Annotated in this window: 65 protein-coding genes and 4 pseudogenes (2 of these 69 only partly in view); 27 read left to right on the top strand and 42 right to left on the bottom strand. The window is 62.2% G+C overall.

What is annotated here, in order from left to right; translation table 11 throughout:
- Positions 1-928, top strand: partial view of a complex I subunit 5 family protein gene (locus tag ABD884_RS11320; RefSeq protein ID WP_345045617.1) — the 3' portion only. It extends 908 nt beyond the left edge of the window; 928 of the gene's 1,836 nt are visible here — the last part of the coding sequence; its start codon lies beyond the left edge, outside the window; it ends in the stop codon at positions 926-928.
- Between the two features lie 200 nt (positions 929-1,128).
- On the top strand, positions 1,129-1,515 hold the full coding sequence (locus ABD884_RS11325; protein WP_345045622.1) for a hypothetical protein: 387 nt from the start codon (positions 1,129-1,131) through the stop codon (positions 1,513-1,515).
- Positions 1,516-1,594: 79 nt separating this feature from the next.
- Here the strand turns inward: ABD884_RS11325 and ABD884_RS11330 are convergent, their stop codons facing one another.
- Positions 1,595-1,789, bottom strand: coding sequence for a hypothetical protein (locus ABD884_RS11330; RefSeq protein WP_345045627.1), 195 nt, complete (start codon positions 1,787-1,789; stop codon positions 1,595-1,597).
- A gap of 190 nt (positions 1,790-1,979) precedes the next feature.
- On the opposite strand from ABD884_RS11330, the gene ABD884_RS11335 reads away from it, so the two are divergent.
- A complete protein-coding gene (locus ABD884_RS11335) occupies positions 1,980-2,252 on the top strand; it encodes a YegP family protein (RefSeq protein WP_345045632.1) in 273 nt (90 codons plus the stop codon).
- A gap of 43 nt (positions 2,253-2,295) precedes the next feature.
- Here the strand turns inward: ABD884_RS11335 and ABD884_RS11340 are convergent, their stop codons facing one another.
- From ABD884_RS11340 to ABD884_RS11360, 5 genes are all read right to left on the bottom strand, one after another.
- On the bottom strand, positions 2,296-2,520 hold the full coding sequence (locus ABD884_RS11340; protein WP_345045637.1) for a hypothetical protein: 225 nt from the start codon (positions 2,518-2,520) through the stop codon (positions 2,296-2,298).
- Between the two features lie 439 nt (positions 2,521-2,959).
- Positions 2,960-4,369 carry an aldehyde dehydrogenase family protein gene (locus tag ABD884_RS11345; RefSeq protein ID WP_345045641.1) on the bottom strand — a complete coding sequence of 470 codons (1,410 nt, stop codon included), beginning with the start codon at positions 4,367-4,369 and terminating at the stop codon, positions 2,960-2,962.
- A 51-nt stretch (positions 4,370-4,420) separates the two neighbouring features.
- Positions 4,421-4,948 carry a hypothetical protein gene (locus tag ABD884_RS11350; RefSeq protein WP_345045645.1) on the bottom strand — a complete coding sequence of 176 codons (528 nt, stop codon included), beginning with the start codon at positions 4,946-4,948 and terminating at the stop codon, positions 4,421-4,423.
- Between the two features lie 26 nt (positions 4,949-4,974).
- Complete coding sequence (locus ABD884_RS11355; protein ID WP_345045650.1) at positions 4,975-6,489, bottom strand: APC family permease; 1,515 nt, start codon at positions 6,487-6,489, stop codon at positions 4,975-4,977.
- On the bottom strand, positions 6,486-8,435 hold the full coding sequence (locus ABD884_RS11360) for a primary-amine oxidase (RefSeq protein ID WP_345045655.1): 1,950 nt from the start codon (positions 8,433-8,435) through the stop codon (positions 6,486-6,488). Before ABD884_RS11360 ends, ABD884_RS11355 begins: the two co-directional genes overlap by 4 nt.
- A gap of 100 nt (positions 8,436-8,535) precedes the next feature.
- Between ABD884_RS11360 and ABD884_RS11365 the strand changes: the two genes are divergently transcribed.
- Both ABD884_RS11365 and ABD884_RS11370 read left to right on the top strand, forming a co-directional pair.
- The gene (locus ABD884_RS11365; RefSeq protein WP_345045661.1) at positions 8,536-9,171 is read left to right on the top strand and encodes a TetR/AcrR family transcriptional regulator; all 636 of its coding nucleotides are present in this window, start codon (positions 8,536-8,538) and stop codon (positions 9,169-9,171) included.
- Between the two features lie 86 nt (positions 9,172-9,257).
- Positions 9,258-9,686 (top strand): hypothetical protein, encoded by a 429-nt coding sequence (locus ABD884_RS11370; RefSeq protein WP_345045666.1) that lies wholly within the window; start codon positions 9,258-9,260, stop codon positions 9,684-9,686.
- 20 nt (positions 9,687-9,706) lie between these two features.
- On the opposite strand, the gene ABD884_RS11375 is transcribed toward ABD884_RS11370, so the two are convergent.
- A complete protein-coding gene (locus ABD884_RS11375; RefSeq protein WP_345045670.1) occupies positions 9,707-9,931 on the bottom strand; it encodes a hypothetical protein in 225 nt (74 codons plus the stop codon).
- A 247-nt stretch (positions 9,932-10,178) separates the two neighbouring features.
- Between ABD884_RS11375 and ABD884_RS11380 the strand changes: the two genes are divergently transcribed.
- Entirely contained in the window at positions 10,179-11,654 is a 1,476-nt protein-coding gene (locus ABD884_RS11380) for an MFS transporter (protein WP_345045673.1), read from the top strand.
- 10 nt (positions 11,655-11,664) lie between these two features.
- Here the strand turns inward: ABD884_RS11380 and ABD884_RS11385 are convergent, their stop codons facing one another.
- Positions 11,665-12,129, bottom strand: a complete 465-nt coding sequence (locus ABD884_RS11385) for an Hsp20/alpha crystallin family protein (protein WP_345045677.1) — start codon at positions 12,127-12,129, stop codon at positions 11,665-11,667.
- A 170-nt stretch (positions 12,130-12,299) separates the two neighbouring features.
- A complete protein-coding gene (locus ABD884_RS11390) occupies positions 12,300-12,983 on the bottom strand; it encodes a hypothetical protein (protein ID WP_345054718.1) in 684 nt (227 codons plus the stop codon).
- 86 nt (positions 12,984-13,069) lie between these two features.
- On the opposite strand from ABD884_RS11390, the gene ABD884_RS11395 reads away from it, so the two are divergent.
- The 5 genes from ABD884_RS11395 (at position 13,070) to ABD884_RS11415 (ending at position 15,762) form a co-directional block, all read left to right on the top strand.
- Positions 13,070-13,591 carry a nuclear transport factor 2 family protein gene (locus tag ABD884_RS11395; RefSeq protein ID WP_345045680.1) on the top strand — a complete coding sequence of 174 codons (522 nt, stop codon included), beginning with the start codon at positions 13,070-13,072 and terminating at the stop codon, positions 13,589-13,591.
- Between the two features lie 48 nt (positions 13,592-13,639).
- Positions 13,640-13,936 (top strand): hypothetical protein, encoded by a 297-nt coding sequence (locus ABD884_RS11400; protein ID WP_345045684.1) that lies wholly within the window; start codon positions 13,640-13,642, stop codon positions 13,934-13,936.
- A 78-nt stretch (positions 13,937-14,014) separates the two neighbouring features.
- Positions 14,015-14,362, top strand: a complete 348-nt coding sequence (locus tag ABD884_RS11405; protein ID WP_345045689.1) for a VOC family protein — start codon at positions 14,015-14,017, stop codon at positions 14,360-14,362.
- Between the two features lie 34 nt (positions 14,363-14,396).
- Entirely contained in the window at positions 14,397-15,443 is a 1,047-nt protein-coding gene (locus ABD884_RS11410) for an isopenicillin N synthase family dioxygenase (protein ID WP_425548308.1), read from the top strand.
- 7 nt (positions 15,444-15,450) lie between these two features.
- Complete coding sequence (locus ABD884_RS11415; protein ID WP_345045694.1) at positions 15,451-15,762, top strand: hypothetical protein; 312 nt, start codon at positions 15,451-15,453, stop codon at positions 15,760-15,762.
- Here the strand turns inward: ABD884_RS11415 and ABD884_RS11420 are convergent.
- Positions 15,724-16,020, bottom strand: coding sequence for a hypothetical protein (locus tag ABD884_RS11420; RefSeq protein ID WP_345045699.1), 297 nt, complete (start codon positions 16,018-16,020; stop codon positions 15,724-15,726). The two genes, ABD884_RS11415 and ABD884_RS11420, sit on opposite strands and share 39 nt — an antisense overlap.
- Before the next feature lie 323 nt (positions 16,021-16,343).
- The gene (locus tag ABD884_RS11425; RefSeq protein WP_345045703.1) at positions 16,344-17,276 is read right to left on the bottom strand and encodes an NAD-dependent epimerase/dehydratase family protein; all 933 of its coding nucleotides are present in this window, start codon (positions 17,274-17,276) and stop codon (positions 16,344-16,346) included.
- A gap of 283 nt (positions 17,277-17,559) precedes the next feature.
- Here ABD884_RS11425 and ABD884_RS11430 point away from each other — a divergent pair, with 283 nt between their 5' ends.
- On the top strand, positions 17,560-17,778 hold the full coding sequence (locus ABD884_RS11430; RefSeq protein WP_345045709.1) for a hypothetical protein: 219 nt from the start codon (positions 17,560-17,562) through the stop codon (positions 17,776-17,778).
- Positions 17,779-18,247: 469 nt separating this feature from the next.
- Here the strand turns inward: ABD884_RS11430 and ABD884_RS11435 are convergent.
- From ABD884_RS11435 to ABD884_RS11470, 8 genes and pseudogenes are all read right to left on the bottom strand, one after another.
- Positions 18,248-19,338, bottom strand: a pseudogene (locus ABD884_RS11435) (type I restriction endonuclease).
- Between the two features lie 1,082 nt (positions 19,339-20,420).
- Entirely contained in the window at positions 20,421-20,738 is a 318-nt protein-coding gene (gene fdxA / locus ABD884_RS11440; protein ID WP_345045714.1) for a ferredoxin, read from the bottom strand.
- A 6-nt stretch (positions 20,739-20,744) separates the two neighbouring features.
- Positions 20,745-22,220 (bottom strand): aldehyde dehydrogenase family protein, encoded by a 1,476-nt coding sequence (locus ABD884_RS11445; RefSeq protein ID WP_345045719.1) that lies wholly within the window; start codon positions 22,218-22,220, stop codon positions 20,745-20,747.
- 63 nt (positions 22,221-22,283) lie between these two features.
- The gene (locus ABD884_RS11450; protein ID WP_345045724.1) at positions 22,284-23,069 is read right to left on the bottom strand and encodes an SDR family oxidoreductase; all 786 of its coding nucleotides are present in this window, start codon (positions 23,067-23,069) and stop codon (positions 22,284-22,286) included.
- On the bottom strand, positions 23,069-23,995 hold the full coding sequence (locus ABD884_RS11455; protein WP_345054725.1) for a dihydrodipicolinate synthase family protein: 927 nt from the start codon (positions 23,993-23,995) through the stop codon (positions 23,069-23,071). Before ABD884_RS11455 ends, ABD884_RS11450 begins: the two co-directional genes overlap by 1 nt.
- Before the next feature lie 57 nt (positions 23,996-24,052).
- On the bottom strand, positions 24,053-24,874 hold the full coding sequence (locus ABD884_RS11460) for an enoyl-CoA hydratase-related protein (protein ID WP_345045728.1): 822 nt from the start codon (positions 24,872-24,874) through the stop codon (positions 24,053-24,055).
- Positions 24,871-26,163, bottom strand: a complete 1,293-nt coding sequence (locus ABD884_RS11465; RefSeq protein WP_345045733.1) for a CaiB/BaiF CoA transferase family protein — start codon at positions 26,161-26,163, stop codon at positions 24,871-24,873. Before ABD884_RS11465 ends, ABD884_RS11460 begins: the two co-directional genes overlap by 4 nt.
- A complete protein-coding gene (locus ABD884_RS11470; RefSeq protein WP_345045736.1) occupies positions 26,160-27,542 on the bottom strand; it encodes an FAD-dependent oxidoreductase in 1,383 nt (460 codons plus the stop codon). Before ABD884_RS11470 ends, ABD884_RS11465 begins: the two co-directional genes overlap by 4 nt.
- Between ABD884_RS11470 and ABD884_RS11475 the strand changes: the two genes are divergently transcribed.
- On the top strand, positions 27,541-27,669 hold the full coding sequence (locus tag ABD884_RS11475; RefSeq protein WP_345045739.1) for a hypothetical protein: 129 nt from the start codon (positions 27,541-27,543) through the stop codon (positions 27,667-27,669). The two genes, ABD884_RS11470 and ABD884_RS11475, sit on opposite strands and share 2 nt — an antisense overlap.
- 98 nt (positions 27,670-27,767) lie before the next feature.
- Here ABD884_RS11475 and ABD884_RS11480 read toward each other — a convergent pair whose 3' ends face one another.
- On the bottom strand, positions 27,768-28,376 hold the full coding sequence (locus tag ABD884_RS11480) for a helix-turn-helix domain-containing protein (RefSeq protein ID WP_345045743.1): 609 nt from the start codon (positions 28,374-28,376) through the stop codon (positions 27,768-27,770).
- Between the two features lie 205 nt (positions 28,377-28,581).
- Positions 28,582-28,707 (bottom strand): hypothetical protein, encoded by a 126-nt coding sequence (locus ABD884_RS11485; protein WP_345045746.1) that lies wholly within the window; start codon positions 28,705-28,707, stop codon positions 28,582-28,584.
- A 219-nt stretch (positions 28,708-28,926) separates the two neighbouring features.
- Here ABD884_RS11485 and ABD884_RS11490 point away from each other — a divergent pair, with 219 nt between their 5' ends.
- The gene (locus tag ABD884_RS11490) at positions 28,927-30,231 is read left to right on the top strand and encodes an MFS transporter (protein WP_345045750.1); all 1,305 of its coding nucleotides are present in this window, start codon (positions 28,927-28,929) and stop codon (positions 30,229-30,231) included.
- Positions 30,232-30,282: 51 nt separating this feature from the next.
- The gene (locus ABD884_RS11495) at positions 30,283-30,735 is read left to right on the top strand and encodes a cytidine/deoxycytidylate deaminase family protein (protein ID WP_345045752.1); all 453 of its coding nucleotides are present in this window, start codon (positions 30,283-30,285) and stop codon (positions 30,733-30,735) included.
- Between the two features lie 86 nt (positions 30,736-30,821).
- Here ABD884_RS11495 and ABD884_RS11500 read toward each other — a convergent pair whose 3' ends face one another.
- Positions 30,822-31,145, bottom strand: coding sequence for a YegP family protein (locus ABD884_RS11500; RefSeq protein ID WP_345045757.1), 324 nt, complete (start codon positions 31,143-31,145; stop codon positions 30,822-30,824).
- A gap of 219 nt (positions 31,146-31,364) precedes the next feature.
- Here ABD884_RS11500 and ABD884_RS11505 point away from each other — a divergent pair, with 219 nt between their 5' ends.
- Positions 31,365-31,622, top strand: coding sequence for a DUF6458 family protein (locus ABD884_RS11505; protein WP_028267194.1), 258 nt, complete (start codon positions 31,365-31,367; stop codon positions 31,620-31,622).
- 82 nt (positions 31,623-31,704) lie between these two features.
- Positions 31,705-32,043 carry a YciI family protein gene (locus tag ABD884_RS11510; protein WP_345045762.1) on the top strand — a complete coding sequence of 113 codons (339 nt, stop codon included), beginning with the start codon at positions 31,705-31,707 and terminating at the stop codon, positions 32,041-32,043.
- On the opposite strand, the gene ABD884_RS11515 is transcribed toward ABD884_RS11510, so the two are convergent.
- Positions 32,040-32,249, bottom strand: coding sequence for a hypothetical protein (locus ABD884_RS11515; protein ID WP_345045766.1), 210 nt, complete (start codon positions 32,247-32,249; stop codon positions 32,040-32,042). The two genes, ABD884_RS11510 and ABD884_RS11515, sit on opposite strands and share 4 nt — an antisense overlap.
- Positions 32,250-32,389: 140 nt before the next feature.
- Between ABD884_RS11515 and ABD884_RS26180 the strand changes: the two are divergent.
- Both ABD884_RS26180 and ABD884_RS11520 read left to right on the top strand, forming a co-directional pair.
- A pseudogene (locus ABD884_RS26180) lies at positions 32,390-32,611 on the top strand (hypothetical protein); the annotation flags it as partial.
- A 1-nt stretch (position 32,612) separates the two neighbouring features.
- Complete coding sequence (locus tag ABD884_RS11520; RefSeq protein WP_345045769.1) at positions 32,613-32,840, top strand: hypothetical protein; 228 nt, start codon at positions 32,613-32,615, stop codon at positions 32,838-32,840.
- 115 nt (positions 32,841-32,955) lie between these two features.
- Here ABD884_RS11520 and ABD884_RS11525 read toward each other — a convergent pair whose 3' ends face one another.
- Together ABD884_RS11525 and ABD884_RS11530 are read right to left on the bottom strand one after the other, a co-directional pair.
- Entirely contained in the window at positions 32,956-34,209 is a 1,254-nt protein-coding gene (locus tag ABD884_RS11525; RefSeq protein WP_345045774.1) for a Vps62-related protein, read from the bottom strand.
- Positions 34,210-34,759: 550 nt separating this feature from the next.
- Complete coding sequence (locus ABD884_RS11530; protein ID WP_345045777.1) at positions 34,760-34,972, bottom strand: hypothetical protein; 213 nt, start codon at positions 34,970-34,972, stop codon at positions 34,760-34,762.
- Between the two features lie 3 nt (positions 34,973-34,975).
- Here ABD884_RS11530 and ABD884_RS11535 point away from each other — a divergent pair, with 3 nt between their 5' ends.
- On the top strand, positions 34,976-35,296 hold the full coding sequence (locus ABD884_RS11535) for a hypothetical protein (protein WP_345045780.1): 321 nt from the start codon (positions 34,976-34,978) through the stop codon (positions 35,294-35,296).
- Positions 35,297-35,602: 306 nt separating this feature from the next.
- On the opposite strand, the gene ABD884_RS11540 is transcribed toward ABD884_RS11535, so the two are convergent.
- Both ABD884_RS11540 and ABD884_RS26185 read right to left on the bottom strand, forming a co-directional pair.
- Positions 35,603-36,229 carry a hypothetical protein gene (locus ABD884_RS11540; RefSeq protein WP_345045783.1) on the bottom strand — a complete coding sequence of 209 codons (627 nt, stop codon included), beginning with the start codon at positions 36,227-36,229 and terminating at the stop codon, positions 35,603-35,605.
- A 108-nt stretch (positions 36,230-36,337) separates the two neighbouring features.
- Positions 36,338-37,315: pseudogene (locus ABD884_RS26185) on the bottom strand (S8 family peptidase); the annotation flags it as partial.
- Between ABD884_RS26185 and ABD884_RS26340 the strand changes: the two are divergent.
- On the top strand, positions 37,244-37,447 hold the full coding sequence (locus ABD884_RS26340) for a hypothetical protein (RefSeq protein WP_345045784.1): 204 nt from the start codon (positions 37,244-37,246) through the stop codon (positions 37,445-37,447). The pseudogene ABD884_RS26185 and the gene ABD884_RS26340 overlap by 72 nt on opposite strands.
- A 792-nt stretch (positions 37,448-38,239) precedes the next feature.
- On the opposite strand, the gene ABD884_RS11550 is transcribed toward ABD884_RS26340, so the two are convergent.
- The 3 genes and pseudogenes from ABD884_RS11550 to ABD884_RS11560 all read right to left on the bottom strand — a co-directional run bounded on the left by ABD884_RS11550 (position 38,240) and on the right by ABD884_RS11560 (position 41,720).
- Positions 38,240-38,845, bottom strand: coding sequence for an AAA family ATPase (locus ABD884_RS11550; protein WP_345045788.1), 606 nt, complete (start codon positions 38,843-38,845; stop codon positions 38,240-38,242).
- A gap of 523 nt (positions 38,846-39,368) precedes the next feature.
- A pseudogene (locus ABD884_RS26190) lies at positions 39,369-39,758 on the bottom strand (recombinase family protein); the annotation flags it as partial.
- Positions 39,759-40,004: 246 nt separating this feature from the next.
- On the bottom strand, positions 40,005-41,720 hold the full coding sequence (locus tag ABD884_RS11560) for an IS30 family transposase (RefSeq protein WP_345045797.1): 1,716 nt from the start codon (positions 41,718-41,720) through the stop codon (positions 40,005-40,007).
- A gap of 113 nt (positions 41,721-41,833) precedes the next feature.
- Here ABD884_RS11560 and ABD884_RS11565 point away from each other — a divergent pair, with 113 nt between their 5' ends.
- Entirely contained in the window at positions 41,834-42,112 is a 279-nt protein-coding gene (locus ABD884_RS11565) for a recombinase family protein (protein ID WP_345045802.1), read from the top strand.
- A 198-nt stretch (positions 42,113-42,310) separates the two neighbouring features.
- Entirely contained in the window at positions 42,311-42,844 is a 534-nt protein-coding gene (locus tag ABD884_RS11570) for a recombinase family protein (RefSeq protein WP_345054729.1), read from the top strand.
- A gap of 318 nt (positions 42,845-43,162) precedes the next feature.
- On the opposite strand, the gene ABD884_RS11575 is transcribed toward ABD884_RS11570, so the two are convergent.
- Both ABD884_RS11575 and ABD884_RS11580 read right to left on the bottom strand, forming a co-directional pair.
- Complete coding sequence (locus tag ABD884_RS11575; protein WP_345045807.1) at positions 43,163-43,492, bottom strand: YegP family protein; 330 nt, start codon at positions 43,490-43,492, stop codon at positions 43,163-43,165.
- Between the two features lie 204 nt (positions 43,493-43,696).
- Positions 43,697-43,945 carry a hypothetical protein gene (locus ABD884_RS11580; protein ID WP_345045810.1) on the bottom strand — a complete coding sequence of 83 codons (249 nt, stop codon included), beginning with the start codon at positions 43,943-43,945 and terminating at the stop codon, positions 43,697-43,699.
- A gap of 154 nt (positions 43,946-44,099) precedes the next feature.
- Between ABD884_RS11580 and ABD884_RS11585 the strand changes: the two genes are divergently transcribed.
- Positions 44,100-44,291, top strand: coding sequence for a hypothetical protein (locus ABD884_RS11585; protein WP_345045815.1), 192 nt, complete (start codon positions 44,100-44,102; stop codon positions 44,289-44,291).
- A gap of 45 nt (positions 44,292-44,336) precedes the next feature.
- Here the strand turns inward: ABD884_RS11585 and ABD884_RS11590 are convergent, their stop codons facing one another.
- From ABD884_RS11590 to ABD884_RS11630, 9 genes are all read right to left on the bottom strand, one after another.
- Entirely contained in the window at positions 44,337-46,229 is a 1,893-nt protein-coding gene (locus tag ABD884_RS11590; protein WP_345045818.1) for a transketolase, read from the bottom strand.
- 44 nt (positions 46,230-46,273) lie between these two features.
- Positions 46,274-46,621, bottom strand: a complete 348-nt coding sequence (locus tag ABD884_RS11595) for a hypothetical protein (protein ID WP_345045822.1) — start codon at positions 46,619-46,621, stop codon at positions 46,274-46,276.
- 27 nt (positions 46,622-46,648) lie between these two features.
- On the bottom strand, positions 46,649-46,915 hold the full coding sequence (locus tag ABD884_RS11600) for a GlsB/YeaQ/YmgE family stress response membrane protein (RefSeq protein WP_028267186.1): 267 nt from the start codon (positions 46,913-46,915) through the stop codon (positions 46,649-46,651).
- A gap of 56 nt (positions 46,916-46,971) precedes the next feature.
- Positions 46,972-47,235 carry a hypothetical protein gene (locus ABD884_RS11605; protein WP_345045830.1) on the bottom strand — a complete coding sequence of 88 codons (264 nt, stop codon included), beginning with the start codon at positions 47,233-47,235 and terminating at the stop codon, positions 46,972-46,974.
- Positions 47,232-47,975: an SRPBCC family protein gene (locus ABD884_RS11610; protein WP_345045835.1), complete on the bottom strand. Its 744-nt coding sequence runs from the start codon at positions 47,973-47,975 to the stop codon at positions 47,232-47,234. Before ABD884_RS11610 ends, ABD884_RS11605 begins: the two co-directional genes overlap by 4 nt.
- A gap of 51 nt (positions 47,976-48,026) precedes the next feature.
- Positions 48,027-48,347, bottom strand: a complete 321-nt coding sequence (locus ABD884_RS11615) for a hypothetical protein (protein ID WP_345045840.1) — start codon at positions 48,345-48,347, stop codon at positions 48,027-48,029.
- Positions 48,348-48,411: 64 nt separating this feature from the next.
- Positions 48,412-49,314, bottom strand: a complete 903-nt coding sequence (locus tag ABD884_RS11620; RefSeq protein ID WP_345054732.1) for an SDR family oxidoreductase — start codon at positions 49,312-49,314, stop codon at positions 48,412-48,414.
- Between the two features lie 188 nt (positions 49,315-49,502).
- Positions 49,503-50,051: a DUF6328 family protein gene (locus ABD884_RS11625; protein WP_345045846.1), complete on the bottom strand. Its 549-nt coding sequence runs from the start codon at positions 50,049-50,051 to the stop codon at positions 49,503-49,505.
- Positions 50,048-50,251, bottom strand: a complete 204-nt coding sequence (locus ABD884_RS11630) for a hypothetical protein (protein ID WP_345045851.1) — start codon at positions 50,249-50,251, stop codon at positions 50,048-50,050. Before ABD884_RS11630 ends, ABD884_RS11625 begins: the two co-directional genes overlap by 4 nt.
- A gap of 169 nt (positions 50,252-50,420) precedes the next feature.
- On the opposite strand from ABD884_RS11630, the gene ABD884_RS11635 reads away from it, so the two are divergent.
- The 3 genes from ABD884_RS11635 (at position 50,421) to ABD884_RS11645 (ending at position 52,757) form a co-directional block, all read left to right on the top strand.
- Complete coding sequence (locus tag ABD884_RS11635; RefSeq protein ID WP_345045856.1) at positions 50,421-51,152, top strand: DUF72 domain-containing protein; 732 nt, start codon at positions 50,421-50,423, stop codon at positions 51,150-51,152.
- 111 nt (positions 51,153-51,263) lie between these two features.
- Positions 51,264-52,202 carry a cation diffusion facilitator family transporter gene (locus tag ABD884_RS11640; RefSeq protein WP_345054735.1) on the top strand — a complete coding sequence of 313 codons (939 nt, stop codon included), beginning with the start codon at positions 51,264-51,266 and terminating at the stop codon, positions 52,200-52,202.
- 123 nt (positions 52,203-52,325) lie between these two features.
- Entirely contained in the window at positions 52,326-52,757 is a 432-nt protein-coding gene (locus ABD884_RS11645; protein ID WP_345045859.1) for a hypothetical protein, read from the top strand.
- 1 nt (position 52,758) lies between these two features.
- Here ABD884_RS11645 and ABD884_RS11650 read toward each other — a convergent pair whose 3' ends face one another.
- Positions 52,759-53,292: the 3' portion of a helix-turn-helix transcriptional regulator gene (locus ABD884_RS11650; RefSeq protein WP_345045863.1), read on the bottom strand. The gene runs 369 nt beyond the window's last position; 534 of the gene's 903 nt are visible here — the last part of the coding sequence; its start codon lies beyond the right edge, outside the window — the gene reads right to left on this strand; it ends in the stop codon at positions 52,759-52,761.

Genomic DNA, 53,292 nt, shown 5'->3' on the forward strand with positions numbered 1-53,292 from the left:
CCAAAGGCACGTCAAGAGACTGCTCGCCTACTCGACCATCGCCCACATGGGTGTCTTCCTCGTTGTCCTCGGACTCGCTTCCGCGGATGCGTTGGGAGGAGTCGCGGTCTATGTCCTCGGCCACGCCGCAGTCAAAGGCTCCTTGTTCCTGTTGAGCGGACTCACGCTGAACAGGTACGGCAGCGTCGACGAATACACCCTCCAGGGGCACGGGAAGGACTCCAAAGTTCTGGGGATCACCTTCCTGGTGGCCGGCGCCGCACTGGCTGGAGCGCCGCCGTTCGCCGTCGGGCTCGGCAAGGGCATCGCCGAACACGCGTCATCAAGCGCAGGACAGTTCGGGGTCACGGTGCTCATGATCGGAGTCTCGGCCGTGACGGCCGGCGCCGTCTTGCGCGTTGGCGCCCGGATATTCCTAGGCATCGGCGGACGCCCAGCCGGGGTCGAGGCAGAGGGGATGAGCGGTGACGAGGAACGCATCGAAGTGCCGATCGGACAGCGGCATATTCCGCCGTCGATGGGGGCGCCGCCCTTGGGACTGCTGGCGTGCGCGCTTGTCTTGGGGGTCCTTCCTTCGGTCGGCGGTGCCGCCCAACAGGCTGCCGCCCGGTTCATGGACCGGGCAGGCTACGTGACGGCAGTGCTTGACATCCCCGGCCCGTATCTGTTGCACGTCGCCGCGGGCGCGGTCTGGGAGCCGACGAACATCGCGCTGGGATTACTCACGACGGCGCTCGCCGTCGGAATTGCCGGCGCGGCGCTTCACGGCCGGCGTCTGCCTTCCGCGCTGCGGCGCCCCTCGGAAGCGGCCCAGCCGACCTTGCGAATCTTCCGGCGCTTGCACTCCGGGCGCGTCGGCGACTATGTCGTGTGGCTGCTTGTGGGCCTGGCGGCGGGGTGGGCACTGCTGATCGGCCAAGGCGCGTGAGTATAGCCCCCGACCGCCGGCACACTTGCGAACCACGCCGCTACGCGGAGGTTTTCAATGAGTCAACGCGGGTGGTTGACAAGGGCAACCGGGGCCCTTAAATTTCTGACTATTCAGGGAGATTTCTGGTTTTTGGTTCAGATTGTTAGCTCTAGCGACGACGATTCAGCAGTTAAGCTGCCAAAGCACAGGGAGTCACGATGTCGAAAATACCATTGGACAACTTCCTCAATGAGTGCGTCTGCACGGATTCGGAAGCGGACGGCCTGAGCCTCGAAGAGCTGTATGGGCTCTACCTCAGTTGGTGCCAGCTGAGAGATTCGGAACCCGTCGATGCCAGGACGTTGCGGGCAAGCCTCCGCGCTGCCGGTGTCGCTCCGAGCCATCGCGGGAAAGCGTGCCCGGGATTGGTGATGGTGGGACCGGCGGCGTGCGACTACATCGTCCACCGCGAGCTTCCACTTGCGACCTTGGACACGCAGGACGAGGGCGCTCCACAAATCCGGTCCCGGCGTACCGGTGCTCATCCGATCCCACTCCAAGACCGGGAATCCGCGAACGAGCGGGATGCGGCGCCGGCTGCTTGAGGGGACGGCTTGAGGTCGCGCTCTTAGGCGCGGGCGAGCCCGCCTGATTCGCTGATTCGCTGGAACCGGGCGGGCTGCTTCATTCAGGTAATTTCTCCCGAGCCTCGCGCTGTTGCCGCTCGAGCTTGGCTTCCGCATCGGTTCGCCTCTGGCCCACGATGCGCATCTGGTGGGTGGTCGGGTGTTCGTATTCCTCCACGAGAGAGCCCCTGTCCCTGAGAGGGTCGCGGTCGACTGCGGGGGACGGGAACTTTTCGTCTCGATGTTCGTCCATACAAGAAATGGTCCCACCACACAGCAGTCTCCAAAAGAGGTCTGCCGCGGAGCGCGCGCCTGCATTGTTCGGCTCCGGAGTGCGGCGGTCCGGCGCGGCCAGGTTCGTGGGGCGGGATGGTCGGGAGCCAAGATACTAAGGAAACTGAGTAGATTATTTTCCCAAGGGTGTCGAATAGGAGGTAACGATCATGGCAGGCCATCTGGAATTGATGGATGCCCCGGAAGGTGGCTACCGGGTGGCATTGGTGGATAAGGATGATTTTCTTGTGGCGATGTCCGTGACGTTCTCAGATGGCGGTGCCGCCGCCAGGGGTATCGCCAGCATTCGGGAAATCGCCGGGACGCCCACCGTCAGGGACCGCAGGCACGGACACGACGAGATGGCCTCTGCCCGGAACCGCCGTGCGTCGTCTTCGCCTGCGGACGCCGAAGAAAGATACGGGCAAGCAGCCGGGGGTTGATTTGAACTTGTAGCAGGCAGGCAGGCTGGACGTGCGTGGGCTACTACATTAGCCATTGCACGGTGATGTTCATGGCGAGCAAAGCATTTGTCAGGGGGGCGATGACCAAAGAGTCAGCCTCCATGCGATGTAGCGTGTCGAGGAATTCGTCCATCTGGACAGTGGTGAATCCGCCGTCCCGAAGTTGCTGGATGGCGAGGTCTTTGTTCTGATTCCTGGTGTTGCTGAACCGGGGGTTAACCTCCAGCGGCATCGGTTCGGTATCCATGGTCTTTACTCGTCCCCTGGTTCCATGCGGAAGAAAGCCCAGCGCCTCCGTAATTATTGTTGCATGCCGAATGCTACTATCCGGAGATCTGCGGGGCAGCTAGAAAAGCCCCCCCACCGCGCGCACGCCCGCCGGATACCGAGCGCCGCCGAAGGCAGGACGACCATGCCCCTACAACCAATAGCACTGGGCCATGAGGGAAGAGTCGTCAGCTCCGCGTGAGATAGCCAAGGAAGCGGCCAGTGATCCTCGCCGGGTGCACTGGATGGAACTCTTTTTTCGACCTTGTGTTTGTTGCCTTTGTTGGGAACTGGTGCGGGAGATTCACGGGGAATCGCCAGCTCGATCGCGACCGAGCCCCAACTGGCTGACAGTTGTTGTCGTTCTGGGGGCTCAGAACGACAACAACTGCGAGCTAGTTGGGCTGAATCGCGCGTGCTTAGCCGTTGATGATCTGCGGCACGCCGAGGGCTTTGAGGCCTTCGACGCCGAATTCGAGGCCGTAGCCGGATTGCTTCGCGCCGCCGAACGGGATGCGGGGGTCCACTGCGCCGTGCTTGTTGATCCACACGGTTCCGGCTTGCAGGCGGGCGGCGACGTTCCGGGCCTCGTCGAGGTTGGAGGACCAGACGGAGGCGCCGAGTCCGACGTCGAGCGCGTTCGCTTTGGCGATCGCGTCATCGATCGTGCTGTAGCGGATGATGGGCAGGGCGGGGCCGAACTGTTCCTCGGCTACGAGGGGGTTGTTGTTGTCGATGTCGGCCACGAGGGTGGTGGGGTAGAAGTTGCCGGGTTGGCCGTCGTCGGGGTTTCCGCCGAGCAGGATTGTGGCGCCGGATTCGCGGGCTGCGTCCACAAGCCGGGTGACGATGTCGAACTGTTGCCGGTTCTGCAGCGGGCCGAGCACGTTGGCCTCATCCAGTCCGTTGCCCATGGGCATTGCCGCGGCAACCTTGGTGAGTTCGGTGCACACGGCTTCATAGAGCGAGTCGTGGACGTAGAGGCGCTTGAGTGCCGCGCAGGTCTGGCCGGTGTTGATGAACGCGCCCCAGAAGAGGCCTTCGGCGATCGCTTTCGGGTCGGCGTCGGGCAGGACGATGCCGGCGTCGTTGCCGCCGAGCTCCAGGGTGAGGCGTTTGACCGTGTCCGCCGAGGAGCGGATGATCGCTTTGCCGGTGGCGGTGGAGCCGGTGAACATGACCTTGCCGATGGCGGGGTGTTCGGCCAGGCGGGCGCCGACCTCGCGGCCGCCGGAGACCACCGTGAGCAGGCCTTCGGGGAGTTCCTCGTTGATGATTTTCGCCAGGGCGAGGACGGACAGCGGGGTGTATTCGGAGGGTTTGACCACCACGGCGTTGCCCATGCGCAGGGCGGGGGCGATCTGCCAGACGGTGATCATCATGGGCCAGTTCCAGGGACCGATCGCGCCCACGACGCCGATGGGCCGGTAGTGCAGTTCGGCGCGGGTTTCGCCGTCGTCCACCACGGTTTCCGCCTCCAGCGGCGTGGCGGCGGTGGCGCGCAGCCACGCGGCGCAGGCGCCGACTTCGAAGCGGGCGTTGGGGCCGTTCAGCGGCTTGCCCTGCTCGCGGGAGAGCAGCCGGGCGAGTTCTTCGGAGGAGCGTTCGACGGCGTCGGCGGCCCTCATGAGCGCGGCGGACCGGGCGTCGTGGCCCAGCGCAGCCCACGCGGGCTGGGCGGCGGCAGCGGCAGCGATCGCGGCCTCGAGGTCCGCAACGGTGTGGACTGGGGCCTCGCCGACGGCGGTGCCCGTGGCGGGATCGAGGATGGTCCGGGTTTCTCCGGTGGTCGGGGTGATTGAAGCCAGGAGGGCGTCGTAGCTTTCCAAGGGTTTACTCCACTCTGAGTTGGTTGGGTTTCTAAGGAGAACGGTTGAGGGTCAGACGGCCATCACGATCATCGCGCCCAGGGCACCCGCCGAAGACAGGGCCTCAAGCGATGCAGACGCGTGACGACGGTGTGCGCGCCCGTTTGGCCGGACTGTTTGGGTCGACACGACGATTGAATACGCGATGACCGCTGCGGCAAGGACTAACGCAAGCACCGGATTCGCTCCACCAAGCCCTGAATGCGAATGTGCCTGGTGCACTGAACTGGACGGGGCTGTGGGAAGGGTTGTGACGAGAATGGCGAACATTGCCACGATTGACATGGAGCGGTGAATTTCCATGCCGTTGCGGCGATTCTTGGGCAGGAGCACCAGCGGGAGTGGGGAGCTCAGGAGCAAGAGAAGGCCCCACACGACGTCCGGAAGAATGCCCGGCCCCATGGTGCTGTCCGCCATCGCTACGAGCATGAGCGCCATCGGCCCCCACTGGCTAAGGTTCCTGACCGGGCCTTCGCGCATCGGGCTCCAGATTCCGACGGCGCAACAGGCCAGCATGATGATCGAAAGTGTTGTGTGCATGGTGTTCACCGGTCATCAGTCCCGCGCTACAGGTCTTCTTCGTCCCCAAGGTGGACGGCTGCCGGACCCTCTTCGCCGTGCCCGATCCGCCGGTACACGGCGGGATTGCTCCGGCGGAGGCGGAGGCCCCAGACGATTCCCACCAAGCCGGGCACGATGATCGCGGCCGGCAGGATGAACGTCAGCACATTGCTCTCGTTTTGCCCCAGCAGGACGTTGAAGTTGACCACGATCAGAACGAAAATCACGGCAAGGAGGAGGAAACCCAAGGCAGGGGCGATTGCCCGGGTCCAGATTCCGGCGTCATGCCTGTTCTTGCGGAAAAACCCAATGACCGCCAGCGAAACAACGGTCATCAGGAGGACAAGCCCCATGGCGCCGTCATTCGTCAGCCACGTGAACATGGTCAGGACCGGGTAGAGGTCACCCAGCGTTGATCCGGTTCCCGCGATGGCGAAGGCCACCGTGACCACGACGGCGATAACCGTCTGGGCGATCGAGCCGGCGTAGGGTGCGCCGCTGTGCCGCCGTACTGCACCCAGCCTTCGGGGAAGGACCTGCTCCCGGCCAAGCGAGAAGAAGTAGCGGGCCGCGGCGTTGTGGAAGCTGACGAGGGCTGCAAAGAGGCTGGTGACGAAGAGCAGGCGGGCCAGGTCGGCGAGAAGGACGCCGGCGTGGTCGCTGAGGAAGCCGAACATCAGGTCCGGTCCTTGTTTTGCGGAAGCATCGACCACCGCGGACGGTCCTGTGCCAACGGCCATGGCCCAGGAGGAAACAGCGTAGAACAGGGCGATGATGGCGACGGCCGTGTATGTGGCCCGGGCGACAGTGTGCTTTGGGTCCTTGCTTTCCTCACTGTAGATCGCGGCCGACTCGAATCCCATGAACGCCGCGATACCGAAGGACAAGACGGCCCCGACGCCTGGTACAAACAGGCTCTGCGGAGTGAGCGGCGCTCCGCTGACTCCCTCCGGTGCCACGACGAAGGAGACGACGTCGTAGACGATGACTACGAGGAACTCCAGACCGACGAGCACCCCGAGGACCTTTGCCGACAGGTCCACCCGGTTCACGCCGAGGAATGCGACGACCGCGATGCACAGTAGCACCGGAATCCACCAAGGGACTGTCACGCCGAAGCGTTCGTTGATCAGGCTCGAGACGGTAAAGCCGAAGAGCCCGTAGATGCCGACTTGCATCAGGTTGTAGGCCATCAGCGCCACCATGGAAACCCCGACGCCGACGGGCCGGGAGATGCCCTGCGCCACGTAGGAATAAAAAGCGCCGGCATTCACGACGTACCTGCTCATCGCCGCGTATCCGACCGCGAAAACCGCGAGGGTTCCGCCGAGCAGGAGGAAGGACAGCGGTACGCCGGTGACCCCGGTGACGGCGAACGTCGTCGTGACTCCGCCAGCGAGGACGGTGAGCGGTGCCGATGCTGCGATGATCATGAAGGTCACCGCCGGGACGCCGAGACGGCGTCGATGGTGATGCGGGTGACCCACCTCAGTGGTCTCTTTCCCGGTTGTTAAACTCATTTCTGGGCCTCCATGTGGCAGTGGCCGCCTTTAGAGGGCTTCGACGCGGGGACGTCGAGGACGGGGCTCCGATCGAAGAAACCCTCAGGGCGCAATTTGAATCCCACCGTGTCGACCGGCATGATCGGCCAGTCCTCGGGGCGGGGAAAGTGGGTCAGCCCGAAGGTATGCCACACGACGATGTCTTGTCCGTCGATATCCCGGTCATCGGAAATGTAGGACGGCAAACCGGCTCCTCCGGAGTGCTGGTTGACGAAGTCGCCGCTGGGGTAGCGTTCTTTCTCGTCGTAGCGGGTCACCCACAGGTCCTTCGTGGCGAATGCTGCACGCCGGGCGATGGATGATTCGGGATCAGCCAGCAGCATGGGATGCCCTTGTCCGTGGAGTTTGTACCCCACGGGGTCGCCCAAGCGGTTGAGTGATTCGGGATTCGAGATGACCCAGGCGCGCCCGGCTGCCATGTCTGACTCCCGAACAGCCTCGGATTCGCGCTTGAGTACAGTCCGACGGCGCGCGAAGGCGTTGCCGCGTTCGTTGCCTTCTCCCATGGGTACGCGAACGGCGTCCTCTTCCTCCACCCGGTTCGTCAAGCCGTCGATGGCGAAGTCCAGGCGGGCACTGAAAAGGTGCTGGTGGAAGGGAGCCCCAAGCCCAGGGGCAAGCTCCGAGGCGTAAGGGTAGCCCTTTCCGGGATGGGCGCTGGTGAAGACGACGCCCGTGGCCTTGGCTTCGAACTCGATGGTGCCGTCGAGGTAGAGATACCAGTAGAAGCCGTAATCGTAGTTGCCGATAGTGGTGAAGAAACTGATGACGAGCCTGCGGTTCCTGCGCGTGTAGTTCACGCCGCTCCAGAGGTCGCTGTGCTTGGCGAGGATGCTCCAATCCTCCTCGTGCATGCAGATTCCATTGCGTATCTCGCGCGGCCGGCCGAACGCATCGCTGACCACCGGGCTGAGATAGGTGATTTCGCCCAGGCAGTCGCAACCGAGTTCCAGGGAGTTTGCGTACTGGCCCACGAGGTACTCGCCGGTGTCAAAGTAGTTCTGCCAGGAGCGCACAGGAGAGGGGTCGCCGTACGGCACTACCATTTCGGCGATGGAGGCCCGCTTGAGGATACTGCGGCGGCGATCGCCGTCGTCGAACGCTATATTGTGGAGAACTACGCCTTCCCGGACATCGAAACCGATGTCCAGGCTCCACTTTTCCCATTCGACGTGGTTGCCGTTTTGGACGGTAAAGCTGGGCCCTTCCGGCTGGGTGATGTGGATCGGCTTCTGGGTGGTGCGCAGCGGTCCGGTCAGCTCCGGGTCCGTGAAGTTGCCGTGCTCGGCAGGGACCGGAACGATCCCGAAATCCAGGACCTGATCAACGGTCTTGCTGACGACGTCGACGTAGGCAACCAGCCCGTCCACCGGGTGGGCCCAGGCGCTGTCCTCTGGGAAGTCCTGAACGAAAGCCAGACCGCGGAGGATGCGGCGGCCCTTCTCTTCGGGGTATTCGAAGACCCCGGCGGAGAGGGGAGCAACCCTCACTTTGCTGACATCGAGATTGCGGTCAGCCAGGGCCTTGAGCCATCGTGCATCCTGGGCGAGGATCTCCTCCACCACTTCGAATTCTTCTTCGATGACCGGAAGTTCGCCTGTCACGGACGTGTCCGGCTCTACTTTTGTGACGACTTCCTTGTGCGTCACGGAAACGACCACGTCCTGTGCCGCTCCGGATGAAACGTCGTGCAGGAAAGCTCTGAATCTGCGGTCCACGGCTACCGCTTCTCGCGAGGGGTCAAGCAGTCCCAGGTACGCCACGCGGGTGGTGTCGTCGAAAAGCCCGGCCTCGGCAAGGATTGCCCTGACCGCCGCGATGTCCTCGGCGCTGGTCATTGCGTAAGGAGACAGCCCGGCATCCGCGGCCGTGTCGGTGATTTCTGGAGAGGAAGTTGTGCTCATGGAAGGCCTTTGTGAGTGGCGATTTATTTTCTATGTATGTAGAGAATAGCATCGTGTAATCTAAGTCACAACGGTTGTAGAAAAAAGATTTGGGGAACGCGTGCCAAAGATCGTAGACCACGACAAGCGCCGGGTTGAGCTGGTCGAAGCCACGTGGCGGATCATCGCCGCACGGGGGATCGAAGGTGCCACCATGCGCGAAATAGCCACGGAGGCCGGCTTTGCCAACGGTGCATTGAAACCGTATTTCCCGAGCAAGGACGATCTGCTGACGTTTGCTTTCGCCCACGTTTTCAACCAGACGAACGCCCGCATGGGCAGCTCAACTGCCCATCTGCACGGACTGTCGGCGTTGCGTAGCTATTGCCATGAAATCCTGCCGCTCGATGCTGAGAGGCTCAACGAGGCGCGGATCGCTATCGCCTTCTGGCAGCGTGCATTGACAGACCCGGCGAAGGCTGCCTTGCATGATTCCTCGATGGAACAATGGCGCGAGCGGCTCTTCGCGAAGCTCCGTGAAGCCAGGGATCTTGGCGAGCTGAAGGAGGGACTGAACGACGACGACATTGTCGGCGGGATCATGACGTTCGCCCTCGGTGCCCAGATCACTGCCACACTGACGCCCGAGCATCACTCTCCGGAACAGTTGAAGTCCCAGTTGGAGGCTTATATCTCACTCATTTCATCCGAGAGTGGCGCGCTTGTGGAGACCGGTGGCTCGAAGGGTTCCGCCTAGCGATAACGCCTGTTGTCCCATAGCGCCCCTCGCTAGACTTAAGTGGCGCCGAATTGACGCAAAGTTGATGCGGGAAAGGCACGATCATGACCGACAGCAGCAGCGGCGTCGACGAACCCACTGAAGACGAGAAGGGCGGAGTTTCCGGGGAGCCGGAGCTCCGGGGCCGGTACGTCGAGGGCGACTACGGAAAAACAGGGACGCAGCCCGGCCGGCATTCGGAAGACGAAGAAGGCCAATACAGCGAAGGCGACTACGGCACCGCTGGCACCGAAGGCGGCTTGCCCGAACCCTTGGGCAGCAAAGCCGAGGAATCCGGCCGTTACGCAAGAGCCGATCTGGGCGACGCCGGAACAATTCCGGGACGTACGGCGGGATCGGAAATCGGACAATACGCCGAGGGGGACTACGGTGCGGACGGAGCCGTGGGTCCACTTCGCAAATCAGCCGACAACCCTGCGCCACTGGATAAACCAGCTCCCTCGGATGACTCGGATGAAGAGGGCGGCACCTGACAGCAACGCCGTCCCGTCGGCTACTTCGGCCGGACCGCTCCCTCAGCCTTGGCCCGGATGAAGCTGAGATCCTCGGGGGACAGGCTGACCTGGCTGTGCTGATCGGAGTCCGGAGTAATGCCGGTTTCCTGGTGGATTATTTCCGCCATGGTGCGGGGCAGGACGACGCATCCGGGATTGTCGGTGAGCCAATGCCGCGTTGCGGGGCTGAGCCTGTCCCAGTTCTCCCTGATGTTCATCTGCATGGTTGAGGCCTAACTGAGTGGGGTGCCGACAAAGATGCCGGACGAGGGAAAGATGCCGGACGAGAGGGTGCCGTTGCCGGTGCCGGAGACTTAATCAGGATACGTCGCGGCATGGACGAATGACAGTCTCCCAAGGTCCCTTGCCTCCCGTTCGAGGAACTCTCCAGGGAACTGCGGGATGTGGCCAGGCAAGGGGACTACGCGAAGAGGTGGTAGTTGTGATGAGCGTTCCAATCAAGACCACGAAATGACAACTCCAAGCGAAGGAGTAGGCTTCCGTTCCAAGCGTGGCCCGGTTCTCATAGCGCTGATGCTGTCGAGCGGCCTCGTCGCGATCGACGCCACCATTGTGGCGACCGCCGTGCCTTCGATAGTGCACGACATCGGCGGGTTCTCATCGTTCCCTTGGCTCTTCTCTGCGTACTTGCTCGCGCAGGCAGTGTCGGTTCCGGTGTACGCGAAACTCTCCGATATGGCAGGCCGCAAACCGATCATTCTCACGGGCATCGGACTCTTCCTGCTCGGATCGATCCTCTGCGGGCTAGCGTGGAGCATGCCTACGCTCATCGCCTTCCGCGTCGTGCAGGGCTTGGGTGCCGGCGCGGTCCTGCCCGTTGCCATCACCATCGCCGGTGATATCTACTCCTTGGCAGAGCGCGCGAAGGTGCAGGGGTATCTCGCCAGCGTGTGGGCTGCCTCGTCAGTGGTAGGGCCGACCCTCGGCGGGGTGTTCTCTTCGCTCGGCATCTGGCGCGGAATCTTCTTTGTCAACATTCCCCTATGCTGTGTGGCTGCGTGGATGCTGCTCCAACGGTTCCACGAGACCATCGAGCGAATAAAGCACCGTGTCGACTACTTGGGATCGGCTCTTCTCACGGTCTGTTTGACCTTGGTTATCCTCGGCGCCCTGGAGGGTGGGCAGGCCTGGGCCTGGGATTCCCCGACCAGCATTGCCGTGTTCGCCATTGGTTCAGTCCTGCTGGGTGTCTTCGTCCTGGTTGAGAGACGGGCGGCCGAACCTGTCCTTCCACCGTGGGTCGTGTCAAGGCGCCTTCTCATCACCACGGCACTCATCTCCTTCGGCGCAGGGGCAATCGTGCTTGGACTTACCTCCTACGTTCCCACTTTCCTGCAAGGCGCGCTTTCGGTCTCGCCGGTTCTGGCGGGCCTGTCCCTCGCGGCCCTGACCATTGGCTGGCCTATCAGCGCCTCACAATCGGGACGTTTCTATCTTCGAATCGGGTTCCGGGCGACAGCCATCATCGGTATCACGGTCACTGTCCTCGGTTCGGCAGCCCTCGCCGTCACCGCCTATACGCCGAACGTGGTGCTGGTGGCAGCCAGCTGCTTTGTCGCCGGGCTCGGCCTCGGGCTCCTCGCCACGCCGAGCCTGATCGCAGCCCAGTCCAGCGTCGATTGGAACGAGCGCGGCGTAGTGACGGGCACGAACCTCTTCGCCCGGTCCATTGGCAGCTCCCTGGGCGTGGCCGTCTATGGAGCCGTGGCAAATGCGATCTACGCCGGAAGCCCGGGCGGCGGGAAGGATCCGCAGGCGATCGTATCCGCCTCTGCGGCGATCTTCTTTGCCGTCCTGGTGAGCGCCGCGCTCACCGTCGCCGCTGTCCTCGCCATGCCCTCCACAGCGCTTGAAGCTGCCGCTTCGCAGGGCATGGCCCCGGGTTCGCAACTCCAAAAAGCCCGGCCACCCGAAGATGGCCCCTAGCGTTGCCTGCTTAGGTGACGTAGTTCTCTGGATCTTCCGGAGACCGACGTGCTTCGTTGCTACCCGTACGGACCACTCGTACTTTCGTTGTCGGGGGCTCGGACTGTTCGGGGACCCGGATACGGATTTCGAGGACCCCATCCTCGTAGGTCGCAAGGATGCCGTCCTGGCTTATCCCGCGGGGCAGCGGGAGGCTTCGGGACCGTTCGCCGTAGCGCAGCTCGCTGCGGTAGCCCTTCTTATCCAGGTGTTCGGCATTTTCCTCGCGCCGCGCCTGGATGTGCAGGGTGTCATCGGCGACGCTGATGTCGACGTCCGCCTCGGGATCGATTCCCGGCAGGTCGACCCTGACGACCAGCGTGTCCCCCTCTTGGTATTGCTCGATGCGAAGGGAAGGATCCGATTCGCCTTGAAGGAATCGCCGGACGGGTTCAGGGACTTCGAGTCCGCCGCGTCGGAGAAAGTTGTCCATCATGACCTCCTGGTAGTTGCCGACTGCCAGCCGATTCAGGTTTGTCGGGATGAGAAAAAGCTACGCCTAGCGTGCCCGCGTGGGTAGTCCCGGAATCTCCGGGTAGGCCTGCTGGCCACAGCCCCGCGACCAACATTGACGTCAGGTTCGCTCTATCGGCTCATCCACGAGTGTCAGCTTTGATGGAAGTCCGGAGCTTTCGGAGCGTTGAGCATCCCGGCGATCTTCTCTTCGAGGGCCGCGATGGTCGCTTCAGGGAGGACAATCAACCCATCCAGTTCGCGGCGGGCCCGCTTGTACGCTATCTGCCGCTCTGCCGAAGTCGCGGCGCTGTCCGAAGCGATCCTGAGCAGCTTCCTGGCGGTTTCGAGCCGCTGACGCTCGGGTACCGAAAAATTGCTGTCCTTGATGCGCCTGGCTTCGCGCTCTGCCACGTCGAATGCCAGTTCGAAGCTGCGGACGGCTGCGCGATACTCCGCCAAGCGGGCCGCCGTCGTGATTTCTCGCGGGTCCGCGGGACGCAAGCCGTCGGCCTCGCGCTTTGCTCGCAAGAAGGCCACCGTGAGCGGCTCGCGCACATCCGACATAACCGGAAAGTCGATGAGTTTTCCGATGTCAAGCTCGTATTCGAGCCATCGCTGGTTCACTGCGTCGTGAGCCTCCTGCAGCCGCAGTATCTCGGCCTGGCTGGCTTGCTCCACCTCCGCCGCGTGGTTCTTGAGTCGATAGAGTTCAACCCGACGGCGGTGCCGGCGTTCACTGGCTCTCGACCAGGAACGGGCCCATCCGCCAGCTAGACCGCTCAAGGGAAAGACCAGCCACCAGTTGTGGCTGACAAACTCGAAGAAGGGGTTCACCGCTTCATCGTCCCACCGGTCCGGAGCTGCCTCAAGGGGCGCCCGTGCCCATGGCATTTGAGCTTGAGCCGTGCCATGGTTGCAGCATGGAACGGCAGCCAACGTGGTCGGGCGTGGTTGGTTATGGGGTACTTCCCCCATCGACACGCCCCCGGCCCGGGAATAGCCTTAAGCCGTCCCATTTGACCGACAAGGATGACGGAGAGGTATCCGACATGGGAGCTACGGAAAACGCCGAATTAGTCCGGCGTGGCTATGAGGCGTTCAATGCAGGGGATTTGGCGACACTCAGCGAATTGTTCGCGGAGGACGCAGTCTGGTACGCCGCGGGAAACGGCGTACTGTCCGGGACCAAGCAAGGACGGGACGCCGTCCTGGCCTACTTCGGCGAACTGGGAGCGCGTTCCCAGGGCTCCTTCAAAGCCACCGTGCAGGACGTGGTCGGTGGAGAGGACCACACAGTAGGGATCCAGCAAACCCACGCCGAGAACAACGGAAAGACCCTCGACATGGCCACCGCAATCGTGTTCGTTCTCCGTGATGGAAAGGTCGTCGAAGGCCGGGAGTTCTTCGAGGACACGGCCAAGGCGGACGACTTCTGGACCTGATTCCTCGCATTTAGACCCCAACACATCCACACCAACCAAGGAGTACTCATGGAAGCCACCCCATTCGGAGTCGTACATTTCTTCCCAGGAGGAACCCAAGAGCAATACGAGGCCTCAATCGCCGCCGTCCACCCGGGCGAAGGGCTCCTGCCTGAGGGCCAGACCTTCCATGCCGCAGGCCCTTCGGCCGGCGGTTGGACGATCATGGCCGTGCATGAGTCGAAGGAGAGCTGGGAGAAGTTCCGCGATGACATTCTCATGCCCCGCATGCAGGCGGGCATCGAGGGTGGATTCGCATCGCCCCCGGAGGAAACCGGCGTCGACCTCTACAAGGTCCTGCCCTAACGGTACGGGAGGCCCCCGTCGCGCTCCGGCGGGCGGCCTCCCACCACTCGCAGCGGAAGGGAAACGGAAGGAACAACGATGGACCCGGTGGTGGACTACTTCGAAGTCGGCTCGCCCGATCCGGAGGCCGCGCGCACCTTCTACGGCGCGCTTTTTGACTGGACCTTTGGTGAGCCCTCGCCCGCGGGCTACCAGATGGTGAACGGAGACAAGGGTGGGCTGTGGAACACTACCTCCCTGGGCGGAACCTCCTGGGCCATTTTCTACGTCCAAGTCGACGATGTGCAGGCAGCGATCGCCCGGGCCGAGTCACTCGGCGCTGGTGTCGCTCTCCCCTTCGTCGACAACGGCGCCATCGAGTTCGCGCACCTCTTGGATCCGCACGGCAACCGTTTCGGCGTGTGGCATGCCAAACAACCGGCCTGAAGCAACGGCCACAGGCGCCCACTTGCCGGGCTCGATGAAAGGACTGATTGCCTTGGCACTCGATACATTGCCAGTACTCGATTTCGCACGTTTGAATGCCGGACCGGACGAGGCCGCCGGGTTCCGCGAGGAGCTGCGCGATGCCATGCATGAGGTCGGGTTTGTGTACTTGGCAGGCCACGGCATCCCGCAGTTGTTGACGGACGCCATCCTCGACGTGTCGCGCCGCTTCTTCGAGCTGCCGGAAGAAGAAAAGCTCGCGATCGAAAACGTCCACAGCCCCCAGTTCCGCGGCTACACCCGAGTCGGCGGAGAGCTCACGGACGGCGGGATCGACTGGCGCGAGCAGATCGACATCGGCGTCGAGCGTGACACTGTTGAGCCCGGTCCGGGAGTCGCGGACTATTGGCGCCTTGAGGGGCCCAACCTCTGGCCGCGTGCCCTGCCGGAAATGCGGCAGATCGTCTCGGAATGGACCGAGAGGCTGAGCACCATCTCGCTAGCCTTGCTGCGGGCCCTGGCAGTATCCCTCGGAGCGCCCGAGGATACCTTCGACGCGGCATTCGCCGCACGGGCTTTCCCGGTGCTCAAGATTGTCCGGTACCCGGGGGAGTCCGACCCGGAGCCCAAGCAGGGCGTCGGGTCGCACCGGGACGGGGGAGTGCTGACGCTACTCCTGGTCGAGCCCGGGAAGGGTGGCCTTCAAGTCGAGTACCAGGGAAAATGGATTGACGCACCGCAAGTGCCGGGAACATTCGTCGTCAACATCGGCGAGATGCTGGAACTGGCCACGAACGGCTACCTCAAGGCGACGCTGCACCGCGTGATCTCGCCCCTTCGAGGCACGGACCGGATATCGCTGCCCTTCTTCTACAACCCCGCCCTTGACGCGACGATGCCCCAGCTTGCCGTGAGCCCGGCGTTCCAAGCCAAGGCCCGCGGCTTGTCGGTCGACCCGACGAACAGTCCGATTCTGGAAACCTACGGGGATAACGCCCTCCGCTACCGGCTTCGGGCCCACCCGAACGTCGTCGAGGAGCACCACGCGGACCTGCTGAATGGGTCGGAAGCGGGCGGATAATTGAGGCATGGACTTCGAATTGCTCACCATCCAGGACTGTCCGCACGGATCCACGGCCCGGGAACTGTTCTCCCGGGCCGTGGAACTGGAAGGGAACAACCCGGCGTTGATTGCCGTCAGACAGATCATGACCGACGAAGAGGCCGATGCCTCCGGATTCCACGGATCCCCGACATTCATGGTGGACGGAATTGACCTCTTCCCGTCGACAGCCGAACCAGCCATGACGTGTCGGGTCTACCGTACGGCCGGGGGACTCTCGGGCCTGCCCAGCCTGGAATCACTTCGACAGGCGATCCAGGCCAGGCTGGCCGCTTAGCCTGAAATCCGACGTTGCCGCTGTCCGTGCGGCGTGCCCCGGCGGGTGCTTGTGCGCGGATCGCTGGACGATCACGCCGCGGTTGGGATGCTCACGCTCGGCCCGGGCCATTACGGCCGCAAGCTCCTCGACCCAATGATCGATCTCGGCCTCGGAGACCTCCCGTCCGTGCATCCTACGTTCCATGAGGACAGTCGTATTACGAATGTTCCGCCGTGACCAGGGGGACTCGATGTTACCCGCAAGGGGATCGCTCACCGGACGGAATCGTTGATGGAGGCAGATTGCGTGTCATGTACCTAGGCCTCGGGCAACGGTTCACTGCAGCGCTAGAGCGATCTGCTGACATGCGCGACGTAGATTCGTATGCGGTCCGGCCTCCAACGGAATCCGGATGGTTCGCATCGCTAGCCCCATCGATCCAAAATGTCATGCGGATCGGTTGTGTCGACGTCGAGCGCGGCGCAGGAGCCGGGCCCGGGCAGAGTTTTGCAGACGGCATTGACTCTTGCAACGCCGCGCAACGGTTGCCGACTGGCGGTGTAGTCGAGGTCCAGCTTCAGTCAAGATGGGTGGAACACCTACTTGCCCGATGTCGGCTCGCGGTAGCTGTTCACCGCGATCCGCAGTGCTTCGTCCCACGGTGTGGCCGAGACGCCGAGCATCCGTTGCGTTTCCATGGCGTCGATCACGAAGGGCACCCTGAATTGGTAGCTTGACGCGGAGACCTCGCGCATGATGGGAATGACGGTACCGAGGGCTTTGAGCAACCATTGCGGGATCGGCGCGACCCGACCTTTGACGTCCCAGCTCTCATTGACTTGCCGGGCGATTTCAACGCGCGAGAGGGAGGTGCTTGGCACGTGCCAGGCGCGCCCCCATTCGCCGGTGTGGTCCGCGGCTGCGATGAGTGTTGTGGCGATGTCCGGTAGGAAGCTCCAACTGTGTTCAAGGTCGGGTTCGCCGACGACGCGCGCCGTTTTGGATGCCAGGAGTGGTTCGAAGAAGCTGCCGCCGAGGTGCGTTGACCTGCCTGCGGCTCCTGGGCCGAAGTAGTCGCTGGCCCGAACCTCAGTGACCCGGAGTTCACCACGTTCGTGCGCGGCTAGTGCTTTCTCCCAACCCGCCTTTCGAACAAGGCCTTTTTTCTCGGACGTTGCGAGCTGGGAGTGCTCGGTCATAGGTCCGGCCGGGGGCCCGTACGCGTAGAGGTTTCCCATGAGCACGAGCGCGGCCCCGGAGTCACGGGCTGCAGTGATCACGGCGTCGAAGATCGGTGGCCAGTCTGTGGCCCAGTCGGTGTACGGCGGGTTGGTGCAGACGAAAATTGTGTCAGCTCCGCGTGCAGCCTGCGTGACGGCGGCCGGGTTGCTTGCGTCGATCTTCAGGGCAGTCGCACCTGGCACCGTGGAGCCGCGCCGGGTGCCGAGCGTGACCTGGTCGCCGCGCGCGGCGAGCCGCCTCGCGACCGTCCCTCCGATGAGCCCCGCGCCGAGGACGAGTTGGCTTGCCACGATGGTTCTCCTGAGCTGTTCGGCCGTACACGTTACTGGGTGACATCGCATACCCTACAACACGGAAATGATGCCCCGGCCAACCCTGTCTCGTCCGACGACCACACCGTCGTCTGGACAGCTCCCGTCCGATGGCGGAACTGTCAATGACACCATCCATTGAGCTGGGTCCGATGCACGCCGGAATCGGTATCGGGGTATCAAAGATATGCATGATCGTGGCGGAGAGGGAAGCCGGTACGTCAGGCGCTCGCCCCGCCCGAGCGAAACGGAGCATCACCTCATGAGAGCCCAAGCTTTGATCCACACGATCAGCGGCGACACCGCCGCCGGAGCCTGGCCATACATCATCTTTGCCGTCGCCCGCACTCGGGACAGGAACGGGGAACTGTTCGGCTACGGCACCTGCGTCGAAGGCGACACCTCCACACATTGGTTCAGGTCCCAGGACGCCTGCTTTTCAGGCGGCCGGCGTACGGATCCGGCGTCAGGCACAAGGTGACGAACGGAAACTGCTGTGAGGGTGCTGGGCTCCAGCTGTTCGATGACGTTGACGGCAGCCGCCAGCTTGCCAGCCTCCCCGATGCACTTCCATCAGCATGAGGCCGATGTTGGGCGTCGGGGTCCTGGACTTCGCAGAGTTCATTTACCCTGATATCGGCGCTTGGCCCTCGTCTGTGCCTGACTTCTCGGGCGCATGGTTCCTGGGCATGAGCTGGCCTTCACGGGAGTCGACACTCCGAGAAATGCCCTGCCGGTCACCTTCATGGACTGCGAGTGGCCACATCCCCGCGCAACGTGTTTTGGACAGCCGGGCATCCACGACCTGCGTTTCTACTCGTAAGACGTTTTCCCCTGGTTCATTTGCAGTCGCCAATGCCCGCAGTGCGTCCTACCGGAGCGCCCCCACATCGGCCTCGTCGACACGATGCGGGAGCGCTCAGGAATCTCGCTTTACGCGGTCCAAGTGGTCACAGGTAGCTATTAACGCTCGCGCGCAGGGCCTCGGTGTGCTCGTAGATTTCTTCAAGGGAATCGATGGGAACCCGGGTTTCCTCTTTGTCGGCGCCGAACAGCCCGATATATTTCTGGGTGCGGTTGAAGTGCAGCCGAGCGATCGGTTTGCGGTTGTTGTCGTCCAGCAGTACCGCGAAGTACGACTTGGAATCTCGCTTGGCAACGCGGGAGGGCTTCACCTCGCTGCATACGATGGCGCGGACGATCCGATAGCCCTCGAGCTCCTCCAGCGTGGTCTCGATGCCGTCGTCTGCCGCCAGGTCGGCCTCGGCGACCGGCGCGCTGGTGACCGCCGCCGCGAGAGAAGCTTCATCATTTTGTGGAAAAGTGGGAGCCCCAAGAGCCTTCTTGAGGCGCTCGTTGACCTGGTCGTTCAGGAACTGCGTCTTCGCCTTGGTTACCAGTGTGGTGAACTGTTCGCGCACCTTTGGGTGTACGCCCCGGAGTACACGCGGGCCGTCAGAAACTTAACCCATTCGTCTTCCGGTTCATGGAACTGGGCGGCCAGAGTCCTCTTGATTTCGCCGATGTACTTTAGTTCTCCGGCGGCGCTGATGATGGAGTCGAGGTCGAAGACGTCCTTGGAAAGTTTCTGCAGCTCCGGGATCAGCGAGTCGTCGATGTCGTTCACGTCAAGAACCAGGAACGGTTTCGCGTCCATTTTATTGGGAGCGTCAAGATCGGTAAAGAACTGGTAGATCTCGCCGTTGGTGAGGATTGCGATCCGGGCGTTGGTCACCGCAAAGTAGCGGAAAAGCTGGGAAGCGTGTTCGATCTTCACCGGCTCCGTCGACTTCTTACACTCGATCAGGATTTGTATCTCGCCGTCTTTGACGATGGCGTGGTCAACCTTTTCGCCCTTCTTGAGCCCCACATCCGCGATGAACTCCGGAACGACTTCCATCGGGTTGAAGGCGTCATAGCCAAGGATGGTAGAAATGAACGGCATAACGAAGGCGTTCATGGGCGCCTCTTCGGTTTGAATCCCCCCGCGCTGCTGGCGCACCTTTGCTGCCAAAGCTGAGAGTTTTTCTGCAAATTCCATGCGTCCGCCTAGAAAACCGATTGTTCTGCCAACCGTAGCCGAGCCGTGCGACAACGCTATGGAACCAGTTCGTGTCAGCGACTGTATTAACAGGCAAATCTGGCTCATCGTAGAGGAGAGAGCGGAGGCCGGCGCATCGGGGGTCGGCTCGACGCGGTGGCCGGTGACGCGCTTGACCGGCGCCCCCAACACGTCCGACAGGCCATAACCGGCCATCGAGGCCGACCCGCTCTACAGCATCCACAGGGTGCGAGGCACCGGCGCCAGCCTGCCCACCGACCGCCAATGATCCCGCCTGAGCTCGACGTTCGCCAGCGATGCTCACATCCAGGTCGAAGCGACTTAGGGCATCTACTAACGGATCGGGGCCGCGTTTGGACCCCCCGGTCAGGCTATAGCCCAGCCGGACGTCAGGGCACGGGCGAGTGTTCAGGAGCACTCGTGACAGGCTGGGGTCACCTTCCTGTTTTCTTGACACCCGACGCTGACGGTCTAAGGGCGCAAGCTGACTCTATTCCTTAGGCATGGATCATGGCCGGGCATGCCCGGGCAGACTGTCAGGACCGGTCACGACAGGCCCTGTTCCTTCGCCATCCTGACCAGTTCGCGGGCAGCGTCGGCCTCGGAAATTTGAGTCTTCTTCTCCGCGATTTTCGTACTCGGCACAGACTCAAGTGTGCGGCCATATCGGGCTCCTCCCCGCCAGGCCTATCGCCCTGTGTGTCGAGCCAGATACACCGCTATTTCCACGATCCAGCCTCCGCTGCTGTCCCTGATGCGGAGTGCCCGGCCGTCCCGTTTTGCTCACCCAAACTCCCGCCGGGCAGTGCCAGGGTGGAGGGCATTGTGGTGACGACCCGGGCACTCGTGGCCTGGACCGGCGGGGCAAGGCCCGCCGGCAGCCCTGTCCAGGCCCCTGATTGAGCTGGGCGTCATTGATGCCTTCCAACACCTGCCGACTGCCCGACAACCCGGCGGCGGAACATAGTTCCGTATTTACACGCGGGGCCTGCACGGATGCAGTGGAAGATCAGAACGACGACGGCAATGGCCAAAAGCCGGTGAATTCTTACGGGGACCCCTTATATCGAGACGTGCGCCTCCGCAATCACCGGGTGGTCCCGCCCGAGGTTCCCGAGCGCCGCGGCCCCTTGCGGCGAGCCGAGGTCCTCGAAGAACTCCACGTTGGCCCGGACGTAGTCGGCCCACTCGTCCGGGACGTCGTCGGAGTAGTAGATCGCCTCGACCGGGCAGACGGGATCGCAAGCACCGCAATCCACGCACTCTGATGGGTGGATGTACAGCGAGCGCTCGCCTTCGTAGATGCAATCCACCGGGCATTCGTCGATGCAGGCTTTGTCCTTGACGTCGACGCAGGGCTGCGCGATCACGTACGTCATGGCGCGCTACACACCCGTGTAGACGGTCTTGCCCCAGGTGAAGAAGTCCAGCGCGGACCTGCCCTGTTCGCGGAAGGTGTTGGTGGAGGAGTCCTTCACTCCACCGAACGGCACGTTGAGGTCCAGGCCCGCCGTGGGACGGTTGACCTTGATGACCCCTGCCTGGGCCCGCGCGGAGAAGTCCGTGGCCAAGGCCAAGGAATCGGTGCAGATGCCTGCGGTGAGGCCGTACCTGGAATCGTTGATCGCGGCGAGGCCAGCCTCGTAGTCGGCAACCTCCAGGACCGCAACTACGGGGCCGAAGATTTCCTCGGTCACGGCAGCGTCGTCGAACGGTAGCTCGGTGAGTACCGCGGCAGGGAAGAAGAGCGCCCCGGAGGACTCGCCGTCGTACTCTCCGTGCAGGAGGGTGGCCCCGCGTTCGACGGCGGTGCGCACCGCCGCCTGGTCCTGCTCGAACTGCTGGCTGCTCACCACAGCGCCCATTTTGGCGCCGTCGAGCCCGTCACCGGCGGTGTACTTGGCCGCCTCGGCGACGAGCGCGTCGAGGAAGGCGTCGCGGATCCCCGGCGTGACATAGACGCGGGACGTCGCCGTGCATGCCTGGCCGGTGAGTCCGAACGCGCCGGCCGCGACCACCGCAGCGGCCTTGTGCGGATCGGCGTCGTCGAGGACCAGCACACCGTTCTTGCCGCCCATCTCCAGTTGGACGCGCGCACGGCGGCCGTTCAGGATTTCCTGGAGGCCAAGCCCCACTGTGGTGGAACCGGTGAAGGACAGGCCGGCGATGCGTGGATCGCGGGCCAAAGCGTCACCGACCACGCGGCCTTTTCCGTGGACCACGTTGAATACTCCGGCGGGGAGCCCGGCATCCTGGAGGGCGTGCGCAAGGTGCGTCGCGGAGAGTGGAGTGAGTTCGGCCGGCTTGATGACCACGGCGTTACCGCTGATGAGTGCGGGGGCGGCCTTCCATGCCGGGATGGCGATGGGGAAGTTCCAGGGGGTGATGAGCCCGACCACGCCGAGCGGTTCGCGCCGAGTGGTGATGGTCGTGTCCGGCAGGCCGCTGGGAAGTACCTCGCCGCTGGCGGACCACCCGAGGGAGCCGAAAAAGCGCAGCACGTCCGAGGCGCGTTTGACCTCTCCCATGGCTTCGGCAAGGGTCTTGCCTTCTTCCCGGACGAGGTCTTCGGCAATAGCGCTTTGGCGCTCCGCGAGAAGGTTGCCTGCAGTCATGAGGATGGCGCCACGGGCAGGGGCGGGCAGGGCAGCCCAAGCCGGCTGGGCGGCGGCAGCGGCTGTGATGGCCGCGTCGACGTCGTCCGCGGTACCTCGCGGGGAGAGCGCAGCCAGTTCGTCGGGACGGGCGGGATTGATGCGCTGGATCTCGGGCTCGCCGGACCATTCTCCGTTGATCAGATGCTGCGCTATCGCGACGTCCCGGTGGGTGGAGGTTGCGGTTTCGGCGGCGGTGGAAGTCATTGGTAGTCCTTCGGCTTGGCGGTTTGGATTGGAAGAGAGGGCTGTCTGGGTGGAGTCCAGGGTCTAGAGGCTCCGGATCAGGCCGCCGTCGCAACGCAGTGCGACGCCGGTGATGTACGACGCGGGGGCGCTGCAGAGGAAGGCTCCGGCGGCACCGAATTCCTCCGGTTCTCCATAGCGCCGGGCAGGGATGGTCTTGCGGGATTCGAGTTGGATTTCCTCCGGTGTGGTGCCGCGGCGTTTCGCTGCGGCCCGGTCCAGTTCGGCGACGCGGTCCGTGGCGATGCGTCCGGGCAAGAGCATGTTGACGGTGACGGCGTCGAGGGCCACTTCTGCCGCGAGAGTTTTGAGGTAGCCGGTCAACGCCGCACGGCCGGTGTTGGAGACGGCGAGGTTGGGCAGGGGGGCCACGATTCCGCTGGATCCGATGGCCAGGATGCGTCCCCAGCGCCGCTCACGCATGCCCGGCAGGATTTTCGAGACGAGCGCATGGTGCGGTTTCACGAGCAGTTCGAACGCTGCAGCGATGTCGTCGGCTCCCAGACTGGCGGCTGCCCCGGGCTTGGGGCCGGGGCCGTTGAGCACGAGGATGTCGATGGGGCCGAGCATGTCCACAGCGCGTTCGACGGCGGCGGACACGCCGCCCGGGGTGCTGAGGTCCGCCTCGACAGCCACGGCGCTGTGGCCGTCAGCCTGGAGCTCGGCCGCGATCTTTTCTGCCAGTTCGCCACGGCGGCCGGTGATGGCCACCCGGACGCCCTCGGCGGCGAGGCCACGGGCGACCGCGAGTCCCAGGCCTCCGGTGGACGCCGCGACGAAGGCGGTCTTTCCGCTGATTCCGAGGTCCATCAGACCCTTTCTGAGGTGGTGGGGACGGGGAAGGCTTCCAAGGCGCGGGCAGCTTCAGCCAGGTGCGTCAGCATTCCTTGCCGCAACACGCTGGGGAAAGGCGCCGCAGGCGGCCGGACCCCGGAGTCCTTGATGAGGCCCCGTTCGCGGAAGCACTCCTTCCGGATGGCCAGGGCGATCCGGGCTTGCTGCTCGAAGTTGATAAGCGGCAGGTAGGGCAGAAGCGCGTCCCGGGCTGCGTCGTAGCCGCTGGATTGCCATGCGCGGACGCACGCCACCAGCGCTTCGGGGTACGAGAACCCCGTCATGGCGCCGGCGGCGCCGGCCACCAGTTCGTCCAGCAGTCCTAGACCACCCAATCCGCCGAAGACTGAAACCTCGACGGCGGCCGTCAACTGGGCGATCGCCACGCTGGTCGGTGGGGCTTCAGCCTTGACCGCGACAACGAACCTGCAGGTCTGGACGATGTAGATCAGTGCTTCCGTGCTGATGCTGACTCCGCTGGCCACGGGGTAGTCCTGGAGGACCACCTTGGCGCCGGTGGATTGGTGGATGGCGTTCAAGTGCGCGATGACTACCTCCGGCCGCGCCGAATTGGCTTGCACCATGACTGCCGCGAGCCGGTTTCCGGTCACGGCCTGGGCAGCGCGGATTTCCTCGACGGCGGTTCGGGTGAAGAGCGAGGTCACACCCACCACGAGGGGCAATCGGGTTTCCTCGACCACCACTTCCAGTGCCAGGCTGCGCTCCGCTGCGGTCAGGGCGGCAGCTTCACCGAAGACACCCAAGACAGTCAGCCCCGTGGCGCCGATGGTTTCGTAGTGCTCCACCAACTGGGCCAGGCTGTCGGTATCCAGATCGAGGGTGTTGCCCTGGAATGGTGTGGCGACGACGCCCCACACTCCCGGGGCTAGTGATTCCCGCATTGGATTGTCCTTCCGTTCGTCCTGAAATTCGGTGCCTTGCAGCGGTTCGTGCTGCATCTAGCGGCCCGGCCAGACTGGTGGGCGCTTTTCCTGGAAGGCGCGCACACCTTCGGCGGAGTCTTCGCTGTCCAGTGCGGCCATGAGGGCCGGCAGCCTGAGGCCGCGGGCTTCCGCGGCAGTGAGATGGCTGGTCCTGCTGACCATTTGCTTGACAGCCCGGACGGAGCTGGGCGCACAGGCGAGGATCTGGTCCACCCAGCGCTGCACCGCGGCGTCGAGCTCGTCTGCCGGAACCACCTCGTTGACGAGGCCCATCGCCTGCATCTCGGCGGCGTCCGCCTTGCGGCCTGTGAGGAGCATGCCCATCGCTTGGGTGTAAGGGACACGGCGCACCAGCTGGTGGATGCCGCCGTCGAGCGCCAGACGGCCGACGCGTGGTTCGGTGAGGCCGAAGCGGGCCGTGTCCGCGGCCACGACGATGTCCGCGCCGAGCACGATCTCCATCCCGCCGCCGAGCGCATAGCCGTTCACCCGGGCGATGACAGGCACGTCGAGACTGGTGCGCAGGCTCAGCCCGCCGAAGCCGTGTGGGTCGAGCTCGGCCCAGTACTGCAGGCCTGTCTTGTCCACGGCAGAGGCGGACATGTCCGCCCCGACGCAGAACGCCCGCGTGCCGGCGCCCGTGATGACGACGGCGCGCACGTCAGGATCGGCTTCGATCTGGTTCCAGATCCCGTTGAGCCGGGCCTGGGCGCTGCCGTCCACGGCGTTGAGCACGTGCTGGCGATCGATGACCACCGTGGCCACATGGTTCTCGATGGTCAAGGTGACCTCGTCAACCAATTCCTGTCCGGGCCTCTCCTTGGTTGAAACAGTCACCGGAGTACCCCCAACTTTTGCAGGCGTTCGATGGTTTCGGCGTCGAAGCCGTTCTCCAGCAGCACCTCCACATTGTGCTCGCCGAGCCGCGGCGCCACGCGTCGGATGGAAGGCGGGGTCGCAGACAGGCGAATGGGGGCATTGAGCATCTTCACGGTGCCGACGCCCGGGTGCTCAGCCTCCACGATCATGCCGTTGGCCTCAGTCTGGGCATCGGCCAACGCCTGTTCCAGCGTGTGGACGGGCGCGTTGAGCAGACCTTGGCTCTCCAGCTGGTTGGTCCAGTACTCGGTGGTGTTCGTAGCGATGCGCTCCCGGAAAATCGCCTGCAAGGCCGGCTTGTGCTTGAACTGCTGTTCCAGGTTGGCGAACTCCGGCCGCTGGGTAAGGTCTTCGTCCAGGCCCAACGCTTGGGAAATCCGGGCCAGCGGGTCGGGGGTGAAGCCGCCGACCATGCAGACGGCGCCGTCGGTGGTTTCAAAGACGCCGCTCAACGGCATGGCGCCCCAGTTGACTTCGTAGCCGCGGTTGAGCTGCATGCAGGCCTCCTGCATCTGCAGGTGGAGCATCGAGTCGTACATCGTCACCTCGACCTTTTGCCCGACACCGGATGCCTCACGGGCGCGCAGTGCCAGCAGGATGCCCTGCATGAGGTGCATGCCCGTGATGTAGTCGCACAGCGTGGTCGGGTAGATGGAAGGCTTCATGTCGTCCGACTCGCGCCGCCACATCACCCCCGAGTACGCTTGCGCGATTGCGTCCTGGCCACCCTTGTGCGAATAGGGACCAACCGGGCCGAAGCCCGTGCCGGAGGCCCAGATGATCCCCGGATTCTCCGCCTTGAGTTCCTCGTAACCGAAGCCCATCCGTTCCATCACTCCGGAGCGGAAATTGCTGACCACCACGTCGGCGTCGGCCATGACCCGGCGGAGGACTGCCTTGCCCTCGTCGGTGCGGGTGTCCACGGAAACGCTGCGCTTGTTGCGGTTGATGGAAAGGAAGATCGGGTTGTCCTGGCCGTCCTTGTCCGGGAAGGAGTTGCGCGAGATGTCGCCGGCGCCCGGACGTTCCACCTTGATGATGTCCGCGCCGTAGTCGCCCAGCAGCTGGGTGCAGGACGGTCCCATGAACACCTGGGTGAAATCGACGATCTTGATTCCCTCGAGCGGGAGCGGGGTACCAGCGGGGAGCGGGATGCCGATGGGCTTGGCAGCGTCGGCGGGCGCCGAGGCGGACGCTGCGGCTGTGCCGCTCAGGACGCTCTCATCGAGAAGGGTCTCGGTGCTCATGCTCCCACCACCGCTTCGGCGTCGACGGTAGCGTTCGACGACGGGACGTCGCCCGGGTCGGCGCCGTGCCGGCGCATGCCCTGCTGGATGTCCTGCGCGGACACCTCGCGGACGAGGGTACCGTTCTGGACCGCCAGCGCGGCCGCGATGCCCACTGCCTGGCCCATTGCCATGCAGGGCGGGATCTCCCGGGACATTTTCTGGGCCTCGGGGGTAGCCGAGTAGTGGCGGCCGGCGACGAGCAGCTGGTCCACTTCCTTGGGAAGCAGCGAGCGGTACGGGTAGTAGTAGTCACGGCCGCGGGCCACGGTGTCCGCGAAGTGGCGGCGGGAGGTGACATCCTCCTTCGTCATGACGTACTCGCCCTCGAGCAGGCGGGTCTGGCGGACGCCCATCTGGGACGCGACGTCGAGCATGTAGCAGTTCTCGAAGCCCGGCAGGTGCGCACGCACGTATTCCACGGCCTCGGTGATCCGGTCCCGTGCGGCGAACTCAGCGGCGGTCATGTCCGCAGGGTTCACGCCGTCGTATCCGGTCATGTGGGGAGCGTTGCACCAGACCACGCCGTCGATGGGTGTCTTGAGCCACCACAGTTCCCAGGCACCGCCCAGAAGCCGCTTAATGGTGCGGTTGATGGCGCGTGCTTCCTTCGGGTTGGCCTGTTCGAAGGCTTCCGCGGCCGCAGTGTCTACGTTGCCGAGGCGGAAGACGAGGGTGGTGAGGTAGCTGTCCTTGATGTGGCTGGCGCCGGCACGGGAGGCGACGTCGATGTCGCCGGTCGTGTCGATGACGATGTCCGCCGTGAAGGCTTGCGGCCCGGACTTGGTTTCGCAGATGACGCCCTTGATCACGCCGTTGTCAACGATCGGGCGGGAGAACCAGGAGTGGAGGCGGAGGTTGACGCCGGCTTCGCGGACGAGGTCGTTGGAGACTCGCTTCCAGCCGTCGGGGTCGAAGGCTGCGGCGTAGCAGATGGGCTTGGGGTTCGTGTGGGAGTGGAAGTCGAAGGTGCCGTAGCGGCCCCACTTGTTCCAGAGTTCCTCGGAGGTTTTGCGGTCATCGGCAGGCGGCACGATTGCCAGGCCGAGCTTCTGCAGGCGTTCCACGTACTCGGAAACGATGCCGGTAACCGTGATTTCCTGGCCGTTGATCATGTCATCGAGAACCAGGACCATGCCCCCGGAGGCCAGGCCGCCGAGGGAAGAGTAGCGCTCCAGGAGGGTGACGGATGCGCCGGACCGTGCTGCGGTGACCGCGGCGGCCACGCCGGCGGGCCCACCGCCGACCACGAGCACATCGGAGCGGGAGATGACGGGCGCGGTGAGATCCGCCGTCGTCGTACTGAGTTCCAGTGACGATGTGGTGGCAAAGGGGTTCATGGTGGAGGATCCTTACTTCCCGGCGGGCATGCCGTTGGAACGGTTGCCGGGGTATAGACGAGGTGCTCAGGAGGAGCTCGCGGCGGTGCACGCAGCGAACCAGCCTGGCGGAGGGCATGACGAGTAGAGGTCCCCGGGGACGTGGACACGGAAATGGAGATGTTTACGAACGGACCTCCAGGGTCCGTGCGTGTGTGGGATCGAGCGGCGGTTAGCGCCGGCTGATCACCACACGTGAGGGGCGTTGACCCAGATCGCTACGCATACCTCTTCGTAGCTGTTTTTGTACCAGTGGGGCGTATCCGACGAGAAAGTAATCGAATCGCCGGCTTCAAGCGTGTAGCACTCACCGTCGAGGAAGATGTCTTTCCTTCCCGAGAGGATGATGCCGAATTCCTCGCCGCTATGGCGGAACGGAGTGGCGCTGGTGTCGTGGCCTGGCGGACTCACGATCCATTGGGCCTCCAAGGCACCGTTGAGATCCGGAGTCAGGAGCTCGTAGACTGCCTCTCCCACGGACTTTTTGGTGACGCCTTTGAGGTTTCGCCGCTCGGACTTGCGGACAACCGGCGACCTGGTTTCTTCCTGGCCGAGGAAGAACTTCCCTACGGGAATGTCCAGGCCGTGAGCCAGCTGTGCCAAGGTGGTGAATGACGGATTGGCCAGCCCACGTTCGATCTGGCTGACGATCGCCGGGCTGAGACCGGTGATTTCCGAGAGTTTGGACAGGGTCATCCCCTTGTCCTTGCGCATCGTGCGGACCTTGTTGCCGACAGTTGCCAGAAGCGCGCTCGTGCCGGCCGGTGAGGATGCCGTGATGATCTCGTTGGTCATGATCCAGCTTTCTCTCGGTGAGCTGCCTCACATAACTATAGTGAAAAATTTTAGCGAATCAATGGTTTGGTCAAATTTTTCTTCTTGACCGCGCTCAGCCGCGGCCTCGTGGTGGGGAACTCTTCAATGCTGGCGCGGCAGTAGGGGCTATTTATCAAAAAGCATTGACCTGGTGAATATCTTCAATATAGTTAAGTGAGTCGCATCACGTCGGGAAGTTTGCAACACGAACAGAGACGCGGGCGCTATAGCCTTCTGGCGGAAGGCCCAGCCCAGCCCCATGTCCACCCTCGTGTTCCCATGCTGATCCTGCGGCATCCAAGCAAGCCATCCACGTTCCTTGTTTACGGACTGGGTGTCCCCGTTTGCTTCAAAGCGCTACGAAGAGGCACGCGTAGCTATCTGGGCTAACTCGCTTCCCATGAGGTGAGTTGGTACGGCCTCGCCGAACCAAGCCAAAATGATAGTTTCGATCACCGTCCATACCCCTGGATGTCAACGGTGATCCGTACCCTCACGCACCGCCAAGGTGCGGAGGAAGGAAAGAATCATGACTGACACTGTCGTCAAGAATGGCCCGGAGAGCGCCCGGAAATCCCGGCTCTCTCCGGAAATCCGCCGCGGGCTGCTGGGCCTCGGACTCGGGAACACCCTTGAGTGGTATGACTGGATGGTCTTCGGACTCCTGTCTGCCTTCATCGGGCCAAAGTTCTTCCCCTCGCAGGACCCTACCGCGGCGACCCTTAACGCCCTGGCGGTCTTCGCCGTCGGCTTCGCGTTCCGTCCGCTGGGCGGCGTCCTCCTCGGTACTTTCGCGGACAGAATCGGCCGTCGAAAGGTGATGCTGTGGTCCATCATGATGATGGCAATCACCACGTTGGTCATTGCCTTGTGCCCGACATACCAGCAGATCGGCGGCGCTGCCGGCGCCATCCTCCTGGTCTGCCGCATCGTGCAGGGAATCTCGACCGGTGTTGAAGCTCCGCTTTCCACCGCACACGCCGTCGAACTGGTTCCCGTGGGACGCGAAGGCTTCGTCGCCGGGATCATCTCCTTCTTCGTCAACTCGGGCATTCTCCTCGCCTCGCTAGTCAGCTACCTGTGCAGCCTGATGCTGAGCGGGGCTGTCATGGCCGATTGGGGTTGGCGCGTTCCTTTCATCGTGGGCGCAATCTTCGGCTTCGTCGTGGTCTACCTTCGCCGGACCCTCCCGGAAACCATGCGGCCCGAGGAGCTTGCCGAGAACTCCTCGAAGGCTGTTTGGGGCGGGGTGCGCAAGCATTGGCTGAGCGTGCTGGCCATCACCTTCGTCGTTGGGGCGGCGCAAGCCTACAACTACGCCTGGAATACGGGACTGCCCACCGCGGCCCGCAGCGGCTTCAAAGAAGACGCGACCGCGGTCTTCGCCCTCACCACCATTCTTGGCGTGGTGTTGGTTGTCGGCAGCCTGGTGGTCGGCAAATTCGCCGATGGCAAGTCGATTTCCAAGTGGTTCCTGATCACCCGCGCCCTGTCCATTCCGTCGGTCTTCCTTATGCTGATGTACTTCCGTCCGGGCATCGGCGGATTCGCCGCGGTCCTTCTGGGCGGCTCGGTCGTCCTGGTGCTGAACATGACCCTGTACAACGTCGTGACCAGTTCCCTGATGCCCAAATCCTGCCGCGGCGCCGGGACTTCCCTCGGTTACGGAATCGGCGTCGCGATCTTCGGTGGCACGGCCTCTTACCTTCTGGTCTGGCTCCAGTCCATGAATGCATCGTGGATCTTCCCGGTTTACGTCGCAGTGCTGTCTGTGTTGAGCATCGTGTTCTACCTGCTGGCACGGCGGAAGAGCGGCATCTTCATTGGAAGCTAGGAATGCGCCCGGATACGTTCGGCCCAGACCATTGTGGTTCCGGAGGTGCCCGTGATCTCGTTTGACCTCAGTCCGTCCGATGTGGAGCTCTACACCGCGGCCCGTCAACTGCTCCTTACGGCCCATCACGGCGAGAACCATCGTGTGGCCGCCGCCATGCGGGGCGCCTCAGGGGCGATCTACCTTGGCCTTCATGTCGGTTCCAAACGAATCAACGTGTGCGCCGAATCCAGCGCCCTCGCCAACGCCCGCATTGCACAGGAAGCCTCCATTAAGTCGACCGTTGCGGTCAGCATGGACGAACGCGGCGAGCCCCAGGTCACCAATCCTTGTGGCGTTTGCCGGGAGCTGCTTCGGAACTATGGGGCCCAGACGACTGTTCTGGTTGATGCCGGGGGAGAAGTGGGAACAGTCAACCTGGAGGAACTCCTGCCGTATCCCTGGATGCGGGCCACCGAGACCGAATGGACCACCCAGCCGCCAGAAGCCATGAAGACCCACTAAGCGCGACGGAAATGGCCGGCACTCTTTTGAGTCCCGGCCATTTCCGAAGTTCGCCACTATTTGTTGCCGCTATTTGACCAGTTCAGCTATCGCTTGGACGTCAGCATTTTGTGGCCACGTTTACGAACGATGGAGGTGCGGCCCAGCCAATTCCGGACCCGGATCGGCTCTGCCTCGGCAGGGGCTGGGGCGGAGATTCCCGGTACTGGTCCGGATGCCGCCCGACGGTTCGGACACAAGTCCGTGATCAGACCCATTCCCGCACATGCCCGCACTTCGCGGATTCCCAGCACTGCATCGCGCTTGGTCTCAAACTCCTTCGAGACCGCCATGACAGTCCCGTCGGCTGCCTTCAACCGGAACCTGTAGCGTTCCCGGGCATCGACAAACAATTCAAACTTACCTGCCATTCGTTGACCTCCCCAATAGACATATGGTCCTAATGGACCGTACCCGGCGGTCACGAAAATGCAAAGCACCCTTAGTATTTTTAGTGGTGTGCCGCGCAGATGCCGGATTCCGCGGCTTGTGGTTGCCGTATGTGGCGACGCCGTGTAACTTTGGCGATGCGAAGTAACCTTAGTAATACCCGCCACCGCCGGGTCCGCGGTTCAGCAGGAGGTACAGCAGTGGGTATCGGATCATCCATCTTTCTTATCGCCATAGGCGCCATTCTGGCCTTCGCCATCCCCGGGGATGTCGTTTCATTCATTGACCTCCACATGGTCGGCTACATCCTCATGGTCGTCGGCGTCATCGGCCTGATCGTTTCGCTCTTCGTTTTCGGCCCGCGCCGGACCCGCCGGATCAGCGAAAGCCGCTCCACTGTGGACCCGGTCACGGGGGACCGCATCGTGACCCGGGATACCCGCGACGGCGGAATCTAGCAAGAGCACAGGCTGGCTCAACCCCGGCACGGCAAACAAACACACCATTGCTGTCCGGGCCGCCCGCGGGGGACCATCGAGCATGACAAAATATCTCATCTCCTTCCCGAGTGAAGCCATGGTGCTCACCGACAAGGAGCTCCCCATCGTCTCCGCCGAAGCCCACACTGTGATCGAGGAGGCGAAGGCCGCAGGCGTGTACGTCTTCGGCGGTGGGATCGAGGAGGGAGTCGATCCCGTGGTGGTTTCCGCCGACGGCTCGGTGAGCACCGATATCTATCCGGGCTCCGAGATTAAAGGTGCGTTTACCGTGCTGGAGCTGCCGACGCGCGGGGACGCGGTCGAGTGGGCAAAGAAGATGGCGGCGGCCTGCCGCTGCCCTCAGGAACTCCGCGAGTTCCTGTACGACCCGGCAAGCTAGCTGCCCTCGGCTCCGGCGTCGATTAACCCAAAAGGGAATCCTGCCCCGGCATCAGCCGCAACAAGGCGACTCGCGATATCCGCAGCCTGCCATTTCTCGGTGTAGTACTCATCGGGACGCACCGGCTCCCAGGAAGAAAGGTATGCACGGTTGCGCACATACGCGGCGGCCAGCGCTGACGCATCACTCGAGCGCAATGTGCGCATACTGACATTTTCACTTAGCTGACGCGGTCCAAACACCAGTCAACTGTACTCACGGTCTACCCTCAAATGAGGTCCCCGGTTAGCGTTCGCCTAATGGCCACAAATCAAAGAGTGGCTCGACTCCCCAATACGCTGTATCCATGCAGATTCGTGAAACGACTGTGGATGACTTGGGACATGTGAATGCGGTTTGTGATGCCAGCGACCGCGCACGCTGGACAAAAGAGCTGATCGCGCCGAATAACGACCGAGTCGTTTTCGTGGCCGTCACCGCAGGCGAGGTCGTGGGCGCAGCCAAGACGCATTTCCACCCAGACCCCGAGGGGCGCGCCCCCGCAGGCCACTATCTAGGGGGAGTCGTTGTTGCTCCAGGGTTCCGACTGCGGGGAGTCGGTTCCGCACTCACCCAGGCGAGAATGGATCTGGTCTCGGGCTTCGAGCGCCTACTATTTCGCGAACGAGTACAACACGGCATCCATCAGAATGCACAAGGCGCTGGGCTTCCTGGCCGTCGCCCGATTCGCCGAGATTCACCGCGTGACAGCTGACGACGGCCGGTCAGAGCTCATCCTCTTCGAAGCGTCCCGGTAAACGATGCTGAACGGTCAAGGGTGCCACATCGAGCGATCGCAGGATGCCGCCACCGCTTCAGCAGCAGCACAGCAGTGGCCGGCGGCTTGCCCCACCGGCCACCCTTGCTAATCGGCTACTTGGGGTTGCTGTCTGTGAAGTAGATGTCAGCCGTCTGGTAGGTCACTTGGCTCATTGCATCGCCGGCCGTGCGATAGACCACGAAATCGGTCTGCTTCTGCCAGATCAGCACGCGGTCCGCTACCACCAGGTTGAGTGACAACGTTTCGGATGCCTGGGTGTCGGTGCCCGAGCTGATGCTGCCGCTCAGTTGCATCTCGTCGGTGTAGCTGACGGAGACCTTCGCGCTGACGGGGCCCGCTTCAATACCCACCTCAGCACCGACCGTCAGCGACGTGGTGTGCTGAAAGCCGCTGGAGGACTCCTGACTGGTTCCGATGAGGAAACTCTCGGTGTAGGTGCCTCCCGCCGGCGACGGGAAGCTTCTGGTGCAGAACCACTCTGGCTCCGCCGCCAGATAGTAGAACGGGCTGCTGTCGGAGGCAGGGTCGTCGATCAAGGTGGCGGGAAGAACTGCGACCTTGTCCAGGCCGGGGGACGTCTTTGTGCCCTCCCCATACCCGGGCTCGTAGTCGGGGTACGGTGTGCTGGCTCCGGAGACCGGAAGCAGGAGTTTGTCCAGTGCAAGGCACCAGGAAGTGTTCTGCAGATTTCCGTGTTCGTTGCTCAGCATCGTGGTCGGGGCGAGCAGGATTTCCTGGTCCTGCACACCGACGCCGGACAGCGAAGGTGCACTGAGGCTGCCGTCGTGGCTCGTCCAGTGGGACCCTGCGTCACTCCAGAAATCCTGGGTCGGGGCGCTTTGGAGATACTCGGTTTTCACACACCAGTAGTTTTCGGCATCCGGACCCTGTCCGTTGAATCCGACGCAGATACCAAGGGCTTGGTAGCCGTCCGGTGCCGTGGGCCAGAAGTAGTCGATGTCGTTGGGGTTGCCTGAGCCTTTATCATCAAGGATCCAGGTAAACCCGGCCGGGTGGACCAAAGCGTCCTCGTGTCCAGGCATGGGCGCCAGCAGCAGGATGGGTGTCTTTGCGACCGGGGTGTTGTTGACTGCGGCAAAGTCGCCCAGCGGCAGGAAGGTACTGGAATTGCCTTTGTAACCGCCGTAAAACGAGATCGGGTTGCCCCTCTCTGCCGTCCAGGCGTTGACGAAGTTTGCGGGGTCCGCAAACTTGATCAGGAACGGGGCGAAGGGGGCTCCGTTGTTGCCGTAGTCCGCCGCGGCGATGGCGGCGGCGACGAGTTCGCCCGGGCCGGCTTGGTCCGCGCTAAGTCCGGGTGTCGTGACTTTGGTGGTCGTGTTCATTTGTTCCCCAGTGTTTGAGTGTCGTCGTCCGGTCGAGAGGCCGGCCGTTGTCCTGAATCGTCAGGAAATGAGACCAATGGCGTACACGCAGTCCCATATCAGGCCCGTTGACGAGGCCGCCATCGGCGTTTGTAAAGCACACGGGCAGAGCCTTCAGGGCCCTGCGAAAGGGGTTAATCATGGGCAGCTACAACGAATCGCTATGAGCCACGACGGCTGGGAATCACCCAAGAAAAGGGGACAAAAGAAAGCACGGAGGTTGCGCAACCACCGGCCCTACGGTTTGAAAATTCATTGCGGCACCTAAGCGCCGACCCCCATCAAACAACGAAGCTCCCAGCCACAATCGATTGATAGGACACAGCGTAGCGCCGCATTTGTCCAATGAATAGAGCTAGCACGAGCATCATGCGTGACCGGCGAGGTCGAAGACAACATCGTGCGCGGGCTGTCCACATCCACACTCACCAAGCATGGCCCGTAAGCATCGATCCCTTTGCGTGCAGTGCATCGGCGGCAGCCAGATTCATGCCGAAGTCCGACAGCCCTGCTACTGAAGCATCGACTCGCTGACTATATTGAGCAAGGTGAACACATCCAGCGATGTGACGAAGACTCTAGCCGGAGGCCGCCGCAGTGTTCCGTTGCTGCGCCGTCCGGAAAGGAAGACAGCGTGAGCGCGCAGAACCATGCGGGGGCATTCGAGGCTGGCGAGGCATTTCGGCGTCAGAGCGATGAGGAAGTACGATATCGGCACGATCACGCGGTGGCAAACGGTGAGAAGCGCATTCTCGCCCGGACCGTTGAGGGCGGTCTATACAGCTATCACTCCGATGAAATCACGTTGGCTAAACAGGGGTTTTCAGTCGCAGTAGCATCCACTTGGCAAATGCTCGTCTTCGCAGGAGCGATGGCTGCCGTGTCCATGTTCGGCCTCGTCCTAACAGTCTTCGCGGCAGTGTCCGACGGCATCTGGGTCAGGCTGCTCCTGCCTGGCTTCAGCGGACTCTTCACCTGGCTTCTCTTCCACTGGGGGGATGCAGAACGTTCGGGCGAGAAATATGCGCAAGGAACGTGGCGTTCCTGAGCCATTGCCGTACAAAGCCCCAGTGTCGATCAATCTTCGAGGGGTCTCGCACTTCTAATCGCGCTTCGGTGCCCGCTTGGAACACGTCCGGCGCAGGGCAATCTCACTGATTGGCTGACCCATAGCCGGCGAGCAGCCATGGTCCACTCTCTCCAACTGTCAGACGACATTTCGCGATCACAGAACCGCGCCATTCAGCGCTGTGATTCGGAGATTGAATATTCGCTCGGGTCCGGGGTCCGAGCCCACGATTTGCGCCACCCCGAGCCATGCTGGAACAGAGAGCAGGGCACCGTTTCCCTAGGCTTATAGATCCAACAGCAATTGACCGGATGGCAGTTCGACTTCGAGCGACGGTGGGATGGCCAGCCCGAGGCCGTTGGAAATATTGGAATACAAGTCCACCTCGGCTCCAAGCGTTCGTAGAGTGACTATCAGGCTGTAAGGCACATCCAAGGCGCACCTGTCTGTTCGGCGATGCAACTTCCACCAGCCCGTCAAGGGAACCACGGCAACTTCGTCGACGTCGAGAAGCTTGTATGCGGCACCCCGCCACATGTCGCTGCGCAGCGATCCGCGATCTCGATTCTTTGTGCCGGCGACCCAGCCAGAACCCGCTGAAAACATCTGCGCGCCGGACTTATCGTCGTCATCCTCCGCCTCGGCTATGTCCTTGCGGAACTCGTCACTGCTCTGCGTTCCGGACTTGATGAGGAACTGCAAGCCATGAGAGGGATATGTGGAATGGTGGTTTGCCCCTCGTTTCCCAGGATTGGGCTCAACGAAGTATGACAGTGTCACTCGAAGTTCGACAGGACTGCTACCTAGTTGTTCGATGATGTTTCTGGACCATGGAAGCTTGTAGAACTTGACTTCACCTAGCTTTGGGTCCCGCTGCCCGTCGAAGGGCTTTAGCCGATCCTGAACGACCATAGTTACATCTGAAGCCTCGCTATTTAGAAGGTGCTTTTCGCGAGGAACCCCCCAGCCATACATGCGGAGAATAGTCTTGTCGAACACTCCCTTGGTTAGGGTGGTCCCATTCCGGGGACCATGGATTCCGGCGGCCATGTGCTCGGTCCACTCGGCGCGGTGAACCATCAGGCCTCTGACTGTCTCGGGGCGATAGTCCGGGTACCGAGATTGAATTATGGCAGCAAGTCTCGCAGCCTGGGCGGTCCCCGAGCTGGTGGCAAATGTAGGAGTCAGAGGGGCGGCACTGTCGGTCGAAGTCGTTATGACAGATACAGCGGATGGATAGTCCAGGGCGCCGCTGGGTGATCGAAGTAAGTTTCCGCCCTCAAGGACGATGTCGGGAACAGCACCATGGTTCTTATTCGCCAACACGCCCGTGCGAGAGTGCGGAGACAAGCCGCCCTTCACAGAAAGCGGCTGCCATCCTTCATAGTGTGCGGATGAAGGTACCTCGTCGAGCTCGGTATACGCGCCAATGCGCAATACGTTCCAAGCCTGAGACGGATCCTCGGCAATCTTCGTCATATTGGTTGAAGGGAAAGCCGACGGTAGACCCAATGCGTCGAAATCCTCATTTCGAACATTGCCAATCGAGACGCAGAAAAGCCGTTGTGCCCCCGGCTCCGGTTGGCCGACCTTGACCTTTTCAGAGCCAACTTCGACCATGCACCCCATCGCCAAAGCATCCAGGGCCGTCGACCATGTCGTGGGAAGCGCTTGGCGATGTTCCGTGCCGCTTCGGTTTGTCATCGTCTGAGCAAGCAGAAAAACACGTCTGTTCTTAGGGCGTCTTATTTCGGCTTCAGCCACAGCGTTGACCATGAGGATTCCGGGCGTGTGGTGGCTTTCATGGACGTCATTCTTACGCCGGAGGACCCGAACGGCTCCAAGCCCATGTGTCAGTTCGAGGCGCTCCCCATTTTTTATGTCGAGGTGGTCCCTGAGATCGCCGAATAGAGCAACTCCCGCCATTTGAATTCCGTGCCGGCTGAACATGTCATCACCGGGATGCCCATCAATGACACTCCACACTCTCTCGCGCAGGGAAGGCGAAAGAAGGGGGTGACTTGCTTTTACCCCATTGTCCAGCACGGTGACGACGGGTGCGTCCAGGGGTGCTGGATCAACGAGGCCTGCGAAGTCCTGGACCCAGTCCTCGACAAAGTCTTGGCCTAAGGTCTCAAGCTCCTCCATGAAGCTAGGCCGACGAATCTCTACTGGCATGGCGCGCGTGTTGAGCAGCATCTCCACGCTGTGTTTCGTCCCGACGACCACGCAGGAGATGTATTCGCCTAACTGTAGAACAGGGTGTTCTACAGTTAGGTCTAGTTGCGCACCAAATCGATCCAAAAGTGGGTACGACGATGTCTCCAAACCATTGTCATCGTGATACCAAAGCTCCCAATAGGTTTCGATTTCATCTGACGGAAGATCTGATTCTTCTCGCCAGAGGTCCGTCAGTGTGACCGGTTCAAAGGCAGCGATATTGGCCACGAGAGCTTGATATCGAGGTTTGCCATCTCTGGTGTCGTCCGCGAAGTTGGCGATGTCGGCGCTTAGCTTCGTCAATTGTTCGTTTGTCAACCACAAGACCGCCCGCTCGGCGGGTGCAATGGGTCTTTGGTCTTCCGGGGGTGCCCCATCAGTTTGTTCGGATGCCGAATGAAACTGCAAGAGTTCTGCCCGCGCTTTCAGTTCTGCTAGCTGCAGGCGGTGCGAGCTGTCGACTGAACAGCAACAGCCGAGAACCCGTCTGGGCGAAGTTCTCCCGGTACCTTCGAGCGCGCATGCATGGCCGCGTTTTGGGCGTTTGCTAGCGACTGATTCAGATGCTTTGCGTGTGCACCCCGGCTTGGGCCATGGTCAAGATACTCGGGACTGAATTTCGGGCTCGCGGGCGGATTCTTCCGGCTACTGGTCTCCTGAGAGGGCATCGCGATGTGATCTAGCGGGATGTGCGGGAAGTTCTCAGTCAATGCTGGGCTTTCTTCTCGCGGCTAACGCGCTGAGGAGAAGCGGAGTGTCGATGGTTGAACCGCCCGCCAAGATAGCGTCTTTAGCCGCGCGTTCGGCAGCCTTGACTAGATCCGCGTGAGATAGATCGTGTGTTTCGCTGGCGACCGCATTCCAGTTGATCTGGGAGGAGTCCATGGAGGCCAGCCGACGTCGGATCACGGACACAGCTTGTGCCCTTCCTGGAAGCGCATACCTGACTAAGGCATCGAATCGTCTGAACAAAGCAGGATCCAACAGGCTCATGTGGTTAGTCGCCGCGATCAGGACGCTTTCGGACGGTGCTTCATCAAGGAATAGGAGGAATGAGTTAAGTATCCGCCGGGCCTCACCGATGTCGTTAGTCGCGCCGCGGTCACTTCCGAGCGCATCGAATTCGTCGAAGAGATAGACGGCGCGACGCCGAGCCACCTCGTCAAAGATCAGTCGTAGCTTTGACGCACTCTCGCCTAGGAAGCGGCTCATTACTCCGTCCAGTCTGATGGTCATGAGTGGCAGGGAGAGCTCGTGGGCTAAGGCTGCTGCTGTCAAGCTCTTGCCCGTCCCTGGCGACCCCGTCAAAAGTAAACGATGGGCCGGAACGAAGCCATGACGGAGTAGTTGATCACTTTGGCGTTGTTCGTGTATGACTCGACCCAAAGTGGCCGAAATCTCGTCGCTGAGCACCATCTGGGAAAGACCCTCATCAGGATAAGTTATGGCCAGAAGCTCGCTAAGCTCCCCGCGCGGACTGCCAATCGGCGTTGGTTGTCCTCGGGGAACCTGCTTCGACCGGCTTTTGTCGATCAGGTCTCTGAGCTCTAGCGCAACTTTTGAATGGCCTCGCCGGGCAGATTGGGCGGCAAGCTGAAGTGCCACGCTGTAAAACAGATCTTCGTCCCCAGAGGCATGCGCGCGAAGGAGGGCCTTGACTTGATCGCTTGGTCCGGGCACGTTGCCTCCTTTCGGCCGAATTTTTCAATTCTCGATGAGATGCCTGCTCAAGGATCACTCAGTCTGGCTATCCTCTCATGTAAGAAGTTCCTGTTGATTTAGGCGTCGCCGCGTGGGCCCGATTCCCGGGGAATCGCTCATTTGGGACATGTTACGGATGTCGTTTGACGATGCGGCACACCGTGCTCCGGTCGACCTTGAATAGTTCGGCGATCTCGGCCGTGGTGTTGTTGTCCCCCCTTATATAGGGAGACGTGCGCGGAGCGGCCTTTGGCTTTGGCGACTTGCATGCCTTCGCGGGTGCGGGCGCGGAGGAGGTCGGATTCGACCATGGTCAGGATGTGAAGAGCATCCGGCCGACGGGGTCGGTCGGATCGTGGACGGATCAGCCGATGCTGAGCTTCACGGTTCGTTTGGTGAGGTCCTCGATGATGTCCCGAGCGTCGGGCAGGGAGCGGGCGAGCCGGTCGAGTTTGGTGACAACGAGGGTGTCGCCGGCCCGGACGGCGGTGAGGGCTTCGCGCAGCCCAGGTTGTGACTGGTAGTTGGAAATCCCGGGGCCAGGACGACACCGTGAGGGTTCGGCGTCGGCTGGCGGGTGCCCGATAGCCGGTCGTTCAGCGGCGCAAGAGCTACTCATAATTTTCGGATTTCGATCACCGTATTTCCGCAGCCGGCTGATTCCCGTAAGACCGCCCGAGAAAATGCCCGGTGGCGGGGGGGCGAATTTCATCGGTCGACGCAACAAATGGACTAGACAGGGTTGTTTGTCCCCGTCTGTTAGAGGCTACGCCACAGCCGCTTTTGGTGCTTTGTGCTCGGCCCTGAATCGTTCAGCGGGGGTGTCGTAGTTGAGGTTCTTTCTGGGGCGGGTGTTGAGTTCCCGCATCACGTGATTGACGTGTCTGACGCTGTGAACGGCCAGGTTGGTGCCCTTGGGAAAGTACTGACGGACGAGCCCGTTGAAGTTCTCGTTCGCGCCTCGTTGCCATGGGCTGGAGCGTTCGGCAAAGAACACCGGAATCCCCGTGGCCTCGGTCAATGCCTCGTGGCTGGCCATTTCCACTCCCTGGTCCCAGGTCAAAGTGCGTTTCAGGGACGGCGGCAACACGGCGAATGCGCTGGCGATCGCAGCGTTAACGCTTGCGGCGGTGTGGTCCCGGGGCAGATTGACGATCATTCCGTATTGGGTTTTGCGTTCCCTCAGGGTCACCATTGCCGAGACGGATCCGACACCTACGATGAGGTCCCCTTCCCAATGGCCTGCTTCCAAGCGGGTTCCAACTTCGGCCGGCCGCTGGTCGATCATTCTCATGTTGCGGATCCGCGAGCCTCGATTCGTGCGGGTGTGCCAACGGGTCTTGCGGATTCGCCTGCCGGTGCGCAGCCTGGCGGCGTAGCGTTTATGCAGGCCCTGGCCTTGAGGCAGCAGCAGTGACCGGTAGATCGTTTCGGGGCAGATCCGTAGTTCTTGGTCCTCGGGGTAGGTCTTCTTCATCCAGCCGCTGATTTCGTCCGGGGACCAGCAGCGGTTGAGCTTGCGTTGCACGAGCCCGCGCAGACGGGGATCGGCAACGAGCTTATGGACCTTCGGGCGAGATCGTTGCAGGCGGGCGTCGTGGTCGGCCGTGCGGGGGAGATAGCGGCCTTCGGCGTCCCGGTGGCGGTCCAGCTCGCGTTTGATGGTGGAGGGCTGACGTCCGAGCTCATAAGCCACTCGCCGCATGGAGAATCCCAGGTTCAGCAGGTCGGCGATCTGCAGGCGTTCCCGGACATCTAGGTATCGGCCCGTCGCTACCTGCGGGGGCTTCAGGGAGGGGATCTGGTAGTTGTTGGCGCGCCGGAGTGAAGTGCCTGTTCGCCTATGCATACCCAGAAGTCTGCACGCCTCGGCGTTGCTCTTGCCCTCGCGCATCATTTGCCAGTACTTCGTGTCCCGTTCGGCCCGCCGTTGTTGAGCCTCGGAAACCGTTGAAGCCACGACCTGTTCCGCGTAGCGGTTCGAGGACAGGGCTGCAGCGTGTTGGGCCGCAGCGGCAGCATTTCTTTCCTTCGCCAGTCGTGCGAGCCGTTCGCGTTCAAAACCGCGGCAGCGCCGGTCCGTCAACCGCAGAAGCACCTGGCATCGCGTCAAGGTAGCCTTCGAGCCCCGGAGTTGGTCGAACCGGATCTGGATCCACCGATATGCCGTCGAACGGCTCACCCCGCCGGCAAGGGCTGACCGTTCAAGGCTGATTCCGTCCTCGAACGCTGCCCAGAATTTGGCTTCGCTCTCGACGTTTGTCTGAAGATGATGGCGGCCTGTGGCCCCGTCAACCGCAGCCTCCCAGGCCGGGAGCCGGGAGGTATCGAATCCGAGCGCCGCCGTCGCCTCCACCGGACTCAATCCATCACCGCGGAGGCCCAGATAATTCTCGCGCAACCAGCGGTAGCCGACTTCCTTGTTGATTCCGGCCGCGCGGGCGGAAGGCTTGAGACCATTTCCCTGCTTGATCGAAGCCAAAAAGCGGATCCCCGTTGGGGAAGAGGAGCTCAAATACATGACAGATTCACCTTGGAATAGGTGTTGCTTCGATCGACAGAATCTCCCGGGGGACAAACGATACTTTCAACACCATGATCGGATTCCTCATCGGATATGTGCGCGTATCCACCAGCGCCCAAGACCTCACTGCCCAGAAAAACGCCTTGGTCGCTCTTGGGGTGACACCAGAGAATACCTTCACGGACCAAGGACTCACCCGGCGCCAACCGCGCCCGGTCGGGACTCAGGGAAGCGCTGGCCGCCTGCCGGTCGGGGACACCCTGGTCGTGACCAAACTCGACCGACTGGCCCGGTCGCTGGCGATGCAAAGGACATCGTTGACGAACTCACCCGGCGCGGAGTCAAGCTAAGCATCTGGGGCTCCGCCTCCGGGGGAACAGCCCAAGCTTTCCAAAACACAGGAAGCCCACCTAGTCTCCGTTCACCGAGTAGGGACACACGCGACGGTGGAACTCGCCGAACTCTTCGCGGTAGCGCGTTCAACCGTCTCCGTGCCATCAAACGCGCAGGCGACACCGCATGACCGCTTAGCGTGAAATTCCGTACGGATCCTCCGTGGACCCCGAGATACCTTGATCGTGGCGAAACTGGACACGCTGGCCCGATCAGTCACGGACGCCAGGGACATCGCCGAACATCTAGTCCGTAACGGGGTGAAACTCTCTATCGGCCGGCAAACCTATGACCCCACTGCTCTCATGGGCAAGATGTTCTTCGACATCCTCCCTACCTTCGCAGAATTCGAAGTGGACCGTCTGCGCGTGCGCACACGCGAGGGCATGGCCATTGCCGAAGCCAAGGGAAGACTCCGCGGCCGCGACCCAAACTCAGCCCCAAGCAACAACAAGAACTCAAACGGCAACTACATGATCACGGACCCGACGGACATGTTCTCCGTCTCAAGGACACCATCTACCGCACACTCCAAAGACCCCAACCATGACCATCAGAAGGATCCGCGGAGCTGTCCCTTCCCTCACTTCACCAGCCAACTAGCCGTGTCCGCCCGATTTTGCCCGAATACTACAGCGGCCCCTGGTCGGAACCGGCGTCGAAGTGGGTCACGAGTGACCGATGGTTGAAGGTTGCCAGAAGCCGCACACCGTTTTCATGCCGGGCAAGTCCGTCCGGACCCTCCAGCAGGGGGCAAGGAGATTCCGGGACACCCCGCGGCCCAGCCTCTCATCCTGCGCCCGGTAGACCGACGCCGTCGCGCCGCGGCCGATCAGAGTTCCCAGCCTGTAACGGTCACCGGCAAGTGTCCCTGGTTGTCCCGTGATAGGACCACCCACCACTGACACACCGCGACTTCTTCGAACCAGCCGGGCCCATACAGTCTAGGCATACCGCTGGCCGCAGAGTCCGGGTTGGGGCCCGTGAGGTCCCAACCTTGCTGTGCATCACGGGAAAACAGTGGAAGAATTAGGGTTGGACCAAAACGGCCGGCGGCGCATCTTGCCTGCTGAGACCCAGGTAAGTCCCCCAGTGCGCCGTCGGTCCTGAATTGCGCTCGGAAGGACGGTTGCGGCCGGTTCGCGCACGCCCGCGGCTGGGCAAAGGTCGGTGACCAGTCCCATGCCTGCACACTCGCGCGCAGCGGCTATGCCGGCGACAACTGCGGGCTTGTCCTTGAACGGCGTCGAAACAGCAATAACCATTCCGTCAGGTGATTTGAGGCGGAACCTGAATAAGGACTCCCCGTCAACAAACACTTCGAATATTCCGGCCACTGCTACCTCCCGGTCTGCGGATCCTGCTCCGTAGCGACTTCACTAGGAGCGGGACGGAGCATCACTGCATTCCTCGTCCGCTGCTCTGTTTGAACAACCACCGTGAATCGTTTTTCACATGATATTCAGTCTGTGCTGACTGCGTTGAGGCTAACAAGACCGCGTGAGTAAACCCTGTGTAAAACGTGTGCAACCCCAGGGGAGTCAGTTGCCGCTGGCCCTGTTCATCAGGTGCTCGAGCAGTGCCAGTTCGGGGAATCCAGGGTGTCGGGCAATGCTGGACCGGAGTTTTGCCCGGAGATGTTCCCCGCTCGGCTCGGTTTCATTCAGGACTTCGTCAATGATGTCCTGAGCTTGCTCACGCAGGGCCGCCAGACTGTCGCTGTTGCCCCCGGGAACCAGAACCGGTTCCGGCTCGACGAGTGGGTCTTGAGATTCCAAAGGTTCCGACACTGCCAGCTCCCGATATCCATTCCGGCAAGTCCCAGCTAAGTCAGGAACTCGCCCCCATTCACTACGATAGTAATGAGGGTGACCGGATTGTTCATGGCTTGAGCGACAGAACCCTGAATATGGCTTGGAAACGATGGTTTGTGACGCGAAAACTTTGGGGGACCGGAGCCTCGGGGATGCCGAAGATTCCATCCGGAATATCACCCGCGATCTTCTTCTCATGCCTGATCCCGCCACTGCCATGATCAGGCAAATTGACGGCTGGAAGCCCGCCAGCGGTGTTGAGTTCTCAGCCCGGCTCATCCGGCGGGGCTCGGTCGCGACACCCAAGACGGCAAGAGTCTAGGTTCATTCAGCCTACGCCGGGGGTCGGTATTCGTGGCCTGCGCGGTCAGTCCATGAGAAGTCCACGGGCTGCGGCAACGATGTGGCGTGCGGAAATACCTGCGGCATTGAGCAAGTCCTGGGGTTCGCCTGATCCCGGCAATTCCCTGACGGCGAGCAACGCAATGTGGAGTTTGGGGGTGTTGGCGCCCGCAAGGGCTTCGAGTACCGCCGAGCCGATGCCGCCTTGTGCATAGTGGTCTTCCGCGACAACAATCCGGCCTCCGGTTTCGAGACAGGTCCGGCGCAGGGTGTCGACGTCGATGGGCTTGACTGAGTAGAGGTCGATGACGCGGGCAGTGATTCCCGCCTGGGCCAGTTCCTCGGCGGCTGAGAGGCATTCGTGGAGCGTGACGCCGGCGCCGATAAGTGCCACTTGGTCATCAAGGCTCGCCCCGTGGACTTTGCATCCGCCAGCGAAGAACTGTTCGTCGGGCCCGTAAATCACGGGATAGGCCCCCCTGGTAGCACGCAGGTAGGAAATTCCGGGGATGTCAGCCATGGCGCTCACGAGCTGCGCGGTGGAGGGGGCGTCGGCCGGATACAACACGGTGGAACTGTGCACGGCCCGCATGGCGGCAATGTCCTCCAAGGCCATTTGCGAAGGACCATCCTGTCCGATTTCAACACCGGCATGTGTGCCGACCAAGCGGATGTTCACTTCTGAGACCCCCGCCATACGGATGAAGTCGAAGGGCCGTGAGACCAGGAAAGCCGCGAAACTTGACGCAAAGGCCACGTAGCCGCGGACCGAGAGGCCGATGGTGGCGGCAACAAGCTGCTGCTCGGCGATGAAGATCTCGAAGTACCGTTCCGACGCCACGTTCTTGAAATCGCCGGCATGGGTCGAATTCCCCACCTCGCCGTCCAGAACTACTACTTCGGGGCGGACCGCAAGCGCTGACACGGCGGCGCCGAAGGCGGCCCTGGTCGCCACTTTCTCGCCGACCTGCCAGCGTGGCAGCGTGACCGCAGCCTGGGCGTTCGGAGTAATTGCCGGCGTGCCGGCTTCCGGAGGATGTGTGGACACCTTGACGTTGCTTGGTCCACCGAGTGCTGCTATTGCTTTTTCCGCCATGTCTGCTGGCAGTGCTTTGCCGTGCCAGCCGTTTTGGTCTTCGATCTCGGGCACTCCTTTGCCTTTGATCGTCTTGGCCAGAATCACCGTCGGCTGATCAGGATCGCTTTGCGCCCGGCGCAGCGCGTCGTCGATTTGGCCAAGGTCATGACCGTCGATGATGAGGGCCTCGGCTCCGAACGCTTCCACCCGCCTGGCGTAACTCTCCATGTCCCACTGGAGTTCGGTGGGGCCGTCCTGGCCGAGCCTGTTGACGTCCACGACGGCGGTGAGGTTTCCGAGGTTGTAGTAAGAGGCTTTGTCGATGGCTTCCCAGATAGACCCTTCGGCGAGTTCGCTATCGCCGCACAACACCCAGGTGTGGAAGGGCAGCTTGTCCAGTGACCGCCCGGCGAGGGATATTCCCACCGCAACCGGCAATCCCTGCCCCAGGGAGCCGGTCGCCACGTCAACCCACGGCAGTAGCGGGGTCGGGTGGCCCTGCAGCCGGGCACCGAACCGGCGATATGTGTTGAGCAGCTCATCTTCGTCGACTACGCCGACGGCCCGATACATGGAGTACAACAGGGGGGAAGCATGTCCCTTCGAGAAAATGAGGTGGTCATTATTCTGCAACGCCGGGTGCTCCCAGTCGTAGCGTAGGTGCCGCGTGAGAAGGACAGCCATGAGATCGGCTGCCGACAAGGACGACGTGGGGTGACCCGAGCCTGCGCTGGTACTGCATCTAATGGAGTCCACACGCAATTGGGTGGCGAGGGCTCGAATGGAATCGGCTTCTTCGGCCTCCAGGCTCGTGGAAGGTATTTTTCGCTCGTTTAACATGCCCGTTGCCTTTCGTGCGCCGCGGACTCTGCCGCGTTCACTGCTCAGTGCTCGTCCAACTGCTGGAGCAAATCTCCCAGGGCCCGGCGGATATCGTCATAGTCGTATTGACTGGCCCTGCTTTCGGCTGAAATAACAGCACACCGGTGAATGCGTTTGAAGTCCCCGTAGGGAAATTTGTAGCGGCCTTTCTGGCCTTCCGGATGTTCATCATCTATGCCGAGAAACCATGCCGAATATTCAGCGCTCCCCTTCTTATCAAGGAACTTGTTCTGGTCTTGAGTCGAGGGCGCGTGTTCGCTCCAATCGTCCCGGCTATCAAGGACAAACTTGCTGTCCTTGATGAGTTCCTTGGCATGATCGAATGCCTTCTTGTTGAGTTTCACGGCCATGGCGTTGGCTCCGTTTCGTGGAAAGGCCTATATCCGACGTCTCCTGCCGACGACAGCCCCGTAAATCAGGAGCACAATGATCGACCCGCCGATGGCAAGCAACCACGTCCGGAGCGAGAAGAATTCCTGCAGGCCGCCGCCGAAGATCAGACCCCCGATCCATCCGCCCAGTATGGCTCCTATGACCCCCAGGAGCATGGTGATCAATATTCCGCCGCCTTGCCTGCCGGGAATCAGCAGCTTGGCAATAGCTCCGGCGATCAGCCCTAGCAGCAGAAATCCAAAAAATCCCATCACTTTCTCGCTTCCTAGAAATTCACCAATTAGTGGTCCCGCCGATCCGCGGAAGGTTACCCCATCGTGAGCGGTGGTTCTCCCAGGGGGCGCGTAGGCGGGAAGGGAAGATCGGGGTCCGGGACGGGCGAAGGGCCCGGCTCAGGCAGGGGGACCGGTTCGGGGGTTCCGGGGCGGGGGCCCGGTTGGGGTTCGGGGCCCGGATTCGGGACGGGCGTCGGTCCCGGCTCCGGTAGGGGTACGGGCTCCGGTGTTGGTGCGGGGCCGGGTTCCCGGGTGGGGTCTGGTTCTCGCGTGGGATCGGGAGGGAATTCGCTCATGGTTTGCTCCCCGGATCGTCCCGCTCGTCGGCAGGGACCGCCGGCGGTTCCTCGGTAGTGTAGTCGCCCTGGATCTTTTCGACGGGAACCTCGGGGACGCTTTCCCTGCCGTAGTCGCCCTCGGTGTATTGGCCGACGCCCAGTTCCTCGCCGGTCGCCGAGGGGCCCCGCAGGGACGCCTCGACGTCGGCCGTGTTCGCGGCGGCGGGAGCGGTGAGATCGGGATCGACGGCTGGCAGTTCCGAGGGGGCGCCGACGCCGGACGCCTCGCCGCTGTCATCGACGTCGCCGCTTGTCACGGAGCCGCGCCATGCGCCCGTTTCCCGGCCCCGCTCTTCGATGAATTTCTTGAACTTGTCCAGATCGGCGGAAACCCGCAGATCGTCGATGCCGACCATCGAGCCGGCCTTTTCGGCGAAGCTCTCGGGCTCCCACTCGATTTCAACGATAACGCGGGTGCGGGTTGCGCCAAGTGCTTCGAAGCGCACCGAGCCTGCGTTCCGGGGACCGTCGACGCTTGCCCAACTGACTAAGGAATCCGGAACCTGCTCCAAGACCTGGGCATTGAATTCGCGCTTGACGCCGCCGACGTTGGTGGAAAATTGCAACGCGGTTTCGTCGATCTGCTCTACGGCCTCGACGCCCTTCATGAATTCCGGGAAAGTTTCGAACTGCGTCCATTGGTTGTATGCCACAGATACAGGGACGTCCACGTCAATTGTCTGGTTAACGGTAGCCATCTTCATGCTCCTTCGGATTGGTTCGTGGTGGTTGGCAATCTTGCTGCGGTATCAGCCCGCGTCGAATCGTTCTTCGTCATCATCCTTGGGCGACTTGTGGTCCGGGAGACCCGTTGCGTCCCCTTTTGGTTCGGAGGAAAACGGCTGGCCGGTCTCGGTTGAGTCGGTGTTGGACTCGTCCAACTCTGCATCGGCTGAGGGCACGGAGGCTGAACCTTCGCCGCTTGCCTCTGATGTCGATCCGGGGTGGCGATCCTGGTCCTGGGGCTTGGCCTGCTGATTGACGGGCGTTGCTGTTTCTTGTTCCGGCGTCGGCGTTCCGTAGCCTCCGGCTGCCTCTTCCTCCGCTGAATGCTGCTTGTCCATGTCCATGCTGTCCTTTCCGTGCTGCGTGAACCTTCTGATCGAAAACCGAGGGAGACCCAGAGAGCGGCCACTAGAGGCCTTTTCCTCCCGTGACCGGCACAACGGCGCCCGAGATGTAGGACGCTTCGTCGGAGGCAAGGAGGACATAGGCGGGAGCCAGTTCCGCTGGTTGCCCCGCCCTGCCCAAAGGGGTGTCCTGGCCAAAGTCCGGTAGCTTGTCCGGCCATTCCGTTGCGGGAATCAACGGCGTCCAAATAGGTCCCGGGGCCACGGCATTTACCCTGATGCCTTTGGGTCCCAATTCCTGCGCGAGGGCCTTGGTGAAAGCCACTTGCGCCGCTTTGGTCATCGCGTAGTCGATCAGTTGCGGTGACGGGTTGAACGCCTGGATTGAGGCCGTGACGATGATCGAGGCTCCGGCCTTCAGATGCGGGAGTGCCGCACGAGCCGTCCACATCAGGGAGTACAGGTTGGTTTTGAAAACCCTGTCCATTTCCTCGGTGGGCAAGGTGGCAAGTCCGTCCCTGTTCTTTTGGTATCCGGCATTCAGAACGAGGATGTCTAGCCGGCCGAACTCTTCCAGTGCGCGTTCCACCGTGGATTGGCAGAATTCTTCGGACTGGGCGTCACCCGGGAGGGGCAAAGCCTTCGTCCCCGCTTTCCGGATCCACTCTGTGGTGTTCCGTGCGTCCAGGGCTTCTTCCGGTAGGTGGGAAAATGCAACGTCGGCGCCTTCCCTGGCGAAGGCGATGCCCACGGCTGCTCCGATCCCGGAGTCGCCTCCCGTGATCAGGGCGGCCTTGCCCAACAACCGGCCATGGCCCGTGTAGGAAGACTCGCCGTGGTCCGGAACAGGCTCCATCGGCCCGGTCAGTCCTGGCTGCTTCTGTTCTTGCTGCGGGAAGGACCCCGTGTGGTAGGCCGAACGTGGATCCTTCGGCGGGGAAAGCCGGGTGCTGCTTGGTTGTTCCATTTCAGCTTGCTGCGGTTCTGGCTGGTCCATGATCACCTTCTTCGTCGGCATTTCGACGCTCGCGTGAGCTGCTACCACATCGAAACTAGTAGGCCGGGCGGCCTCTGTCCATGGATTCGGCGAAATTGCTCAGCAAACTTACTATATGGATCTACGGGGCCTGCACTAGCCGATTCCGGGTCCGGAAATCAGGGGTGGCCACTGGCTGGCTTCTCCTCCCGTTCCCTTTCCGGACGGCTGTACCGTGGAGACCAGGCCAGAAGCGGGTACAGCAGCACCAGTGCGGCGAGTGCCACCAGGATGCCCAATCCAGCAAGCGCGCCGACTTCCTGCCCGCGCACAACGCTGAAGATCAACCCGGCGCATCCCGCAATCAGAAGAGCGACGCATGCAAGAACAGCCTTGACGATTTTGTTACCCGCCGACACCAAGCGGGACTTGACGTGGTGCTGGAAGAGTCGCCGATGCAGGCTGACCGGAACGAGCATCAGGCCGGTGGTCATGGTCGCGAGGATCACCAGTGCGAGATACAACCAGTTTTCCAACTCGGTCAACGTGCCAAATCGTTGCTGGAACGGAAGAGTCAGGAGAAAGCCTCCGATGATCTGCACGCCCGTTTGCAGGACACGCAACTCTTGGAGCAGCTCGTTCCAGTTGCGATCCATTCGCTGTTCCCTGGATTCATGCCTGGTGTCGGCCTCCGGCCCGGCGGCCAACGGATCCTCCCGCTGGCTCATGACGGCCGCGGCAGCTCGCAACCTGCCACCGGGTTCAGCCCCGTGTAATTCAGTGGACCGGCGACGATATTCAAAGTAATCGTCGCGAACTGGGAACACTGAGCAGGAACTGCATTGAAATAGCCGCGCTGGCCGGCGGCCACCGCTCCAATAACGAGCCAAATCACGACGATCAGCCCAAGAATCGACCCCGATCGCATCTGTTCTTCGCCCACCCTTCATCACTCCGGATATCATCAGCATACTTATGTAGTGACGTGGACCATAGGCTCATGGTGTCCCGTCGGCGACCGTCGCCGTCGTCCCGGCCTTGCGTCCGGTCGATTCCCGGAGTCAGGATCGGAAGCAATCCCAGCGGATGGAGGCAGCGTGGGAACTCGGGTTGGGACGTCGGGATGGAGTTACGACCACTGGGAGCACGTGCTCTATCCTGCGGGAACTGCCTCGCGCAACAGGCTCGATTACTACTTCCAGCACTTCGACACCGTTGAACTCAACGCGAGCTTCTATCGCTGGCCGCGTGACGCGTCCTTTGCCAGTTGGCGGCACCGGCTACCTGAGGGATTCGTGTTTTCCGTCAAAGCTCCCCGTGGCTTGACGCACGGAAAGCGTCTCTACGCGCCCGAGGCCTGGATAGAGCGGATCACCTCGGCATGGCACGCGCTCGGGACCCGGCGCGGAGTCCTGCTGGTCCAGCTTCCTCCCGGCATGGAGCGCGACGACGGGCGCTTGGCCTACTTCCTTGGCCTGGTCCCGGAGTGGATAAGAGTCGCCGTCGAATTCCGCCATGAAAGCTGGCACCACGACGCCATCTACGCCATGCTCGAGCACCACCAAACGGCCTACTGCATCATGAGCGGAGCGCAGCTTCCTTGCATACTTCGCGCCACCTCGCCGTTCGTCTACGTCCGGATGCACGGGCCTGACCACCACAACCTTTACGGCGGGTCCTACTCCGAGGAGGACCTCCGCTGGTGGGCGGATCGGATCACGGAATGGGAAGCCATGGGCAAGGATGTCTTCGTGTATTTCAATAACGACGGAGGTGGGAATGCCGTCCGCAACGCCTGGACCCTCCGCACATTCCTCGGCAACGGTTAGGTCCAGGCGCGCTGCCAAGGACGGGGCGCCGTGGAACAGATCCCGGCCGTTTTGGGTACGGTAAGTTCCATGGGCCACAACAAGAAGGTCAAGATGCCGTCTTCATCGCTCATGACCGTGATCTTGGCTTTTGCGGCAAACCTTCTTGTTGCCGCGGCAAAGACAGTTGCTGCCGTTCTGACGGGATCCGCCTCGATGATCGCGGAGTCTGCCCATTCCTGGGCAGACACGGGAAACCAGGTCTTCTTGCTTGTTGCCGAGAGGCGGTCGTCGAAGCGGCGGGACGCAGCCCATCCGATGGGATATGGCAGGGAAGCGTATGTGTGGTCCATGTTCGCCGCCTTTGGCTTGTTCACGGCGGGTGCAGTCGTATCGGTGATGCACGGCGTCCAGCAGCTCATCGCGCCGGAACCGGCCGGCGATTTCGTGGTCGCCTACGTTGTTCTTGCCATCGCTCTCGCTCTGGAAGGCGCCTCGTTCGTTCAGGCGTTCCGGCAGGCGCACGAGTCTGCGCAACGGCTCGAACGCCGCACTTTGGAACAGGTTCTGATGAGTTCGGATCCCACGATGCGTGCTGTCTTCGCGGAAGACAGTGCCGCGTTGATAGGCCTGGTCATCGCGTTCACCGGTGTCTTCCTGCACCAACTCACGGGATCTCCGTTGCCGGACGCACTCGGGTCGATTCTCGTTGGCATCCTTCTCGGCGTCATCGCAGTGGTGCTGATAGACCGTAATCGTCGTTTCCTCGTTGGCCAGGGCGTCACCCCGGAACTCGAGAAATCCATGGCAATCCGGGTCCTGGAACACGAGGAGATCGAACGTTTGACGTACCTGCACCTGGAGTTTGTGGGACCGCGAAAGCTGTACTTGGTGGCAGCCGTGGATATCACGGGTGATCTCCGGGAGCATGATGTCGCGGTGGCCCTGCGCCGTGTGGAGCGTGAACTCGAGGACCACGAGATAGTCGAGGAAGCTGTACTGACCCTCGCCACACCAGACGAACCAGCTTTGACGTTTGAGACCGGCACCCGCCCCCAGGGCGCCGAATAGCGGCCCTTCCCATGGTGAAAAACAAGTACACGCCACTCGTGCCATGCCGTACCCGAGGATGTTGACTCAAGAAACCAACATCCGCGTTGCGGAGAATACAGTCAACGTTGGGGAAGGCTGGACATGGACGGGCAACAATTGATCTGGATCGTAGTGGCAATCGTGGTGATCGCTGTCGTGATCGCCATCGTAGTGTTTGGACGCCGGGCGAAGACGGCGGCCGACCGCAAACGCGCCGCGCAACTCCGCGAACAAGCCCGGACTGACGCCCTCGGGGCACACGAGCGCAGGGCGGAAGCGGCTCGTGCCGAGGCAGACGCGCACCGCGCAGAGAGCGAGGCGGAACGGCTGCACAACGAAGCCATGAAGAAGCAAAAGGATTCCGAGCGGGCCAACGAAGTCTCGCAGGACCGACTCCGGCGTGCTGCAGCCCTCGACCCCGACGGCGGCGATTCCCCGGGCAGGCGCAACGAGGCGCCGGATAGGCGTGAGAGTTCCCCGGACCGGCGCGACGATGAAGGAGACGGGGAATCGCGGCGGGATCCGCGTCCGTGAGCTAGTGGAGCCTGCCAGCTTCGGGCGTTGACACGCCGGTTTGGGGATGTTCTGCCAGTTCCTGCGTGGCTGCCCAACTTGCGAGGAGCCGGAGGGCATCGGCGGAAGGGGAGCCGGGTTCTGCCGGGTAGATGAACAAGGAGAGACCGGTGTCCGCCGAGAGGTCCATCGCCTCGAACAGCAGACGGAGTTCGCCCACCACAGGGTGGTGGAAGTGCTTGAACCCTGTGTAATGGCGGCGGACGTTGTGCGCAGCCCAACGTGTGCGGAATTCATTGCTACGGGTGGAGAGCTCTCCCACCAAGTCGCTCAATCCGCGGTCGAAGGGGTCCCGGCCAGCCTCGGTACGGAGGATGGCCACCATGTTGTTCGCCGCGAGCTCCCAGTCCGGGAAGAACCGCCGCGCCCGTTCCTCATCCAGGAATATGAAGCGCGCGTAGTTGGCTGGCCGGACAGGATTGACATACATCTCGGAGTGCAATGCCAGGCCGAGCTTGTTGGCAGCGAGGATGTCCATGCGGGCGTTGCGAACAAA

The organism is Arthrobacter methylotrophus (assembly GCF_039539965.1).
GTDB lineage: Bacteria > Actinomycetota > Actinomycetes > Actinomycetales > Micrococcaceae > Arthrobacter > Arthrobacter methylotrophus.

Excerpts from the sequence above, each read along its gene's own strand:
- ABD884_RS11325 (WP_345045622.1), top strand. The coding sequence starts at position 1,129 with ATGTCGAAAATACCATTGGACAACTTCCTCAATGAGTGCGTCTGCACG.
- ABD884_RS11330 (WP_345045627.1), bottom strand. The coding sequence starts at position 1,789 with ATGGACGAACATCGAGACGAAAAGTTCCCGTCCCCCGCAGTCGACCGC.
- ABD884_RS11335 (WP_345045632.1), top strand. The coding sequence starts at position 1,980 with ATGGCAGGCCATCTGGAATTGATGGATGCCCCGGAAGGTGGCTACCGG.
- ABD884_RS11340 (WP_345045637.1), bottom strand. The coding sequence starts at position 2,520 with ATGGATACCGAACCGATGCCGCTGGAGGTTAACCCCCGGTTCAGCAAC.
- ABD884_RS11350 (WP_345045645.1), bottom strand. The coding sequence starts at position 4,948 with ATGCACACAACACTTTCGATCATCATGCTGGCCTGTTGCGCCGTCGGA.
- ABD884_RS11355 (WP_345045650.1), bottom strand. The coding sequence starts at position 6,489 with ATGAGTTTAACAACCGGGAAAGAGACCACTGAGGTGGGTCACCCGCAT.
- ABD884_RS11360 (WP_345045655.1), bottom strand. The coding sequence starts at position 8,435 with ATGAGCACAACTTCCTCTCCAGAAATCACCGACACGGCCGCGGATGCC.
- ABD884_RS11370 (WP_345045666.1), top strand. The coding sequence starts at position 9,258 with ATGACCGACAGCAGCAGCGGCGTCGACGAACCCACTGAAGACGAGAAG.
- ABD884_RS11375 (WP_345045670.1), bottom strand. The coding sequence starts at position 9,931 with ATGCAGATGAACATCAGGGAGAACTGGGACAGGCTCAGCCCCGCAACG.
- ABD884_RS11380 (WP_345045673.1), top strand. The coding sequence starts at position 10,179 with ATGACAACTCCAAGCGAAGGAGTAGGCTTCCGTTCCAAGCGTGGCCCG.
- ABD884_RS11385 (WP_345045677.1), bottom strand. The coding sequence starts at position 12,129 with ATGATGGACAACTTTCTCCGACGCGGCGGACTCGAAGTCCCTGAACCC.
- ABD884_RS11395 (WP_345045680.1), top strand. The coding sequence starts at position 13,070 with ATGGAACGGCAGCCAACGTGGTCGGGCGTGGTTGGTTATGGGGTACTT.
- ABD884_RS11400 (WP_345045684.1), top strand. The coding sequence starts at position 13,640 with ATGGAAGCCACCCCATTCGGAGTCGTACATTTCTTCCCAGGAGGAACC.
- ABD884_RS11405 (WP_345045689.1), top strand. The coding sequence starts at position 14,015 with ATGGACCCGGTGGTGGACTACTTCGAAGTCGGCTCGCCCGATCCGGAG.
- ABD884_RS11410 (WP_425548308.1), top strand. The coding sequence starts at position 14,397 with ATGAAAGGACTGATTGCCTTGGCACTCGATACATTGCCAGTACTCGAT.
- ABD884_RS11415 (WP_345045694.1), top strand. The coding sequence starts at position 15,451 with ATGGACTTCGAATTGCTCACCATCCAGGACTGTCCGCACGGATCCACG.
- ABD884_RS11430 (WP_345045709.1), top strand. The coding sequence starts at position 17,560 with ATGAGAGCCCAAGCTTTGATCCACACGATCAGCGGCGACACCGCCGCC.
- fdxA (WP_345045714.1), bottom strand. The coding sequence starts at position 20,738 with ATGACGTACGTGATCGCGCAGCCCTGCGTCGACGTCAAGGACAAAGCC.
- ABD884_RS11445 (WP_345045719.1), bottom strand. The coding sequence starts at position 22,220 with ATGACTTCCACCGCCGCCGAAACCGCAACCTCCACCCACCGGGACGTC.
- ABD884_RS11450 (WP_345045724.1), bottom strand. The coding sequence starts at position 23,069 with ATGGACCTCGGAATCAGCGGAAAGACCGCCTTCGTCGCGGCGTCCACC.
- ABD884_RS11455 (WP_345054725.1), bottom strand. The coding sequence starts at position 23,995 with ATGCGGGAATCACTAGCCCCGGGAGTGTGGGGCGTCGTCGCCACACCA.
- ABD884_RS11465 (WP_345045733.1), bottom strand. The coding sequence starts at position 26,163 with ATGAGCACCGAGACCCTTCTCGATGAGAGCGTCCTGAGCGGCACAGCC.
- ABD884_RS11475 (WP_345045739.1), top strand. The coding sequence starts at position 27,541 with ATGGTGGAGGATCCTTACTTCCCGGCGGGCATGCCGTTGGAACGGTTG.
- ABD884_RS11470 (WP_345045736.1), bottom strand. The coding sequence starts at position 27,542 with ATGAACCCCTTTGCCACCACATCGTCACTGGAACTCAGTACGACGACG.
- ABD884_RS11480 (WP_345045743.1), bottom strand. The coding sequence starts at position 28,376 with ATGACCAACGAGATCATCACGGCATCCTCACCGGCCGGCACGAGCGCG.
- ABD884_RS11485 (WP_345045746.1), bottom strand. The coding sequence starts at position 28,707 with ATGGCTTGCTTGGATGCCGCAGGATCAGCATGGGAACACGAGGGTGGA.
- ABD884_RS11490 (WP_345045750.1), top strand. The coding sequence starts at position 28,927 with ATGACTGACACTGTCGTCAAGAATGGCCCGGAGAGCGCCCGGAAATCC.
- ABD884_RS11500 (WP_345045757.1), bottom strand. The coding sequence starts at position 31,145 with ATGGCAGGTAAGTTTGAATTGTTTGTCGATGCCCGGGAACGCTACAGG.
- ABD884_RS11510 (WP_345045762.1), top strand. The coding sequence starts at position 31,705 with ATGACAAAATATCTCATCTCCTTCCCGAGTGAAGCCATGGTGCTCACC.
- ABD884_RS11515 (WP_345045766.1), bottom strand. The coding sequence starts at position 32,249 with ATGCGCACATTGCGCTCGAGTGATGCGTCAGCGCTGGCCGCCGCGTAT.
- ABD884_RS11525 (WP_345045774.1), bottom strand. The coding sequence starts at position 34,209 with ATGAACACGACCACCAAAGTCACGACACCCGGACTTAGCGCGGACCAA.
- ABD884_RS11540 (WP_345045783.1), bottom strand. The coding sequence starts at position 36,229 with ATGGTCGTTCAGGATCGGCTAAAGCCCTTCGACGGGCAGCGGGACCCA.
- ABD884_RS11565 (WP_345045802.1), top strand. The coding sequence starts at position 41,834 with ATGATCGGATTCCTCATCGGATATGTGCGCGTATCCACCAGCGCCCAA.
- ABD884_RS11590 (WP_345045818.1), bottom strand. The coding sequence starts at position 46,229 with ATGTTAAACGAGCGAAAAATACCTTCCACGAGCCTGGAGGCCGAAGAA.
- ABD884_RS11595 (WP_345045822.1), bottom strand. The coding sequence starts at position 46,621 with ATGGCCGTGAAACTCAACAAGAAGGCATTCGATCATGCCAAGGAACTC.
- ABD884_RS11600 (WP_028267186.1), bottom strand. The coding sequence starts at position 46,915 with ATGGGATTTTTTGGATTTCTGCTGCTAGGGCTGATCGCCGGAGCTATT.
- ABD884_RS11605 (WP_345045830.1), bottom strand. The coding sequence starts at position 47,235 with ATGAGCGAATTCCCTCCCGATCCCACGCGAGAACCAGACCCCACCCGG.
- ABD884_RS11610 (WP_345045835.1), bottom strand. The coding sequence starts at position 47,975 with ATGGCTACCGTTAACCAGACAATTGACGTGGACGTCCCTGTATCTGTG.
- ABD884_RS11615 (WP_345045840.1), bottom strand. The coding sequence starts at position 48,347 with ATGGACATGGACAAGCAGCATTCAGCGGAGGAAGAGGCAGCCGGAGGC.
- ABD884_RS11620 (WP_345054732.1), bottom strand. The coding sequence starts at position 49,314 with ATGGAACAACCAAGCAGCACCCGGCTTTCCCCGCCGAAGGATCCACGT.
- ABD884_RS11625 (WP_345045846.1), bottom strand. The coding sequence starts at position 50,051 with ATGAGCCAGCGGGAGGATCCGTTGGCCGCCGGGCCGGAGGCCGACACC.
- ABD884_RS11630 (WP_345045851.1), bottom strand. The coding sequence starts at position 50,251 with ATGCGATCGGGGTCGATTCTTGGGCTGATCGTCGTGATTTGGCTCGTT.
- ABD884_RS11640 (WP_345054735.1), top strand. The coding sequence starts at position 51,264 with ATGACCGTGATCTTGGCTTTTGCGGCAAACCTTCTTGTTGCCGCGGCA.
- ABD884_RS11645 (WP_345045859.1), top strand. The coding sequence starts at position 52,326 with ATGGACGGGCAACAATTGATCTGGATCGTAGTGGCAATCGTGGTGATC.